Genomic DNA, 57,268 nt, shown 5'->3' with positions numbered 1-57,268 from the left:
TTGATTATATAAATGTTAATTATGGGGATGCAATGCTACAGATTGCTCAGGAAAAGGGGATTGTGGAAGATAGAGATGAATTGAGATTGCTTTCTTCTGATGTCCAAAAAGAAATTCAAAAAAGTGCAGCAAAAAGTATAAAAGAAAGGTCAAAGCTAAATAACATAATCGTGGATACGCATTGTACTATTAAAACACCTGCTGGTTTTTTGCCGGGACTTCCAAAATGGGTTTTAGAAGAGCTCCAACCAGATATTTTCGTGTTAATAGAAGCAGATGCCGACGAGATTTTACTAAGAAGGATTAGTGATACTACTCGTACACGAGACATGGAAATGTTGAAGGACATAAATCTTCATCAAGAAATGAATAGATCCGTTTCCATGGCATATGCTGCCCTTACTGGTGCAACAGTGAAAATAATTGAAAACCATAATGACCAACTTGATAATTCAGTTGCAGATATAGTGGAAACTTTAAAATAAACTTATTAAGCTGATTCAAATTGCAATTACTGTAAAATTACTTGATTTCAAATGAATCATGTTAATAGCTTCATTAAATGTAATTTTATTTATATTTTAATCAATTATTAATTCTATAATTGATTATAATTAAATAAAAATAATATTATATGAAAAATTCATTCATGATTCTAACAAGAGGAAATAAAAATGGTGTTTGAAATAATTTATGGGCCGTTGGATGCGATTTTTGGACCAATCATTGCGATGGATCCTAATCCGAACAATCCTATATTCACAATTTTCTTGATTTCTACATTAGTAGCTTTTGTTATTACATTAGCTAATAAATTATTAGTGGATCAAGATAAATTAGAATCTATAAAAAAAGAAATGCAGGAATTCCAGCAGGAAATGAGGGAAGTTCAGAAATCTGGTGACTCTAAATCCATGGAAAAAATGCAAAAGCAACAGATGGAAATGATGGGAAAACAAAAAGACATGATGATCATGTCCTTTAAACCTATGCTAGTTACCATGTTACCGATTCTTATAGTGTTTTATTGGATGTCTCAACAGCCCCAAATTTCACATACTGTAGTAATGCTTCCTCAAATAGCATATTATGTGCTTTTAGTCCCTCTTTGGCATATGTTTTATAAAACAGCAGCCACTACTCCGGTGGGTGCCATTGAGTGGTTAGGATGGTATATTCTATGTTCATTTGCCATGTCCCAATTGTTCCGTAAGCTCATGGGCTTAAAAGGAGGAATGTAATTTCCAATGAAATATTTTATATTTAATTAATAATTTTTTAATTTAAATTTATTATTAAATCTGAAATATTATTCATAATTATATTTTCATATGATAAATTAAATTTAGGAGAGATTAAATGCCAGCAAATAGATTTAGATCCAGATCATACAAGAGGACCTTTAAAAGGACTCCTGGTGGAAAAACAGTTTTAAGATACAAAAAGAAAAAACCCAGCAAGCACGTTTGTGGTGAGTGTGGGAAATTACTCCATGGTGTCCCTCGAGGACGACCATATGAGATAAAAAAATTAGCTAAGACTAAAAAGCGACCTAACCGACCTTACGGTGGATATTTATGTTCTGAATGTTCCCGTAAACTCTTTAAAACAGAGGCAAGGTCCTAATGATCATAACAATCGGTGGTTTAGCAGGCACTGGTACAACCACTGCTGCTAAAATACTGTCTGAAAATTTAGACATTCCTTTTGTCTCTGCAGGAGATATTTTCCGGCAGATGGCAGCTGAAAAGGGAATGGATGTATTGGAATTCAGTAAACTTGCCGAAGATGACATAAATATTGACACTGAAATTGATCATAGACAGGCTAAATTGGCTAAAAAGTCAAAAAATCTAATTGTTGAAGGAAGACTTTCTGCATACTTTGTGGATGCTGATTTAAAGGTATGGATGATAGCTCCTTTTGATGTGCGTTCTGAAAGAATTAGTCAAAGGGAATCCAAACCGGTTGAAGTCGTTAAGAAAGAAATTCAAATACGTGAAGATAGTGAAGCTCTAAGATATGAAGAGATTCATAATATTGACATTAACAATTTAGACGTGTATGATCTAATCTTGAATACTAATAGTTTTCAAGCTAATAGCGTCGCCGAGATAATAGCAAAAGTTACAAAGGTGATTTAATATGCCAGCAATAGAAGTAGGAAGAGTATGTATTAAAACAGCAGGCAGAGAAGCCGGCGAAAAATGTGTAGTTGTAGAAATAGTTGATGAAAAATTCGTAGAAGTTGTAGGAGTTTCTGTAAAAAACCGCAGATGCAACATACAACACTTGGAACCGGTAGACCAAGTATTAGAAATTAAATCAGAAGATCCTGAAGAGATCAAAAAAGAGCTAGAAGCTCTCGAATAAATGATCTTTTTGGCGTTGATATATGTTTAGTTGAGGGATATTCTGTTTTAATTGAAGTTAATTATGATTTAGATATTTTTATAATTAATTTATTCCAAAACAAATAAAAAACATAATAGCTGACTCATTTTATGCTAGATCAACGCCTCTTAAGGTTATCTCTTAAGGTTATTCAAATGGAAAATTTTCTTATAAAGGCCGAAAGTGAAACTAATCCTGATTATGGATGCTGGCCTGAATCTCGTCCCATAGAAGATCATTTGCGAAAAGGAATTATCAACCTGGACAAACCGTCTGGACCTACTTCTCATGAAATTGATTCATGGGTACGCATAATTCTTAATGCTCAAAAGACTGGACATGGTGGGACTTTAGATCCTAAGGTTACAGGTATTCTACCTATTGGGATAAATAATGCGACTAGAGTAATACAATTATTACTGGCGGCTGGAAAAGAGTATGTCTGTCTAATTCGACTTCACAGGGAGATTGATGAGGAGCAAATTAGAGAGATATTTGATGAATTCCAAGGTAAAATTTTCCAAACTCCTCCCTTAAAATCTGCGGTTAAGCGAGAATTAAGGGTTAGAACTGTTTATTATGCAGATATTCTTGAAATTGATGGTCAAGATGTTCTTTTTAAGATTGGATGTGAGGCTGGAACTTACATACGTAAATACTGTCACGATATTGGTGAAGCCCTAGGAATAGGCGCCCACATGGCAGAATTGAGAAGAACTAGAGCTGGATCTTTTGTTGAGGATGAAACACTCACCACATTACATGATCTTACTGATGCTTATCATTACTGGAAAGAAGATAATGATGAATCTTTAATTAGAAAATGTATTTTGCCTATGGAAAAAGCAGCGGATCATCTTCCTAAGGTTATTATTCGAGATTCAGCGGTTGATGCTATTTGTCACGGAGCTAAATTAGCTTCTGGCGGTATTTTGAGTCTTAATGCAGATATAAAAAAAGGAACTACTGTAGCAATTCAAACTCTTAAAGGAGAACTCGTAGCTTCAGGAGAAAGTTTAGAAACTGCAGAGGAAATAATAGAATCTGATACAGGCATAATGATTGATGTAAAAAAGGTTTTTATGGAACCTGAAACATATCCTAGACTATGGAAATGAGTAATGAAATAAAATATTAATTCTCATTGTTTTATCAAGAATTTTAATTGAATTTAATACTCAAAGTTTTCTAAACTCGATAAATAAATTTAAAATAATTTATCTATAATATATTAATTCATTAATGGAAATGCTATTTTTTATAGCTCTATCCTGAGTTGAATACCAGAGTCTAAAACTATAAATATAAAATTTTATAGCTCTCTTAATGAGTTGAATACCAAAAACTATAAACTATAAAAGAATGATATATTTTTTTACTAGTTATAAAACGGTTTAAATGTTGTAGTAATTATAGGTTATTTAGCCCATATTCTCACAGGCCGGGATAGTCTAGCTTGGTAAGGCGCAAGACTGGAAATCTTGTGGAGATTCTCTCCGCCTGGGTTCAAATCCCAGTCCCGGCGTTTATTGGTATATAGCAAGTTTTAAAGTATTTTTAAGACTTGCCCCTATGACAATATTTTGCACGTTAAATAAATTGACACATGAATTTGAAAAAAACAGACATTAGTTAATGTCTTGAATTTGCACTTTCCCGTTGCGAATTCGCTCTATATTTGGAGGTTAAATAAAATGGAAGATGATTTTAATCATATGGTTCGTATTGCCCGAAGAGATGTAAACGGTAATAAAACCATAGAAAACGCTTTAACTGGTATTAAAGGTGTTGGGAATGCATTATCCCGAGCAATCAGTATTGCAATGGGCTTTGACCTTGATCAAAAAATGGGATATCTTTCTGATGAAGATGTTTTAAAAATTGAGGAAGCACTAAAAGACCCTCAAAAATATGATGTCCCTGAATGGATGTTAAACCGCCGTAAAGATTACGTAACTGGTGAAACTAAACATTTAATTGAATCTGATCTTGTAATGATTCTTCGAGATGACTTAAACAGAATGAAGAAAACTCGAAGTTACAAAGGAAGAAGACACGAAGTTGGTTTACCAGTCAGAGGACAAAGGACCAAATCTACATTCAGAAAAGGTTCATCTGTTGGTGTAAGAAGAAGGAGAGGAAGGCAATAGATCTATTAAGATCATTGTCAAATAAAACTATTAAGGAGATATAGTTATGGGACATCCACGAAAAGCAAGGAAAAAGTACGATACTCCTCCTCACCCATGGAATGCTGAAAGGATTAAGGAAGAAAATAAGCTGGCAACCAAATATGGCTTAAGAAATAAGAAAGAAATTTGGAAAGCCGAAACTATGGTGCGGAGATACAGAAGGGACGCTAGGTACTTACTGGGTCTTTCTACTGAACACACTGAAGGGGAAAGAGAACAGTTATTAGGACACTTAATCCGATTTGGAATGTTAGGAGAAAATGCTCACCTAGACAACGTTTTGGATCTGACTGTAGAAGATGTTCTTCGAAGAAGATTACAAACTATGGTTCACCAAAAAGGTCTATCTAGAACTGCTAAAGAGGCCAGAATCTTTGTTGTCCACGGACACATTGCCTTAAATGGTAAGAAGATTGATTCACCAAGTTATATGGTAAAAAGAGGCGAAGAAGATAATATAGGTTATTATGCTTCATCCCCAGTGGCCAAACAATTCCAAACCAAGCAAGAAAATAAACCTGCTGAGGAAAAAAATAATTAAGAGGCGTTATAATGGCTGAAAAAGAAAAATGGGGTATTGCTAATATTTACTCATCATTTAACAATACAATAATAACCATTACTGATGTTACTGGAGCCGAGACCATTACTCAATGGTCTGGTGGAAAAGTTGTAAGAGCTGACAGACAGGAATCATCTCCTTTCGCTGCTATGGAAGCTGCCACAAGAGCTGCTGACGATGCTAAAGAAAAAGGAATTGTAGGACTGCACATTAAAGTACGTGCTCCAGGCGGAAACGGTCCTCGAACTCCAGGTCCTGGTGCTCAAGCTACAATAAGGGCTTTAGCCAGAGCAGGAATACGAATAGGTAAAATTGAAGATGTAACTCCCATACCTCACGATGGTACCGGAAGGCCTGGAGGTAAGAGAGGAAGAAGGGTCTAATATGGAGATTGAAGTCAAAAAGAAGAATGAGAATGAACTCGTTTTCACGATCAACGGTGCGGATTTGTCTTTTGTCAATGCCATTCGTAGAGTGTGCATGATGGAAGTTCCTAAAATGGCAATTGACGACGTACACATTATTAAAAATGACTCCGCCATGTTCGACGAGGTTCTAGCCCATAGATTAGGATTAACACCTTTGGTGTCTGATTCTGAATCTATTGAAGGTCTGGTATTACCTGAAGAATGTGACTGTGAGGATTACTGCTCTAAGTGCAGTGTTTCTCTGGTTCTAAAGAAAAAAGGACCTGGAGTTGTTTATTCCAAAGACTTATCTTCAGAAGACTCAAGAATAAAACCAGTTTATGATACTATACCTCTTCTGAAACTCAAAGACGACGATGAAGTTGAATTAGAAGCAACTGCCCGATTAGGGATTGGAATGGAACATGCTAAGTGGGAACCAACCACTGCTTGTGCCTATAAATTCTATCCTCAAATAACTATTGGTGAAGGTTGCGAGGGATGTCAAAAATGTGCCGATGTCTGCCCTAGAGGAGTTCTTGAATTCGATGAAAAGGCTAAAGAAGTCAAAGTAGTTGATTTAGAGAACTGTTCCATGTGTAAGAGTTGTTTCCGAGCATGTGAAGCTCGAAGAATAAATATCGGTTTTGATGACCAGAAATTCATTTTCACGATCGAAACTGACGGTTCAACACCTCCGGAAGAGGTTTTAATCAAAGCTTGTGACGTTTTATCAGAAAAAGCGGACAAGATTATTAACATTTTGTGAAGGAGGCTAATCAATGGTAAGAAAAATTACCAAGACTAACCCTAACATTACTGAACTTATTAGGAATCTTAAGAAAAAATCCAACTCAGAAGAAGCAGCTATCTGGAAAGATGTTGCAAAAAGGCTGGGAAGATCTACTCGTAGAAAAGCTCAAGTTAACTTATCTACTATAAATAGACATTCCAGTGATGATGAAACAGTTTTAGTACCTGGAAAAGTTTTAGGAAGTGGAGATCTTAACCACAAAGTACAAGTGGTAGCTCTAGGCTTCTCTAAATCGGCCCAAGAAAAAATTGAAAGTGCAGGTGGAGAGTGCCTTGATATTGGTACCGCTATGGAACAAAATCCTAAAGGTAGCAACATCAGAATCTTAGAATAAATAACGTGGTGTTTTTATGATTATCGATGGAGACGGACACATCTTGGGAAGACTTGCCAGTGTGGTAAGTAAAAAACTTCTCGATGGAGAAAATGTGGTAGTTCTCAATGCAGAGAAGATAATTATCACTGGATCAACGGATTGGGCTTACGCTAGATACAAACAAAGACTCGACAGGGCTAGTATCTCTAACCCTAGGAAAATGGGTCCTAAATATCCTAGAAGACCAGATGATATATTCAGAAGAACTGTAAGAGGAATGATACCTTACCGGAAAACTTCAGGTAGAGCAGCTTACAAAAACCTTAAGGCTTTTGTTGGTGTTCCTCGTGAATTTTTGGAAGTAGAAGCTTCTAAAGTTCCTGAAGCTCAAGCAAGGGATATTAAGAAAAATACAGATCTTGGAGAAATTTCTAAGCTTTTAGGAGCTAAATTTTAATCTAAAGATTATATTTAATTAGGATGTGTAACGATGAAGAAAGTTGTTCATACAAGTGGAAAAAGGAAAACTGCCATTGCTAGAGGCACATTCCACGAGGGAAAAGGAAGGATCCGGATAAATAAATGTCCTGTAGAACTCTACGATCCAGAACTTGCCCGACAGAAAATCGCTGAACCAATAACCTTAGCTGGTGATATCATCAATGATGTTGATATCGACGTTAAAGTTGTTGGTGGGGGAGTTATGGGCCAAGCTGAAGCAGCCCGTATGGTTATTGCTAAAGGCCTGGTCCAGTGGACCAATGATATGGATCTCAAAGAAAAGTTCGTCCAGTACGACAGAACTATGCTCGTAGGAGACCCTAGACGTTCCGAACCTAAAAAGTATGGTGGAAGAGGCGCTCGAGCACGAAGACAGAAGAGTTATCGATAAATTCGATAATTTTTTTAATATTTTTTATCCATACAAATTTATCTTTAATTCGTATTAAAAATATAATAAAAAAAAAGATTGATGATTTGTTATGATCCCAATACGATGTATAAGCTGTGGTAAAGCAGTTTCAGCATATTTTGATGAATATCAAAATAGGACCGCCGAAGGTGAAGATCCTAAAGTGGTTTTAGATGATCTGGGACTTTCCAGATACTGTTGTAGAAGAATGTTAATTGCCCATGTTGAGACCTGGTAAAAGGGGACCGTAGGGTAGCTTGGTCCATCCTCCCAGCCATTGAACAAATTTAAATTTATGTATTAATCATAATTGGCCTATTTATTTTGCCAATTATATGGAGTTATTCCAGATAATTTAAAATAATTTAAGAAATTTTAATATTTATCTGGCTAAATATAATTCTTTCAACTGGAACGGGGATGGTCAACACCGGAACGCTGGAGACCCGAGTTCAAATCTCGGCGGTCCCATCATTTTAACTTCAGTTATTCTTATTAAGAATATATATTAAATAATATAAAATTCTTGATAAGTTTAATAACTCGAAAGTTTAATTAATATTATATCTCAACTCAGATGCAAGAATTATATTTTTTAATCAGTGATTCAACATTTTCGATTTAAATTATTGATTCTTGCTGAATTTAGAATTCAAAAAGAATTCAAAGAATCCTTAATGATCATGGAGGAGAGATTTAATGGTATCAAGTAAATTAACCCGATTTGAAAAAGCTAGAATTATAGGCGCAAGAGCTCTTCAGCTTTCTATGGGAGCAAAACCTTTAGTTAAGGTACCTGACTCTCTGGATCCTATAGATATAGCTACTTTAGAACTTAAAAAGAAAGTTATCCCTTTAGATATAAGAAAATAACCACTAATTAAACCACTATTTTTTCATAAGAGGTGTTTTTGTGGATAGCGTTATTGAAGACGTCCGTGTACGTAAAATTTTAGATAGTAGAGGAAACCCTACTCTAGAAGTGGATGTCATAACATGGAATGGTTTTGGCCGTGCCGCTGCACCCAGCGGTGCCAGTACTGGTTCCAGAGAAGTTGTGGCTTTCCCTGAAGGTGGGGTAGACAAAATAATCGGTGAAGTAGAAGATGTAATATCTTCTGAATTGATTGGAATGGATGCTGAAGACCTGCAAGATATAGATATGGTCTTAAAAGAGATTGATGGAACTGAAAATCTTTCCTCAATTGGTGGTAATACCACGGTTGCTGTTTCCATGGCAGTGGCCAAGGCAGCTGCTGCATCATATAATATGCCCCTATACAAGTTTTTAGGTGGCAATATGAAAACTGAAATTCCTTATCCTTTAGGTAATATGATTAATGGAGGAGCACATGCTGGTAAACACGCTCCGGATATTCAGGAATTTTTAATCGTTCCTGTAGGTGCCAGTAATATTACTGAAGCAGTTTTTGCAAATTCTAATGTTCACAAAAGATTAAAAGAGCTTATTCAAGCCAAAGATAAATCTTTCACTGGTGGAAAAGGTGATGAAGGTGGATGGGCCCCTAATATTTCAAACGACGATGCTTTAGAAATGCAGGCTAAAGCCTGTGAAGAAGTCGGAGATGAAATGGGCATAAAAATCAGGCCTTCTCTGGATATGGCTGCTAGTGAAATGTGGGATGCTTCTCAGGAAAAATATATCTATGGCCAAGAGAACATTGCTCGAGATACTGGAGAGCAAATTGAATTTGTAAAAGAAATTATTGAAACTTACCATATGTTATATGTGGAAGATCCACTGGATGAAGCTGACTTTACTGGATTCTCAGAATTGACAGCTAAAATAGGAGATAAATGCCTGATTTGTGGTGATGACCTTTTTGTAACTAACAAGAATATATTACAGGAAGGAATCGATCAGAAGTCTGGAAATTCTATTATCATTAAACCTAACCAGATTGGAACTCTCACTGACGCTTATGAAACTGTGAAATTAGCTAAAGAGAATCAATACGTTCCTGTAGTATCGCACCGTTCTGGTGAAACTACTGATGAAACTATTGCTCATCTAGCTGTTGCTTTCTCAGCTCCTTTAATAAAAACAGGAGCTTTAGGTGGAGAAAGAATAGCTAAACTAAATGAACTTATACGTATTGAAGAAGAGCTTTCCAATCCTTCAATGGCCATTTTGGATAAATAAAGTTTTGACTTAAATCAGATTGAATAAGTCAGATGAATAATTATTTACTAATTATTCACTATTTTATTTATCAAACTAAAAAACCCATGATTTTTCAAATTATATGGTCTATTGAAGTTATTACAATCATAGTTCAATTTATTTGAACTTTAAGAATACTTATAAAAATATTTAAATGGTAATCTTATAGATTATCCTCACTTTATACTCAAGATAAATTGAATAAATCTCATAAAAATATTCAATACTGATGATTTTGTAAAGTTGACGAGTTTAATCTATTAAATTGTTGAAAAAATGCATCATGTTACTCTATCTATAATGTTAGAATTACAGAGCTATTATTAAAAATTTTAAAAATGAGGTGATATTTTGTCAGAACTATTAATCCCACTGGACAAGTACTTAGCAGCAGGTTTACACATTGGAACTCAACAGAAAACTGGAGATATGGAAAGATACATCTATCGAGTAAGATCTGATGGTTTGTATGTTTTGGATGTTCGCAAAACCAATGATAGAATCATTGAAGCATCAAAATTCTTAGCCAAGTATGATGTTGACGATATATTAGTTGTATCTACCCGACAATACGGACAAGCTCCTGTAAAAAAATTCGGGCAAGTTACCAGTGCTAAAACTATACCTGGACGTTTCATACCTGGAACTTTAACCAATCCTAATTATGCTAAATTTATAGAACCAAAAGTACTGGTTGTAACTGATCCTAGATCTGACTCTCAGGCCATTATTGAAGCTAAACAAATAGGAATTCCTGTTGTTGGTCTTTGTGATACTGAGAACTTACTAGGTAATGTTGACTTTGCTCTTCCTGTTAACAACAAAGGTAGAAAGGCCATTGCTCTTGTTTACTGGTTACTGGCCAGACAATTACTAAGGCAAAAAGGCATAATTAAAGAAGATGAAGACTTAGATATTCCAGCTACTGAATTTGAGCTGAAAATCTAATAACTTAAATTTTTTAATTAAATTGTATCAAATAAAGATTCATAAATTAAAATTCAATATATTGTTATTTAATTATTGAATTGATTTATTAAAGATTATTAAACATTAAAATATTATAAAAAGATTAAAATCGGCAGTGATTTTATGATAAGGAAACCTTCAGTGGCAGGAATTTTCTATGAAGATGATCCGGAATCTCTAAAAAAGAGAATTGAATGGTGTTTTAAACATAGTTTAGGTCCTGGACAAATTCCTGAAGAGGGTAATAATCGCGAAATTAAAGGTGTTCTTGCACCCCACGCAGGATTTATTTATTCTGGGCCTGTTGCTGCCCATTCTTATTCTGAGATTGTAAAAGACGGTTTTCCAGAAACTTTTATTATATTATGCCCTAATCACACGGGAATTGGTTATGGGGTTTCTGTTGCAAAGGAAGGAGTTTGGAGTACTCCCTTAGGTGATGTTGAAATAGATACGGAATTTGCCAGTGAATTATTGAACGATTCTCGTATTTTAGATTCTGATTTAACCGCACACTCTCAAGAACACAGCTGCGAAGTTCATATTCCTTTTTTACAATATTTCCAAAAGGAATTTAAAATTGTGCCTATATCTATTTGGATGCAGGATTTGGAAACTTCCCATGAAATTGCTAGGGCTTTAATAAATGCAATACATAAACTTGAAAGAGATGTAGTTATTATTGCCAGCACGGATTTTACTCATTATGAAACGCAGGAAGTAGCTTCTAGAAATGACCATTATGTACTGGAATCCATTGAAAAAATGGACGAAAAACAGATGATGGATAGAATTTCCAAAATTAATGTTACTATGTGTGGTTATGGTCCCGTAGCAACCACAATTTTAGTTTCCAAGATGTTAAATGCCTCTTATGGAAAACTATTGAAATATGCTACTAGTGGTGATATCACTGGTGATTTTTCGTCTGTAGTGGGATATGCTTCAGCTGTTTTTAAGTAGTCATTAATTCAATTATTAATCTTTTTTAAGAATCTGATACAATTTTTTACTTAGCTAGATCTATATATAGGTATTATATGCAATCTGTAGCTTCTGCACCGGGAAAGGCCATTCTTTTTGGAGAGCATGCTGTTGTTTTTGGTAAACCAGCTATTGCTTTCGCAGTTGATAAAAGAGCCACCATAACCATAAAAAAAGGAAATATTAATAATACTAATATTGCTACTTTTGAATCCCCTATTTTAAATCTAAAAGCAGAACTTGACTTGATTGAGGGGAATATAAAGTTAATTAAAGGCCATTCGGGTATTGTTAAATATGTTCTTGAGGCTGTTTTAAAACTTCACGATGTATCTCCTATTGATATAATATTGGATATGGAAATGCCTATTGGTGCAGGACTAGGATCCTCAGCTGCAGTTACGGTGGCCACTCTAGCTGCTCTGGAAAATTATCATCAAAGAGATATTTTTGTTTCCAAAATTGCTAAAATGGCTCATGAAATTGAAATTAAAGTTCAAGGATCAGCTAGTCCTCTGGATACTACAATTAGTGCCTTTGGTGGCATAATTTATCTATCTGAAAATTCTGAAGTTATTTCTTTGAAATCAGATTTAGAAGATTACATAGTGATTGGTTATACTTCAAGTAGAGGCAACACCGGTGAAATGGTTGCTGGTGTAAAAAAAAGAAGAGATTCCAATCCAGAAATTATGGATCCCGTTATTGATTCTATAGGAAAGATTACCAATGAAGCAAAATCTTTACTTAACCTGAATCAATTAAGTAATGAGAAAATGGAAGCATTAGGGGAATTAATGAACATTAATCATGGCCTTCTTGATGCTATAGGAGTAAATACTCTTGAACTCTCAGATATGGTTTATATTGCTCGTAAAGCTGGAGCTATAGGATCCAAAATCACAGGAGCTGGTGGTGGGGGTAGTATGATTGCTTTGTGTAATGGCAATGGAAACCAGGTTCTTGCGGAACTTAGAAAAAAGGAAAATGCTATAAAAGCTGATTTTTCAAAAAAAGGCATAATAATCCATAAATAATTAAACTAAGACGTTTAATTTGATTATATGCTGAAATAGTTAATACACGGAAATATATGAATATTTAGAATTTGATTATATGCTGAAATAGTTAATAGAATGAAATATTTGAATAAATATCTAATATTTTATTAATAATAATGTAATATCTAAATATAACGTCCATTAAAACAATTATAGTTTATACATAGTTAAGGTGCAAATTATGATGATTTTAAAGCTTGGTGGAAGCATAATTACTGAAAAAGGTGCTAAAACGCCTACTATAAATAATAAAAATCTCAAAAGAATATCTAAAGAAATTAAAAATGCTTTAAATCATCTTAATACCAATGATTCTAATGGATTAATTATTGTTCATGGTGCAGGGTCCTTTGGACATCCATTTGCCAGTGAATATCAGATTGGAAATACAATTTCCAGTGAAGCAGAATTTGAAAAAAAGAAAATTGGATTCTCTTTAACTCAAAAATGGGTTAAAAAATTAAATAGTATGGTATGTGATGCTCTCATTGAAGAAGGGATTTTTGTAGTGTCTATACAACCTTCTTCATTTATAATTACTAGAAATAAAAGAATTGAACTAGCAGATTTAGATATAATAAAAAAATATCTTGAAAATGGTTTTGTTCCAGTTATATATGGCGATGTAGTTTCTGATTTAGAAGAAACTATTAAAATGGCTGTGGTTTCTGGAGACCAAATCATAAATTATCTGGCCAAAAATTTAAGGCCTGAAAGAGTTATTTTAGGCACAGACGTAGATGGAGTATATAATAAAAATCCTAAAAAATACTCAGATGCAGAATTAATTTCAGAGCTTAGTTCATTAAAAGATCTGGAATCACTGGATTCCACAACCAATATTGATGTCACCGGAGGCATGGTTGGAAAAATTAAAGAACTTTTAGAACTAGCTGAAATTGGAATAACCTCTGAGATCATTAATGCTGAACACGAAAATCTTGTTCAAAATGCATTATATGGTGAAAAAGTTCTGGGTACTACTATAAGAAAGAAATAAACAGTTTGAAATATTAAATTAGATATATAATCATTATATACAATATTTGATTTATAATAAATTTGCTTTAAATTACTTAATGATATTTTAAATTCTTTATTAAAAATTCATGATTATCAATTTCAATTTGCATTAATGTTAATAATTTGATTAGTTGCTAATTAGTTACTTAATTAAAATTATACTTAAGAAAAACAAAAATAGCATTAAAATAATCAATATTATATGTTAAGTGTTACTAAATAGGTTAAAGGATCAATGAATATCACAAATAATTCTTAATATTCTGATAAAAACATATTATTGCATAAAAATATTAATTTGGTGGTAATAAATACCAAAAAAATCCAACTTAATTTGAAATGTTTTATAAAAAGTATTTAAAATTTTCTGGGTTAGTTTGGGTTTTATTATTCCTGATTATTTAAACGATTATTTAATAAATCACAATGATTAATTACAAAGGGACGTTAAAATGATTTCAGATAGGAAGTTGGAACATTTATTAATATGCGCGCACTGCGATGTGCAGTATAAGAATAAAAAAACAGGGTTTAATGATATAGAATTTATTCATAGAGCATTGCCCGAATTAAACAAAGAAAAAATTGATTTAAGTACAGAACTCTTAGGGAAAGAACTAAATTCTCCCATAATTATTTCTGCCATGACTGGGGGCCATCCCTCTGCTTTATCATTAAATAGAGAATTAGCTAAAGCAGTTGATAAATTAGGTATTGGTATGGGTTTAGGAAGCCAGAGAGCTGCTATTGAAAACCCAGAACTTATTAATACTTATGATGTGGCCAGAAAAGAAGCACCTTCTTCTCTTTTAATTGGGAATATAGGAGCTCCTCAAATAGAATATGCACATCAAGCAGTTGAAATGATTGATGCTGATGCTTTGGCAGTTCACTTAAATCCTTTACAAGAATCTATTCAACCTGAAGGTGATATAGATGCCACTGGATTTTTAGATTCCATTGGAGAGATAGTAAAAACGGTAGATGTTCCAGTAGTTGCTAAAGAGACTGGAGCTGGAATTTCCTTTGAAGACGCAGTACTTTTAGAAAAAAAAGGTGTTGATGCTATAGATGTAGCAGGTTCTGGAGGAACCAGTTGGGCTGCAGTGGAAACTTACCGCGCTGATGATACTTATATGGGTGATTTATATTGGGACTGGGGAATACCTACAGCCGTTAGTACGGTGGAAGTAACTCAGTCAGTTAATATTCCAGTATTATCTTCTGGAGGAATAAGGAGTGGCTTAGATGCTGCAAAAGCAATTGCTCTCGGAGCTGAATCTGTGGGAATTGCTTTACCTGTTTTAAAAGAAGCTTATATTGGTTATAAAGATATAATTAAAGTTATTGAAAGATTCCAAGAGTCTTTAAAAGTAGCCATGTTTCTGGTTGGGGCATCTAATTTAGAGGAATTAAAATCATCTAAATTAATTATAAGGGGCCAAACAAGAGAATGGTTACAAGAAAGGGGCTTTGATACACAAAAATACGCAAGGAGGTCATAACGTGAGCGTAGAAGTTATTGCTATTGGTGGATATGAAGAAATAGGAAAGAACATGTCTGCTGTGAAGGTAGGAGACGATGTAGTAATATTTGACATGGGAATCCACCTGGACCGATTACACATTCATGAAGATACTGATATATCACGAATGCATAGTTTAGATTTAATTGAAAGAGGGGTTATTCCAGACGATACTCTGATGAAAGATGTCGATGGAAAGGTTAGGGCCATTGTATTCACCCATGGGCATCTGGATCACATTGGTGCAGTAGCCAAGTTAGCCCATAGATATGGGGCACCTATTATTGCTACACCTTATACTCTAGCTCTTTTAGAGAGAACTATCAAAGGAGAAAAGAAATTTAGTGTTACCAATAGGCTACAGGTTTTAAATGCTGGTGAGAAATGTCAAATATCTCCTGATATAACCTTGGAGTTTATTAATGCTACTCACAGTATTCCTCAAGCAGTTATGGCAGCTTTGCATACTTCTGAAGGAATAGTGGTATATGCTAATGATTTTAAATTTGATAATCACCAGAAAATATCTTCTCCACCTGATTACAGCCGGCTAAGAGAACTAGGACGAAAAGGAGTTCTAGCACTTATAGTGGAGACTACTCGAGCAGCAGAGATGCAAGAAGTAAAGACTCACTCTGAAAAAGTAGCTAAAATGGTATTAGAAGATATTATGTTAGGCCCAATGGAAGAAAAGGAGGGAATGGTGGTCACCACTTTTTCTTCACATATTGAGCGAATTCAAGCTATTAGTGATATAGCAAGCCAAAGTGATCGTCAAATGCTACTTTTGGGCCGTTCAATGGAGAGATATTGTTCTTTAGCAGAAACAATGGGTATTCTTAAACTTCCACCTAATGCCAGTATTTATGGAAGTCCTAAATCTGTAAGCAAGGCGCTTGCTCGGGCGGAAGATAAAAGAGAAGATTATTTATTAATTACAACCGGTCACCAGGGAGAACCTGATGCATTACTACCTCGTATTGCTAATGCAAAAACTCAATTTAATATTCAAAGAGGAGACAATGTAGTAATATCTGCTCCGGTTATTCCTAATCCTATGAATATAGCAAATAGAAATCTTATGGAAAGACGTTTAGGTTCTAGTGGGGCCAGAATATACAGTAATGCTCATGTTTCAGGGCATGCTGGAAGAGAGGACCACCGGGACTTTATAAGAATGCTAAACCCAGTACATATCATTCCATCACATGGGGATCTTAACATGTTATCTGCTTATGCAGAACTTGCTGAGGAAGAAGGGTATAAAATGGGTAATGATGTTCACGTACTTAGAAATGGACAAGCACAAGTTTTTGATGGAGGGGTTTGATGAGTGAAGTAATCGAAATTCTAAAAAAATATTCTGCAAGCATTGATCATGAAATTGAAGAAGCATTATCAAGTATTAATCCAAAGGCACTTCGTGATTCATCAAATCACCTTACAAGTGCTGGCGGGAAAAAAATAAGGCCGTCTCTTGCGGTTTTAAGCTGTCAGGCGGTAGGTGGAAAACCAGAATACGCTTTAAAAACAGCAGCAGCTATAGAATTGATCCACACTTTCTCATTGATTCACGACGATATAATGGACAAAGATGACATGCGCAGAGGAGAACCATCAGTGCATGTTCTTTGGGGTGAACCTATGGCTATTCTAGCAGGGGATACTCTATTCTCCAAGGCTTTTGAAACTGTCATTAGGACAAAGATCGATGTTTCATCTTATAAGCGAGTTAATGAAGCTTTAGCAGTAGTAGTTGATTCATGTATAAAAATATGTGAAGGCCAAGCTTGCGATATGAGCTTTGAAGAACAATTCGATGTTAAGGAATCAGAATATATGAATATGATCTACAAAAAAACCGCTGCATTAATAGCTGCTGCTACCAAGGCCGGGGCTATTATGGGTGGAGGAAATCCTGAGCAGGTGGAAGCATTATCCGAGTATGGTAGATTAATTGGCCTTTCTTTCCAGATACAAGACGACTATTTGGATGTTATAAGTGATGAAGAATCATTGGGGAAACCTGTGGGTAGTGACATTGTTGAAGGAAAAATGACTTTAATGGTGGTTAAGGCATTAGCAGAGGCTTCTCCAGAAGATAAAGAAACTCTAATTACTATTCTTAAAGAAAATAATCCAGATAGGGTAGATGAGGCCATTAGTATCTTTGAAAAATATGGTTCCATTCAATATGCTCACGATTTGGCCCTGGATAATGTGAAGAAAGCGAAGGAACTACTTGATATATTGGATGATTCTGAAGCAAAAGATGCACTTTTATTGATTGCTGATTTTGTTTTACAAAGACAGCATTAAAAGATGATAAAATAAATAATTAAATAACTATAAATTGTCTTAAATTAATTTAAGAAGATTAATTAAGTAATTTATTCAGAGATTTAAATAATCATAGCCTATCTAAAAATGGATAATTAGTTTAAATTATTGAATTTTCTTAAATTTTATTAATTCTTATTTAAAAATTTTAATTATATATTATTATATTTTAGTATATTCAATTTATTATATCTGATATTAATCAAAGTCAGATTTGTAACGAATTACTGCTCCAATCAGGCAACACAATTAATTTACCTGCACTGGAAAGTTTATATACACGGTATTTTCAATTTAAAGTTCAATATAACGATAGAAATCTATTCAATGGGTGGTTCTATGAGTGATTTAGAAAATGTGATTTATAAATATTCTCTAATTAATGCAATTAAACACAAGGGCAAGGCCAATGATGGGGCAGTGGTTGGTTCAATAATGAGTTCTGAGCCGGAACTCAGAAAAGAATCCAAAAAGATTGTTCCACTAGCAAAATCAATGGTTGAAAAAGTCAATTCCCTGAGCTTTGAAGATCAATCATTTGAACTTGAAAAGTTAGGTGGTAAAGTAGAAGAAAAAAAGAAAACTGAGGAAAAAGGCCTAAGTGATCTACCTGAACCTCATGAAAATGTTGTTTTAAGATTCGCCCCTAATCCAAGCGGACCGCTACATATTGGTCATGCCAGAGCAGCAGTTTTAAACCAGGAATATGCAAAGCGGTACAAAGGTAAATTAGTACTGCGTATTGAAGATACAGATCCACGTAGAGTTTACATGGATGCATATGAAATGATTCCTGAAGATCTGGCCTGGATGGGAGTAGAGTGTCATGAAACATTTATTCAAAGTGATAGAATTCCCATATATTATGATTATGCAAAAAAACTCATTGAATTAGGCCAGGCTTATATGTGCTCTTGTGATGGAGGAGAATTCAAGAAGTTAAAGGATAATTGTCAGCCTTGTCCATGTCGGGACTCATCTGTAGAAGAAAGTCTTAAATCCTGGGAAAAAATGTTCAATATGGATGAAGGTGACGCTGTTTTAAGAGTTAAAACTGATATAAATCATAAAAATCCTGCGATTCGTGATTGGGTGGCTATGAGGATTGTGGATGCAGAACATCCTAGAATCGGTTTTAAATACAAAATTTATCCTATGATGAACTTTTCAGTGGCTGTAGATGATCATTTAATGGGAATAACTCATGTTTTAAGAGGAAAAGACCATTTGGCCAACTCAGAAAAACAATCTTATCTTTACAGCCACTTTGGATGGGAAATTCCAGCATTTATTCACTATGGGCGACTTAAAATGGATGATGTGGCCTTAAGTACTTCCCAAGCACTTGCTGGAATTGAAGAAGGAAAATATTGGGGATGGGACGACCCTCGTTTAGGAACTATTAGAGCTATTGCTCGAAGAGGAATCACTCCAGATTCCATTCAGGAATTAATGAAGGAAATTGGGACTAAAATTTCTGATTCAATTATAAGTTGGAAAAAAGTTTATGGATTAAACCGTAATATCCTTGAGGAGACTGCAAACCGTTATTTCTTTGTGTGGAAACCAAAAAGAGTTACCATTCAAGAGGTTCCAGATGAAGTATGTCAAAATATTGAAAGGCCCCTACATCCTGACTTTTTAGAGCGAGGAGAGCGGAATTTACTATTTAATGGTGAAGTTTATTTAGCAGCGGACGATTTAAAAGCTACCATTTCTGAAAAATCTGAATCTGAAATTAAAGCTGGAAGCGATGGAAAAATCTTAAGGTTAATGGATGCCGTAAATGTTTCTCTCAATGGTGAAAATGTTATCTATCACAGCCAATCTTTTGAAGATGCCCGCTCTATAAAGGCCCAAGTAGTTCAGTGGGTTCCTGCTGATGATAATATTTCTGCAGAAGTGGTAATGCCTGATGCAAGTATTGTTGAAGGATTCTGTGAACCGGATTGCAGAAAACTTTCAGTAGATGATGAAGTCCAACTAGAAAGATTTGGATTTGCTCGGGTGGATGAAATAACATCAGAAAAGATAAAATTCTACTTCACCCATAAATAATTTCATATTTATGAAATGATATTAATTTAAAATAAAATATTTAAATTTTCATGTAATTTATCATTAAATTCACTAAAATAATATTAAAAAGGATAATGTGGTATTATGCCAGTAAAAATAAATGAAAACTATTTATTGCTTAAAAGCAGCTATATATTCGCTGAAATCAATCAAAAAGTGAATAAATTCCAGGAAGAAAATCCAGATGCACCTATTATTCGTATGGGGATAGGGGATGTCACTAGGCCTTTGCCCCAAGCAGTTATTAAAGAATTCCATAAAGCAGTGGATGAAATGGGCCAGAGTGAGACTTTTATGGGTTATGGGCCTGAGCAAGGCTATTCTTTTTTAATAAAGGATATTATTGAAAATGATTTCCTACCAAGAGGAATAGAACTCTCTGAGGACGAGGTTTTTGTGAGTGACGGTGCCAAGTGTGACACGGGTAACGTACAGGAAATATTTGGTCTGGATAATATAGTGGCTGTAACTGATCCAGTTTACCCAGTTTATGTGGAAACTAATGTGATGGCTGGTAGAACAGGCCCTATGGGTGAAGATGGAAGGTATCAAAAGCTTGTTTATCTCCCTTGCACAGCGGAAAATGATTTCGTGCCGGAACTACCATCAGAACCAGTGGATTTGATTTACTTGTGTTTCCCTAACAACCCTACTGGAACTACTCTAAACAAAGACCAGATGGTTACATGGGTAAACTATGCCCGAAAAAACAAGGCCATAATTCTCTTTGATGCTGCCTATGAATCTTACATAACTGAAGATGATATACCTCATAGTATTTATGAAATAGAAGGAGCCAAAGAGGTGGCCATAGAATTTAGAAGTTTTTCTAAAAATGCAGGGTTCACGGGGACCCGATGTGCTTATACTGTGGTACCTAAAGAACTCATGGGATATGATGAAGAAGGCAATGCTCAGGCCATTAATCCCTTGTGGAATAGAAGACAGACTACAAAGTTCAATGGTGTTTCATATCCTATACAAAAAGCAGCACAAGCAGTTTACAGTAATGAAGGACAAAAAGAAATCGCGGAATCAATTGAATACTACATGAAAAATGCAGCTATCATTCGGGAAAGTTTGATAGAAATTGGCCTAAATGTTTATGGTGGTATAAATTCCCCTTATATCTGGGTTAAAACCCCGGAAGGTATGGATTCCTGGGGATTCTTTGATTTGCTATTGACTGAAGCCAATGTTGTGGGAACTCCAGGGGTAGGATTTGGCCCTAGTGGAGAAGGTTACTTCCGTATAACTGCATTCAATACTCTGGAAAATACTAAAGAAGCTATGGATAGGATCTCAAAATTATCCATCTAAATTTTCTTTTCCTATTTTAAAAATTAAAAGGTTCATAAAAGTCTTTTTATAAATACTTATTTTTAAATTTAATTACAATAAATAGGTTATTTGTAAATTCTATTAATTAATGTAATTAATTTAAATGAATAATATGTGTTAGGATCTATTTTTGTAAGTTATTTCCTTAAATTTAATGATAAATGTTGTTCCCTCAGATGTTTCTAGAGTTAAATCCCCATCAATCTGGTTTATTAATGAATTTACAAGCAATAAGCCTAATGACTTAGTATTCTTATAATCTAATGACTTGGGAAGTCCTACTCCATTATCGCTTACTTTAAGTGTAAATAAATCTCTCTCTTTATAGAAATCAATTGTTATTTTACCTTTTCTTTCTTCGGGAAATGCGTATTTAAATGCATTTGAAACAAGTTCGGTTAATATCAGGCCACAAGGAATTACAGTATCAATATTTATTTCAATTTTTTCGGCATTAATATTCAGTTCTATTAAGTCAGGATTAGAAGCATAGGTTCCTAAAAGATCTAAGGATAAACTGTTAATGTATTCACCAAAATTAATACTTGAAAGGTTTTCTGATTTATAAAGCCGTTCATGTATCATGGACATGGATTTTACTCTGCTTTGACTTTCTTTAAAGATATTAATGGTCTCAGGATCAGTAATTTGTCGTGATTGCAAGCTTAGAATGCTTGATATGATTTGCATGTTATTTTTGACTCTGTGATGGATTTCTTTAAGAAGCACTTCTTTTTCTTCTAATGATTCTTTTATTTTTTCTTCTGCTTTAACTCGTTTTAAAATCTCATCTTCCGCTGAATTATAAAGCTGTCTTATTTCTCTAAAGGAGATTATTTGTCTGATGATTACTAATGCAATAATTAGAGTTCCCACCCATATTACTGTCTCTAAATTAGTTAGCTGTTTCTGATGGTAACTCCAGGCGAAAGTCAAATAAGCTAAAATTATCCAAATGAATGGCAAATAAGATGTCCATTCTGGACGAATTACTGCTTCTTTAGTTTTATTTTTAGATTTATCAGGATTTCCGTTTCGTTTTTGAATAGATGCATTGATTTGAAGTATGCCGGCTAATCCTATAAGTAAAAATCCACTTATCCAACCAATATCTATTAAACTGCCGGATTCAAAAGTTCCATGAATTGTTTGGTAAATAAAAAATATATCACTAATTATCTGAAAAAATACACCTGCAGCTAATAAAAATAATGTATTTTCTTTTATACTATTGATTCTGCTATAAATCAAGTCTAATAAAGCGAATAATAGCATAAAATCTAAAATAACGTAAGATAAAAATAAATATGCTGATGGGAGGTTTCCTTCCACATTCGTGAATAATGGAACAATTAGAAATGTCCATAACAACATAGCTGTTGTTATTCCAACAACTAAAATATCTAAAACAATTTTTGATAAATCTAATCTATTAAAATGAGCTCGAGGCAATAAAAATATTCCTAAAACAAATAATGGATAATATGCTAAATAAAATATGTCCGATATGGAAAAAATAGGACTTTGATTTAAATAAAGCTCTATATATCCCCATGAGATATCTCCCAGAGTAAAAAATAACTGTCCGATACCTAAAATCAACCAGGCCAAATATACTCTTTTTCCATATACTTTTGAAAGTTTGGCAGCGTATAACAAACTAATTACTGCCAATAAATTTATTAGAGGGGTAATTATGTCACTGAAAGCTGATTTAATATAGGTATCATTTCTAAAAAATAGGATGGTGATTGTAAATATAATTAAAATTAATAGGGATATTATTGATGCATTTCTGAAAGAAATCGTTCCATCTCTATTTATTAAAATTGCCATAAATTCCCTCCAAGATTGCAAAAATTTTTATTTTTAATATAAAATTAATTTACTAAAAATGTCATTAATTATTAAATTTTAGTAAGGTTATATAAATAATAGATTAATAAAAAGTCAATTATCTGGTTAATATTTGTTACTAATAATTATAAAATAAAAAAAATAATTAAAGTATTTATTAGTTTTCCAAGTCACTGTACAGGTATTGATAAGTAAAAGCTGCTAATATGGCACCAATTACGGGCCCTATCACATAAATAGGGAAATAATACCATAAATTAGCCCCACCAAATATCAAATCGCCTAAATAAGGCCCAAATGTTCGGGCGGGATTTATTGATGCTCCAGTTATATTTCCCAGAGTAGTAATAATTCCCGCTACGGTTAATCCGATTATTATGCCTGCAAATCCTGACGGGGCTTTTCTATCCACCGCTACACCCATAATGGTGATCATCAACAGAAATGTACCTATAGCCTCAGCAATTATGGCTGGAACATACCCGATTCCAGGAAACGGGGCTGTAGCTCCTAAACCACCTACGGTAACAGCACTCATTCCTACTATGGATGCGAATAATATACTGGCCACGCTGGCCCCTGCTAACTGGGCAGCTATATAAGGTCCTACATCACGGGAAGGGAATTTCTTTATAGACCATAATCCCAAGGTGACTGCGGGGTTTATATGACAACCAGATATTCTTCCAAAAGCGTAAATACTGGCCATTATTGCTAAACCAAATGCTAAACCTATGGCTAACCAATCTGCAAAACCACCTAAAGTACCAATACCTATATTAAAGCTGTTAGGGGGTGTTTGACCCTTACTAATCATTAAAGTAATTACTGCAGCTCCTGCTCCAAAAAAAACTAAAAAGAATGTTCCAATAAACTCCGCCAGTGATCTTTTTGCTATGGAAACCATTAAGATCCCTCTTTAAGTGCCCCGTAACAATAACGGCATAAAATTCTTGGCAAGGTTTTATCCATTTTTTCAGCGGGAAATGGATAACCCCCGGACCATACTTCAGTTTCTTCTCTTATAGAATGTTTCATGCACAAACCCATTCCACAAACAATGCAAATGGCCACAGCATCACTATCTTTTCCTTCTTCTGCACAGATATAACATTTCATTTTATTCACCCCAAATTAATTTAATTTTCTAAAATTATTTTTAATTCAAAAAATAAATTTATGAATTAATTTAATGGATTGAAATTACACCGATTCTTTCCATTGGCAGTGGGAGTGTCTAAAGTCCACTAATGATGCGGCTGCACAGTTTTTACAAGTTCTAGCTGGGGATGCAGCATTTTCCTTGTGAAGAGCTATAATATTGGTCATTAATGTGGCCGTGACCGGTTCACTGGTTAATAAACATGGATAATCAGCTAATCTCATTAATGATGAGTATCGGACTGTTATAGCGCAAGCAGGATATGTGTATCTCTGTGGATTCATAACAACTTCATTCTTATCTACCGGACTTAAATCAACTTCAAATCCAGCAATTTTAGGTTTCAATGGCCCTTGAGAACCGTTTTTAACTCTTCTAGCTTTATCCAGATGGCCCCAACCTCGATATATCATATCCATGAAATCACAGTTATGAAGCTCGGCTGCTGCTCCACGGTCTGGTTTGAGCTGTACAAAGTTATGGAATCTTTTGGTTAACAGATCAACCACCATAGGTGCATTAAAACCGTCTAATTCTAGAATGTACTCTACTGCACATGCTGATGAACCAGTGGCCAGTGATAATATTTCATATTCACTTTTAAAATTAGGCAATGCGTTGTTTAATGTTTGATCCATAACATCAGTGGTAGCTTCAATTATGGCCATGGTCATATCGTCTTTACACATATTAAATGTGGACTGGGCAATATGGTGTGAAATATCTCCTACACAGTAGGCCGGCACAGTTAGTATATTTGCATAATGCACATCATCATCCACGGCATTTTTTATAGTTTTTTCCATTTTTTGCCGGTACTGGGACATATAGGTCCTAACATCAAATGAAGTGTGGCCTAATGAGTCCATTAATTTGGCCTGGGCATCAACGGGTTCTTGATAGATGTATTTGACCATTTCTATTTCTTTTTCCACGGCCTGGCTTACAGTAGAGCCTTTTTCAACTTCACTACCAAATACTTCTCCTATTCCATAAGAGGTATTCATTCCCCAGGATTTTGCAGATAATATGGCCTGTTTATGGGCTTCTGGCATATCTGTAGTTTTTAATATTTGATTTACCACATTACTAGTACTTCCTGGAATCAAGGCAAAATCGACTACACATGTTGGTCCATAGAATCCGCCGTATCTACGTACTACTTCTCGTCCAACTAAAGCTTCTGCTTTGGAAATTGCATCAATAAATTTATTCATGCTTTTTTCAAATTCAGGGTCTTCATCTCTTAATATTTCTAGAATTACCGGGGTCTGATAATGTTCTACAAAAGGATCATCTTCAGGCCGTATGGTATCTGTTAAGCTGGTTAAAATGTTGTAATGGGATGTAACAGAGTCCACATGTAAATCTATTACGGATTTACTTTGATTACCAACTGCTTTCATTTTTTGTACTACATCAAAGTAGGCCTTGGTGTCTTTTATATGGAATTTTGACCCCCTCTTTGATTTTACAGTGTCAACATCTGCTCTTTGTGCAGATACTGCTTCTTTAACCATTTTTTCATATACCTCTGACATTAAATCACCTTCAGGATAAAATTTTAAGATATTTTTGGTCGTATAAATACATTTTATATTTTTGTTTTTGAGACTTAATGTTATTTTCTATTTTTTTGTATTAATGTTGATTTTACTTTAATCAAGATTTGAGAAATTGTTCTGTTATATTAGTGGCACTCGATTTTATTATTACTTTATTTTTAAGAATTCTCACCATAACTATATATAGTGCATCAAACACAGTTTTATTAGTCATTAAGTTGACTAATATTGGATGTGAAAAATTTGTTTGGAAATAATTACGGTAATGACAATAAAGGTAATTCTTCTCCTATTAATGAAGGAGACGAATATGATGTTAAAATTGAAGATATGGGAAGAGACGGAGACGGAATAACCCGTATTGAAGGTTTTGTGATTTTTGTTTCAGGCGCTAAAGTTGGCGATGAAGTAAAAATTAGAATTAACGCTACTAGAAGGAACTTTGCCTTCGCTGAAATAGTAGAATAAATTTAAACTTATAATTTTCTATTTACAATATTCATAATAAGAATTTTTTTCTATTTGTGAATTATTTAATTTGAATAATTATAATTTTAATTCTTTTATATTTTTAGTTTTGACCTGTTTTTTTAAGATTTTATTTTGTTTAATTATTAATTTTGTTAATTATTGTTTTTGTGATATGGTATCTTATTTTTTGTATAATTTTTATTACTATTTTTATAGTTTATAATACCTGATGATTTTTTTTATATTTGTGCTAATTTTTTTACGAATAATTGTTTTTTAAATAAAAATACTTAAAAATTAAAATATTTACTTAGTAAATTGCTGATTTTAGGGATGAAAACTTTAAGTTCGTAATATAGAAGTTTAGCGAAGTTAAATCTAATTATTTTTAGTAAATTTTAACCTAAAATAAGCATTCAAAACATTAGTATTTAATCAACATCATATAGGGGTAGCAACATATTTACCTAATTTTTTTAGTTTTTACCAATAACATGTTGAAAATAGATTAAATCTAGTAGTAATATTAAGATAATATTAGAAGATTTTTTTTTGGGAATATTAGAAAGTTCAAAAATTCATAAACGATACTACTTTAATCTTATAATTTCAAGACATATTATTTTAATTTACATCAGCTAATTCAGGTTCAGTACCATTTAAAATGATTTTATAGCCTTCAAGAGATAATAATTCATTCAAACGCTTAAGAACTTCACTATGGATTCTCGGATCGTAGTATTCTTTCGGATGTCCCAATCTTAATAAAACTTTATCTATTGAAGGGGAATCATTATTGTATTCTTCTAAACAATCTAATGTCCACCATTTACGAGTATCATTTCCAAATGAAGGACAATCAAGTCCAGCATCATTAAAAATTTTGGTAAGTCTCTACCTTTCCTATAACATGGACAGTCTGAATCGTCATCATCACAAAGTTCTGCTGCTAATTTATCTCCACAAATCAAATCTGCAACCTTATCAAGAATTTTATTATCTAAAAACATGTTTACTCCATATCAAAGTTTAATTAATTAATTTAAAAATTTAGTAACATCTATTATTAGATTATTAATTATTAAGTATTCTTTTTTGCACTGGAACCATCACATATAACTGTTATTTTTTTAGAAAAAACAGGATCCAATCAAATACAAAAAGAACATTTAAAATAATTATTATTTTGTGGTTTTAGGGAAGTTAAAAGATTCAAGAGGTACCCATGATTTTTCTTCCCTAAAATCACTTTATTCACACAAATCTGCTAGTGGTTTTATATGATTTATGTTATAAGGGATCAAATTTGAATTTAGAGGACCTACATAGAAACATATTCTCAAACTCTAAATATTTTTCTTTAATCCCCATCATATTATGCTACTAAGTAATATTTAACATATAATATTTAACTCCAAACCAAAAAAAATATATATTTATTCTTCCTTCAGAGATTAAAACCATTTAACCCCGTTATTAATTACTAATTTATTTAAAGTAATATCAACTTTCATTTGATTAAATAGTAAAAGATAATTAATAACTTATTAAATACTTTTATAGAGAGTTTACATAGGGGTTGAAATATTGGATTTGATAGACAACTTAAAACAAATATCTGAATCTATAGATAAACAAAAAGACAATGTATTAACTGAGGAAGCAACTAAAAACGCTTTAATTATGCCTTTTATAAACGCATTGGGTTATAATGTTTTTGATCCATCAGAAGTAGTACCTGAATTTAATGCTCACTTCGGTACTAAAAAGGATGCTAAAGTTGATTATGCGATAATAATTGATGATAAACCTGTTATTCTTTTTGAATGCAAACCTTGCAATGCAAATCTTGATATTAATCATGAATCACAACTTTTTCAATATTTCTCTGCAACGGAGTCCAAATTTGGAATATTAACCAATGGAATTGACTATTTATTCTTTACTGATATCGAAGAACCCAATAAAATGGATTCTAAACCATTCTTTGAATTTAACATGCAGGATATTAGGCCAGATATTGTAAAAGAATTAAAAAAGTTTACTAAAACAGCTTTTGATTTAGATGAAATCTTATACTCTGCTAGTGAGCTAAAATACACAAGAGAAATTAAAAAAATACTTGCTAAAGAACTAGAATCACCATCCGAAGACTTTGTAAAATTTTTTGCTAAACAAGTTTATACTGGAATACTAACTCCTAATGTAAAAGAGAAGTTTGAAGGAATAACAAAAATAGCACTTAATCAATTCATTAAAGATAAAGTGAATTCTAGGCTAAAAACAGCTTTAGATGTATCTGATGACAAAGAAACTATTAAAGAAACAGAAGAACCAATCACTAGTTCAAAAAATAAAATTCTTACCACAGAAGAGGAGTGGGAAGGTTTCTATATTGTTAGAGCAATTTTAAGTGAAATAATAGATGTGGATCGTGTAGCTATTAGGGATAAAATAAGTTATTGCGGAATTTTATTAGATGACAATAATAGAAAACCGATCTGCAGATTACATTTCAATTCTTCCCAAAAATATCTAGGATTATTTGATAAAAATAAAAAAGAAGAAAAGATTCCTATTGATTCAGTTAAGGACATTTACACTCATTCTACTAAATTAAAGGATGGCCTAAATAAAATGATCCTAGAATAAGATTTTTAAATCTTTTTTTCTATTAATTCTTTTAATTCTTCCATATTATTTTCAAGCTTTTTTAATGATTTTTCCATAGTCTCTAGTCTTTCAGGCTGTTTTTTTTCTTCAGCTGGATTTTTCACAGCCCATGAGGCCAGTGATGCAATTAAAAAACCTACAAAAGTTATTCCAACAATCATTAAAATAGCAGTTATTATTCTCCCATTACGAGTTATGGGATTTATATCTCCCCCACCGACCAATGTGGTGGTTAAACTGTACCATAATGCATCATACAGGTTATGAACATTATTATTTATCCCATCTTCTATAAAATAAAAAAATTACGGTTCCACCTACTATTGTGAATAATAAAATAGCTAATGCTTCAGTTAGATGAGTTCTTCCCAGGAATTCAGTTAATTTACTGAGATCCTTCTTGAATAAAGTCAATATTTTCAATAATTTAAATATTCTAATAAATCGGAATGCTCTTAAAAAATCAAGTGGAATAAACGCTATAATATATACCAATTACTTTTTATAAATTTAATTCTTTCTTCAGATTTGTTTAAATTATAACAGAACTCAATAAACAGAATCAAACAAAGTATCAAATCAAAACGATAAATATAATCAAGTAAAACAGGATTCACACTACTGAACATAGAATAAAATATCAATACTACATCCACTACAATTAAAATCATTAAAATAATGTCTTTAGCTTTGATATACGACTCCTTAACTATCATGAAGTCCCCTTTATCATAATAATAGAATTATCAGGTATTAATAAGTTATTAAATAAAATTGAAATTAATACACTGAAACATCACATATAATATTACACGTAAAATTAAAAATTAATCAAATATAAAATATAACGACTTTAAAGTAAACAATATTTCTATATCATGAAATTATATTAATTGAATAAGAAAAAAAGAAATTTACATTTCTATGGCCTGAGGACTATATTTAAAAATAGGATAATAAAATAAAATAATATAATTTATAATAAAATCAACTAAAATTAATTATTCAATAGAAATACATTCCCAAGGTTGGGCCTCAGTATCTATAGTTGCGAATATCTCTTTTTCAACATCTTTGAATAGATCTTCACAAGTGAATTCTAAATCGGCTGATTTTTGAACAGGATACATTTTTCCTCTTCCACTTTTAACAACTATCTCTCCCTCTCGGGTTATGCCTACTACTAATTGTTTTATTTCTTTTGCCATATTAGTCAACCTCACCAAAACTTTTTAGAAAATATCTTTTAAAATAAAATTTTATAAAAATTAGAAAAGTTATAGTTATCATTTGATTTGTGATCCTACTTCAAATCAAACAATAACTAAATTACTCATTTAGGGCAAACCTAAACAAGCAATTATTATATTGTTAAACTTGCTATTTAAATATCTGGTTAAACTGAAAAAACTAAGAAAATATAAAAAAATAAATAATTAATTCAGTAAATAAACTGAATAATTCAAATAAGATGCTATACTAACCCATATCAAATAAGGCACTAAAATAAGGCCGGCTGGTTTGGATATAATATAAAATGCAAATATATTAAGCCATATAGCAATCCATAGGAAGAATATAATTACAATTCCACCTACTATGGAGTGTAATCCAAAGAAAACTAAGGACCATGCTAAATTAAGGGCCAACTGAACTGCGAAAATAATTATGGCATATCTAACTGCCTTTCTTTCCAATCCTTCTCTCCAGACTAAAAATAGAGCAATTCCCATCAGAACATATAAAGTTGACCAGATTGGCCCAAATGCCCAGTTCGGTGGGGTCCATTCAGGTTTGGCCAGGGCAGAATACCATGTTGTAATTTCAGGTAAGGTTGCCAGACTGCCAATAGTTCCAGTTACAAATACAATCAAAATAGAAAAGATTAGTTTGGGTATTTCTTTAATATTGAAACTTTCCATTTTTTATCTCCATATAGTTATAATCAAAATTTCACGAAAACTGACTTTATTTATAACATTATTCTGTTTTTTAATTCTTATTAAGTTTTTTAACAGTGATTTGTTTTGTTTTTTTAATCGAGAAATTGAATGAGTGGAGATTACAAACACAAATTGAAGAAATGTTCGTATATGATGTAGATACCCTATACTGGCTGATTTAAATAGGTGTATTTTTAAGATTCTATTTGGCCTAAAAATAATAGAATTTTATAATTTGATTTTAGAATAAAAATAATGACTTAAAATGATTATATTTATTTTTTATTTTTTTCTTGAAAATATTGGCCGGAACGTATTTACCACTATTTTGACGTAACAAGTTTTCATAAAGAAAAACATCTGTGGGGTGTTATTTAAAAATCTGAAATTTTTAAAAATTGAAAAAAGAATAGAAAATAAAAATTAATAAAGAATTTTCATTTTTTATTTCTGCAATCAAAACATAAATCTGTGTCTGTATTGGTTTTAAATATTTTTCCACATTTTTTGCAATTGATCTGTCGCAGAGTTGATTCTTTATCTACAATATCCAGTGAACACGAACACTTCCAACCCATTTTCCCTTTAAGTTCTGCCTCAAAGGCTTTATCTACTTCACAATCTTTTGCCATAACTTTTCCTCAATTTTTTTAAAAATACTTATTATTGTTTTGATTGCTATCTATTTTTAATTCAAGTTTAGCAAATACTTTTTGATATGAATATTATGATTTTGAAATAGGTATATTTATTAAATTATTGTCATTAATAAATAAACTAATAATAAGTAAAAGCATTATATATTCATTTTTGCAGAATTCGATTAATTTAAATAGGAGTAGTAAGTACACATAATAAAGTTAAAATTACTTCATTCAAAATTATAAAATTTTAGATTATTAATTTAGATATTTACTAAATTCAGAGTATTATGAAAAAATATATAACTTTAATATTCCTAGCATTGATACCTATTCTTTTTGTATCTCCTGCTATGGCCTGGTCAGTAACCAATCATCATGATATTGCAGAGCAGACATATTACTCACTGCCTGAGAATGTATCCAAAAATCTTAATTTAGATTTAATGATAGATGGTTCAGATGATCCAGATACTAAATTCTTAGATTTTAAATACCATGTTTATCCTTATAATCTTGAAAAGGCTAAATACTGGTCAAATCAGGGAAAAATTAGTTATAAAAATGGTAATTATGATTATTCTAGCTATTGCTATGGTGTGGCCACTCATTATATGTCTGATGGTCTTGCTGGCCCTCATTTTGAAAGTGGAACGTCTAAGCCTTTGCATACATTATATGAAATTAGGGCGATGTTTTTAAAACCAAAAATATCTTATTATTCAGGAAATTTAAATTCTATTTTCCAAAAAAATCATATAAAAACCAAAGAAAGCTGGGAAAATTGGATAAGTGTAGGTGATGATTCAAATATTCAGACTGACCTTAATAGGGCAGGCAGTGCATCTTATAGTGCAGTTTATAACTCCATAGAAAGTTAATTTATAGTAGGATTTAGATTAATCATATCTTCAAGTTATATCCTATTTAATTTTTACTTTTATTTTACTTTTTTTGATTATTAACACGTTTTTTATCTTCTGATATTTTTTTAGGAAATATTCCCCTCATTTTTCCTAAAAAACCTTCTTCTGATTCTTCTTTTTCTCTTTTTAACTCTTTTATTAAATCTTCCTTAGAGTTTATCTCTTTTTTAGCCTCTAAAAGTTCTTTATTTTTTCCTTTGAGCTGGTTTTCAATCTCCAAATATTCCTTTTCTATTTTTTGTAATTGTGAAATTTTAGTATCGGCGTTTATATCCGTATAATACTTCAGATTCACTTTAAGTTCTTTCAATTCTCTTTCCAGAGCAATATTTCGTTCAAGATAATCATCATATTCTAATTTGCGCTGCTGTAAGAGTATATCCATTCTGAAATAGTCTTCAGCTTTGATAATAGCAACTTCTTCGTCACATGAAAATGGATGGTCATTTTTTAAAGGTATTACATACTGTTTAGATTTGTAAGTATGTATTTCACCAGTTTTAACTTTCTTTTGAGTTTTGTGATTATAACACTTTATTTTGGAATGTGCAATTTTTATCAAAGGCTCGTAGGGAAGTAACATTATCAGACCTCGATTATATGATGATAATTTTAAAAATTTACTGATAAAATTTCAGATTAAAACATATTATTTTAATCCCTAAACAACTAAGATGGTATATCCATATAAATAAATTTAGAGAGTTTATTTAATTACTAAATAGATAATTAATAATATGTTTATAATTATTAAAAATTGTAGGTTTATTTTGCAGCACTGCTGTTAAAATTGTTCGCATATTGAAAATATTTTCTAGGTTACAATACTAAATAATAGTTAATACAAAAATAATAACAGAAATATATTGTTTTAAAAATATTATTTCGAATATTTAATTAGAATTTTCGAGGGGTAAAAAAATGGTTTCAAACTGCGATTCTATGGGTGGGCCTGTAGTAAAAGCTGCAGAAATGGCACTTGAAATGGAAAATGTAAATCATATACTTCCTTATGTTAATGAAGATGATGAGAATGAGATAAAGTCTGCATTTGAAAAAGCATCCTTTGTAAGGGAGCTTAATTCGGATGCTGCGGATCTGGCAGATTACTGGTTTTTTGAAACAGTTGTTCGTTTGCATTTAAAAGGAAAAAATGAACCATTCCATGGTATAAAATCCTCCAAAGATGATTTAAGTCCTATCATGAGAAAAGCAAAGATGGCCATGAATGAAGAAGACCTCACGGATTTATTTGAGTTTTTATCAGCTAAGCTGGAAACTGAGATGAGAAAAAGGTTCATGGAAGTTTTAAATAGTAAAGATTATGATTTTAATGAAGTGGATGAGGCCCGAGAGTATGTAAATTCTGTAATTGAATTTGTATCTTATGTGGATGATGTTCAAAGGTTTTTACATTTTAATGATTGATTAAAATCCCTAGATTTTCAGGATATGATTTTGAATATTAATCTTGTGTTTCATTGGAATAATATGTAAAGAAAGATAGGAATTCTCACTCAGAAGACAAATCTCTAAAAATAAATTAATAAAAATAATTTAATTTTAGGATCTTTTCATCATTATATCCATTATACTAGATTTTCTTTTATTTTTATTTTTATTTTCACTAGATGATTGCATTCCAGGCATCATAAGGTTAGGTGAAGATAAAAATTCTTTATTGGCCCTATCAGTTATCTCTTTAAAAATCATTTTATAAGCTTCGCACTGGTGATCTACACTTTTTATCTCCATTTTTTGAGATTCTTTATCCATAGTTAAAGCATTGTATGGGCAACCACCTCTACAGAACTTTATATAGGAACAATCTGCACATTCTTCATCTACTAATTGCTCCCAGTCTCTTAAGCTTTTTAGAGCTTCTGATTTAGATAAGTCTTCCATGGTGGGATGATCACGTACATTTCCCATTACATATTCTTCCATTCCTACAAAACGATAGCAAGGGTATATATTTCCATCAGGCCCTATGGCAAAAGTATCACCTACACAGTCGGCATAGGTACAAACGACCCCTCGGCGAACAAAAACTCCTTTACAGAGATGGTCAATATTTTTAATCTCTATTTGGCCCATGTGTTCTAAATATTGATCTAAAAGATAAATTAGTAATTCACCATACTCTTCTGGTGATATGCCCCACTCTTCAGGGTCTTCACTTCTAAGGGATGGTAGGGCGGGGTGTAATTTAAGGTCAAGATTATTCTCTAAAAAGAAATTGAATATCGCTTCTTTTTGAGCAATAGAACTGGATGTGAAAGTACTTATAAAACTAACATTTAATCCTTTTTCTTTAGCTATTTTATAACCTTGCATTGTTTTTTCAAAATAGCCTGAGCCTCTCTGGGAATCATTAATTTCAAGGGGCCCATCTAAGCTGGATCCAATGGGAATATTATATTCTGCAAAAAGTTCGGCAATTTCGTGTGTCATTAACCATAAATTAGTTTGAATTGCAAAAGCTGGATTTAAATTACTTAATTTCTGACTTAATAATTCAAGTGCTTTTTTATAGAATTCATATCCTGCTAATAAAGGTTCTCCGCCGTGAAAAGTAAAGGTCACCGGCTCGGTCCGGAAGTCTTTTAACCATTTTACGGTTTCTTCAATTATTTCAATATCCATAAGATCGGATTCTTTGTCCACTCCCCAGCAGTAGCTGCAATTAGAAGGACAATCCATAGAAGGAATTAACATTACGTGAAAGGCCATTTTAACACCGTATTTTAGATTATTATTTAAAATTATAATGATTTGAAATAATTATTTCTATTATTATTGGTTTTTTGAAGTATATAGTTTTATTACATTTATTTCAATAAAATCAAAATGAATTGAATAATAACTTATTTACTAGTAATTTTATACAATATGGAAAGTGCAATTATTTGTATCACGTTAATTAAAAATAACGGTATTTTTGGTCCTGCCCATCCGTAAATAGAAGTTTCGATGGGGTTTAAGGTGATTATCATGAAGATTATGGATACAATATTTTGAATGCAAGTAATTAGAACTATTCTTCGTCTTTTTCACCAGATTCAAATTCATAACCACAATTTTCACAAATAATGGCCTTAGTTTTGGCATGTGCCCGGTGTTCGTCGAGAATCTTTCGCTGAATAGTTTTATCCTGACAACCACATTCTGGACATTTTTTAAGAAGTTCTTCCATTTTCATTGTATCACCTTAATAAATAGTATAATACCTTGTTTTGTTTGTTATGATTTAAATATTTCTAATAAAGTAAAATCTTAGCAAAATAGTGTTTCTAGTTATCATCAATAATAAAGAAACTACTAGATCAATTTCTAATGTAATTTTTAAAATAGTTTTCATATATTTTTATTAAAAAATTTCATTATCAAAGATTAATCTACGTGAGAAAATTGAAAGATTTTTCATCTGCTTAATTGCTAATATAATTTAGAGAGTTATTATTAAAAACATCAGAAATTAATCTACATATAATAAAAAAGAGAAAAAAAAGTTAGAATGGGGCAAAAATACCCACAAATACTAACCAGGCCAGTGCTGTTTTCGCAATTAAACTTAATAAAATATAGACTTTTTCACCATATAAATAGTCTTTCCACTTTCCAATACCTTTGTATTGCAAAATCATGTTTATAGAGAACGTATTGAACATGATGAAGTAAATTAAAAGTATTAGATAGACGAAAGTTGGCGGTGCTGTATCTGAAGATCCTAAAGCAGCTATAAAGTATGCAGCCATTACTATCCACGGTGTAAATCCTGCTAAACAGCCAACTAGGTATGGTGTCCAGTCTGTTTTTTTAGGATATTGATTTAATTTTTCCATTAGATATCCGCAAAGTATCATGATTGCATTAAGAACAAATATCATTACTAATGTCCATAAATCCCAGATTCCCAGGAATTGAGCAATTAAAACAATCATTATGGAGCTTGAAAGTGCGTATTCATACCAACGATAAGGGTTTGTACCTTTTTTCAAGTTCTCATTGTATTGTTTATTTCTAACAAAAGCTATCACGAAATGAGCTACAGCGGAAATCAATAGAAACGATGCCAGAATTACTCCCAAGTATCCCACGGTGAATACTACTTGAGGATCAGGCAGTACCTCGAATGTCGGTGGTCTTAAAGAAACAACTGTGAATTTTATGTAAAAAGTGTATATGTCTCGTGTCCATTCCAGCCATAATCCCAGGCCAATTAAAATTATCCCTTGAATTAAATGCAAGAATCCTGCGCCAATGTTCCACTTTCGCAGGCTTTCAAAGGGTATTGGCGATTTGGCAATTAATTCCCTTCTAGTTTCATTATCCATATCAACCCTCCTATATTACTAATAATTATGAACTTTAAAATTATTATAGTTATTGAATATTGTTTAAAATGGAATTTAGCTTGGAGATTTGTAATTAAAAAATAAAATTAAAACTAATCAATCTCGGCAATTTCTTCCACCACGTATTTACCATCGCAAGGGCATTTTTCAATTTGTTCTCCAATAGAATATGGTGGAACCTCACTCTCAACTTTTAAAATCCTTTCAGCCATACACAAATCACATTTAGCTTTTATAATCCACATCATTTTACAGACCTCCAGATTTAATACTCTAAAACTGCTGAAATGTTGTTTAATGATTTTTTTAAACATTTAAAAAAATTATATAAACAATATTATATTTTGTTAAAACTATAATATTAATATTAAATTATTAGGAGGTATTTTATGACTGAAAGTCCTTCTTATAACGTAAAGAAAAAAGATGGAAACTTCGAAATAAGGGAATATGATGATTACATCTTAGCTCAAGTAGATTTAGAAGCGGATTATAGAAATGCATTGGGTATGGGATTCTCTATCCTGGCTAACTACATCTTTGGGGGAAATAAAAAGAAATCTAAAATTCCAATGACCACTCCGGTAGCGGGTGTAAATGTTTCTGGTTCTGAGAAGATTCCTATGACTGTTCCGGTTACTGAAGAGGTTGTTTCTGGTTCTGAGAAGATTCCTATGACTGTTCCGGTTACTGAAGAAAAGGCGGGAAAAGAGATTTACCGCATTTCTTTCACCATGCCCTCAAAATACACATTAGAAACACTTCCGGATCCAGAAGATAGTCGAATTAAGTTTAAAGAAGAAAAAAACCAACGTATGGCAGTTATGAGATTTTCAGGAAGGGCCAAGGAAGATTTATCCATTAAAAAAATAGGTGAATTAAAAATTTGGCTGGATAAAAATGGTATTGAACCAAGATCAAACTTCATTGTGGCCCAATATAATCATCCAGCAATTCCAGGGTTTTTAAGAAAAAATGAGATAATTGTCAAAATATAATTAATAATAATGAACTGAGATTATTGAATCATAATCTGTGATTTAATAAATCTAAAAATCTAAAAAGGTTAAATAAAGATTTTAAATCTTTAATTATTTTGGCATTTTTTTCATTATTTTATTTAACCAAATCTTTCTTTTAGTTTATGAATAGCCAGTGCCATATCTTCTCTGGTCATTACAGCCGTAGCATCTTCCAAATCGTCCCAGGTCATTCCTTTGAAATTGTCTACAAATTCTTGTATTTCTTTTTCATCCATACAATCCCCTCTTTTAAATTAATATAATAATATTTGGTTATCATCAAATAAACAATTTTAGAAAAATGGGTTTTAGTAAAAATTTAAAATTAAATATATTATTTAATAAAAAATCGAAAAATAATCATGAAAATTAAAATTTGAGCCGTTTTTTCAACTCTTTTTTAGCCATCTTTTCTACTTCGTCTGGAATTCCGGATTTTTTATGGCTTTTATGCTTTTTATGATGTTTATCATGTTTTGATTTTTTAGTTTGTTTTTTAACTTCTTTTAAAAGATTATCTGTAATGACATAATAATTCCCCCTATGATACAATATATTATATGAATAATCTAGATAAAAAGATCAGGTTTATTTAAAATATTAAAAATGGGATATCCAGAGGATATTTATTTTTATCCAACCTTAATTGATTAAAAATAATATGCATAAGTTACATAAATTATATTATAATAAGAATCAATAATTCCAAAAAAATCTCGAGATTAAAAAAATGAAAGAATTTGACGAGCCTATGTGTGTAGATCATTCCCAGGATAATTTTTGTCAGGAATCTGATCTGGATGTCCCGGAGGAAATTTCTCAATTAGTATTTAATCAGCCATTTGCTGTTTTAGCTACTCAAGGTGATGGACAACCCTATGCTTCAATAATAAGTTTTGCTTGTAGTTCTGATTTGAAAAATATTGTTTTTTCTACTTCTTTAAACACCAGAAAATTCAGTCTTTTATCAGAATCAGATAAAGTCGCTCTTTTTGTGGACAATCGTTCCAGTGTCCCCCCTGGTGTAAATAAAGTTAGCGGTGTTACCATCACTGGAAAATCGAAAATACTGAATAATTCTCCAGAATTTAATAAATGGGCAGATTTACTAATTAAAAAACACCCTTATCTGGATTTATTTGTAAAATCTCCGTCCAATGCCCTTATTCTGGTGGATGTTTATCGATACTTTTTGGTAAGGAGATTTCAGGAGGTTTTTGAATGGAACCCTCTTCAAAAATAATATTTTCATTTGAAAATTCACACAATCCTCCTGATCTGGATCAAGTAGGTTCAAAAACAAGAAATTTATTTTTAGCTTCAAATAAAGGATTTAAGATTCCTCGCAGCTTTTGTATAACCACGGAAGCCTACAAAAAATTCATAGAACACAATAATTTATTTTCTATAATCGATTTGGAAATTTTTAAAAAACCCTTTGAAGAAATGCGATGGGAAGAAATGTGGGATGCATCTTTAAGGATAAGATCGGCCTTTTTAAAATCAGAAATCCCTTTAGAAATCCAGTCAGAAATCATTAAGCAAATTAAAGAATTTGGTGATGATTCAAAGTTTTCTGTGAGATCTTCTTCACCCGCGGAAGATTCCAAAAAAAATTCTTTTGCAGGAATCCATGAATCTTATACCAATGTTCAGGGAATAGAAAAAATATTAGAATCCATAAAACTTGTTTGGGCTTCATTATGGAGTGATAGGGCTATTTTATACCGAGAAGAACTTGAATTAGATTCTTTAAAAAGCTCCATTGCAGTTTTAATACAAATCATGGAAAAACAACCAGTATCTGGGTTGTCTTTTTCCAAAGATCCCACTGGAAGTGAGAATAATCTTGTTATAGAATTGGTAGGAGGTTATCTCAGTAATCTGGTTGATAACATTAAAGTAGGGGAAAAATGGGTTGTACAAAGAGATAATCACAACATAATCCAGCATATTCGACCTGAGGAAACCAAGAAATTAAATCTTTCTCTTCTGAATTTAGATGATCTGGAATACATAATTACCCAAACTAAAAATATAGAAGATGCTTTTGGCTTTTCGGCTGATATTGAATGGACTGGTAAAGGCGAAAACTTCACTGTTCTTCAAGTAAGGCCTATTACTAGCATTGAAGATTCTAATGAAGAAAGAAAATGGTATTTAACCTTAACTCCCAATTTTGAAAGGCTTAAACAGCTATCTGATAAAGTTGAAAACGATTTGATACCTCAACTTGAAAATGAAGGTAAAAGGCTGGCTCTGGAAAAACCTCAGGGAATGAAAAAGGATTTGCTGGCGGATAAAATCAAAGAAAGAGCTGATATCTATTTCAAATGGAAAAAAATATACTGGGATGATTTCATACCTTTTGCTCATGGAATTAGAAACTTTGGAACATACTATAATGACCTGGTAAAACCAAAAAATCCTTATGAATTCATGGAAATTTTAAAAACTGACGATTTGTTAGCATCTGAAAGAAACAGGCAATTTAAATCGCTTTCATTATTATTAAAAAATGACCAAACTCTTAATTCAAAAATTGAATATTTTATAAACAATCAAATTAAAAGTAAAGAGCTTTTAGATGCTTTGGATCAACTCAATCAAACCAGGAAATCTTTGGAATTTGTCAAGAAATTCAAATCTTTATTAAACGATCACCTGGATTTAATGTACGAAAATCGGTCATTTAAAGACCATCCTGAGTTGATTCTGAGGAATATATGGGAACTATCAAAAAAGGAACCCGAAATAGACAATGAATCACAAATAAAAAAGGTAAATCCAATTAAAGAATTGAATTTGGAAACCTCTGTGGAAGAAAACCAACATAAAATTTCCAATAACAAAAATCAAAAAAAGTCATATCTTGACAAGTTATATTTTGCTGCAGGAGAATCAAGATTTGAAGAGGTAAATGAAGTTTTACGCATAGGAAAATTAAGTTGGAAGCTTAGAGATGACGATAATATTCTTTTAGGAAAATTAGAAAACCAGCTTTTGATTTTTTTAAACAGGGGATGTGAAATCTTAATAAATGAAGGCCGAATGGAATCTAAAGAATATTTAATTCTGGAAGATTGGGAGACCATCTATAATGCTTTATTAGATTTTGAAAATTCACTTGTTTCTATTAAAAAGAAAAAAATGGAAGTTAAAAATAGATTGAAGCCTAATTTTAAACCTAGACAACTAACTGGACAACCATCTTCGCCAGGAATTGTATCCGGGTTGGCCAGAATTATAAATTCTTTTGATGATTTCTACAAGTTAAAATCAGGGGAAATTTTAGTATGTGATGCTATTCAGCCACAAATGACCTTTTTAGTTTCTTTAGCATCGGGTATTGTTGAACGAAGAGGGGGAATGCTGGTTCACAGCTCAATAATAGCCCGGGAGATGGGAATTCCTGCCGTAAATGGGATCAGCAAAGCTACGGAACTAATTAATGATGGTGATCTGGTCACGGTAAATGGATATTTGGGGCTGGTAGTCATTGGAAAACCTGAATTTGAACTGGAAAGACGTTCTTAAGTAGATAAAATATTTTTGGTGATTGTTATAATGGGGGACTTGTATATGGAAAATGATAATAAAAATTACCATGAACTATTAGAAGAAAGGAGATATTTTCTTAAAGACAGCATACGAAAAACCATAGATTTTTCTAAAACTGATCAGAGTCAGGGAATAGCTGCCCCACCAGTGGAAAAACCACATAAATCTGCTTCTGAGAAAATAAACTTACCATTTCTTGATTGGAATGAAAAATACGATCATAACATAATTAATGCTATAAAAAATCGTAATAGTCGACGTAAGTATAAAAACGAGCCTTTATTGCTAGAAGAATTGTCATTTCTTCTCTGGGCCACCCAGGGAGCTAAATTTGCCGCGGGATCTAATGTTTTTCGTAATGTGCCTTCAGCTGGTTGCAGACACGCCCTGGAAACGTATCTAGCAATATTTAATGTTGACGAACTCGAAAAAGGTATTTACAGATATATGCCTCTTACCCATCAACTTATGATGGAATTTCCAGAAGAAAATTTGAAACAAAAGATTATTAAAGGTACATTCAATCAAAATTTTGCTGGAGAAGGTGCTTTAACTTTTATATGGACTGCTATCCCATACCGGATGGAATGGAGATATGGATTGGCGGCTCATAAAGTAATTGCCCTGGATGCAGGTCATGTTGGCCAGAATCTTTATTTGTCTTGTGAAGTCATAGATGCTGGGACCTGTGCCATTGCTGCCTATGATCAGGAATATATGGATGATCTTCTTAAAATTGATGGAAAAGAGGAATTCACTATTTATATTGCTTCTGTTGGCAAAAAATAAATTTAAAATTAATAGATTAAATATTTTATATCTGTTTTAAAATAAACTAAAATAAAATTAATTAATTAAATACTAAGCCATAAAATGAATGAAAATAGAACTTATAAGTTGATATAAGTTCTAATCCTTTTTTAGTATCTGTAAACCTTTTGGAATTTGTAGCTACTTGCCAAAGTCATTCCAGATTTACTGGTGTGGTTTTTTGTTAAAATAGCATACATCAACAAAAGATCTTTGTAACCAATGATTTTTCCTTTGAAATTCACGTAATTAGGCGCGCGTTTGTATTTTCTAATGTATTTATTAGTTGATGCTGCAATATTTCGGTAATCCTGCCTGCTTATGTATCCCTTATAAGTACTTTTTACATGGGAATTAGCGGCTTCTCTATATGAGATCGGCTTATTAATTGGACCATTCATGTAATCGGTGGCCATTAACAGGAAGGTCACTAAACGATAACCACTATAACTTTTGCTTAAAGCTTTTTTATTTTTGTTTGAGGTGTATATTCCATTTGCGACACTAGCCATGGTTGCGGGGGAAATTTTATGCGTTGCTATAAGTGCTGTGTTATAATAACGTCCTGAGCTGCTAGTAAGACTGGTAGGATGATTGGTTATTATGCTAGTTATTACATTGGCAATGTATCGGTTTTTATAATCCTGTGATTTGCCGGCACAGTCAATATTCGGTTGTATAACAAAAACTCCAGCATTTCTTAAGAATATATATGGGGTTTTAATTCCTGCAAAATACATATTTGAAAAATTATCATCCCAAGCCCTTCTAATTATAGACGTAGATTTTAAATTTAACTGTCCAGTATTGACAAAAATAACTCCTTTGTTACTTGTTGAAGCTAATTTGGCAACTGTTTTCATGGTTCCAGGACAACTGGCGGCCATGTAGACTGCGACACCATTTGATTTGGTTGAATATATGGCTCTCTCACCTTCTCCCGGATGGGGAGCATTAGGATCTACTGTAACATTTACTTTATCTTTTAAACTACCGTTTTCAATATATCCTTCAACGGAATGAAGATTAGAAACATCTTTTGTACTATTACCTGAAATACAATCTGAGGTAAGGAACACATCCACGGCACTGGCCGTATTTGAGAATATGAAACAGCATCCTAAAATTAATAAAAATGACAAAGCCACTTTTTTGGTCTTTAGATTATACATTGTAATCACTATAAATATTATTTTTTTCAGGCTTTATAAGCTTTTTCATAAAATCAAAGGTTAAACCTTATTTTAAATTTTCAACAATTTTTAGTATTTTTTGACTAATAAAATATATTGGAAAATGAATATGCAACAATAAAATAAAAATGTAATTTTAATTAATGTATATATTATAATTATTAATGTTAAATAATTAATATTGACTTTTTATTAAAAATTAAAGATATTTAATATCATTTAATTATTTAACATATTGTTTTACGTTTTCTCTTACAATAGCAGATGCACCAAGAATTTTAATCTCTTTTAACATCTCTGGAAATTTATTTTTTGTAATTAGAACATTAAATTGGGAGAAATTACTACCTTTGGTTATGGTAGGTTCATCAGAACAGTAATCATTAGAGACAAGAAATGACTTAGTATCCTCTACTCTGTGATTAGCTATGTTAAATTTCACATCAAAATATTTTCTAGCTTTAATTGCACCAAATAATTGGTCAAATATCATATGGGCCTTTTCTAACTTCTGTCCAGTACAAGTAGGGCCAGCATAAAGACCAGCACTTGATTCCATTATAGTGTCAATAATTTTTAGGCCAGCTTTTCTCAAACTGCTCCCGGTTTGAGTATTATCTATAATTAAATCTGCTCCTTTTGCAATATAAACTTCTGTGGCCCCATCGGAATTTATTATTTGCACCATGTCATTTTCCCCATCCCACAAACCTCTTATTTGGACCAGGGGAGTTTTTTCTCCAAAAATTTGTTGGTAACCTTCATTTTCCATGAAAAACTGTTTGGTAAGGTTGGGATATTCTGTAAAACATAAAATGGGTGTTTTTTTATCTGAATTGGCCTGGAAAAACTCTGTAAGGGAATCATATGGGGCTTCATTTGGTAAGGCAACTATTAATTTTGTTTGACCATAATCAAGATCTCCAATTTTTGTTATTAGATTCTCTTCAACATTTACCGATTCTTCACGCACCCAATCTTCACCAATGATTGATATATCCAGCATTCCTCTGTTTAATTCCACGGGGGCACTTTGAGGACGAGTTAAGTAAGATTTTATTTCAGAATCATTGGTAATGTCCATTTCGTTTTCTTCTTTACCAGGTTCATATCCTCTAACTTCGTATCCAGCATCCACAAATAATTGATAAGTATTTCCCCTGTTTACATTGTTTAAGCTCCCTTTGGGGAGTCCGAGTACTATTTTCTCCATAATTAAATGCAAATAAAATTAGTATTTATATTTTTTGATATTTAGAAAAAAAATAATGGTTTAAGTATAGAATTATTTATTAATTTTTTTGGGCATTAAAATTTTTAAAAATATTTATTTCATGCCTAATGGACTAATTTTCCTTAAATTCTCAACTACTTGTGCCAATGCATCAGCAACAGCATCAATTTCTTCCATTGTATTGAATCGGCCTAAAGTTAACCTTACAGACCCATGTGCTCTTTCAGGATTTCCCCCAATTCCTAAAATCACATGACTCGGGTCTAAAGACCTACTAAAACAAGCAGAACCAGTACTGACGGCAAATCCCCTCATGTCCAGATGTAATGTTATAGATTCGCCTTCAACATACTCAAAGGTTATATTTACATTTTGAGGTGTTCTATTTGTGGGATGTCCATTTAAAATAGTTTTTGGAACTTCATTTAATATTCTATCTATTAAATGATCTCTCATATTTAATAAACGTTGATTTTCGTCTTTTTTTACTAATTGGATTGCTTTAGCAAATCCCACGGCTCCAGAAATATTTTCTGTCCCTCCTCGTAGATTAAATTCTTGAAAACCACCATCCATCCATTTTAATAGCGGAGTGCCTTTACGTATATATAATGCACCAATTCCTGCAGGGCCATGAATAGTATGGGCTGAAATCGAAATAAGATCTGCAGGGATTTTATTTACATTAAGGGGAAGTTTGGTAAATGAATGAGTTGCATCAGTATGGAAAAGAACTCCTTTTTCTTTACAAATTTTTCCAATGGTTTCTAAATCTTGTAAAGTACCTATTTCCTGATTAGCATGTTGAATAGATACTATTATGGTCTCGTTGGTAATTGAATTTTTTAGATCTTCTGGATCAATAAAACCATCTGGATCGACATCAAGAAATTTAACTTGGAAACCTAGTTTTTCCAGGGATTTAGCTGTGTTAAGAACTGAAAAATCTTCTATTGATGATGTAATGACATGATTTTTTATTTCGTCTTCTTTGTCTAAATTGTTTTCATTTTCACGTTTTTTTCTTTGAGTCCAGGCCATCAAAGTTCCTTTTAAAGCAATATTACTGGATTCAGTATTTCCAGAAGTAAAGATTATTTCTTCTTTAGAAGCCCCTAATGTGTCTGCAATGATTTTTCGACTATTATCAAGTATTTCCCGTGATTCAATTCCCATTGAATATCCTGATTCAGATGTAGGAATAGCATAATTTTCAAAAAAGCATTTTTGCATCTCTTCCAATACTCTTTCATCGAGGCGGGTCATTGAAGCATTATCTAGATATGTATAATTTTTTAACATCTTTTCACCTGATTTAAAACCGGAAATTATTTGAATTTATAAATATTTTATTAAGTGTCGTTTTTTACTTAAAAAAGTCATTTAATAGTCTAATTTCATATGAAAAGTGTTATTTCCGAGTCTCTGGCTTCTTGGATATAAGTACCTACTGCACCATATTCATCAATTAAGTCCTGCTGAAGACCTTCTTTTTCAATACCCATTATTTCCATGGTCATTTCACAAGCAATTATTTTTCCACCAAGATCTTTGTAATCTGATATTAGCCGTTCTAATGATGCCACATTGGCTTTTTTCATTCGGCTTTTAATCATCCATTTACCCAGGCCTAAAAAATGCATTTTAGACAATGGTCCTTTTTCGAGACCTCCTTTTTTAAGGCGCTCTAAGCCCCAAAAAGTGAAATAAAGCGAAGCTTCCATCCCCATGGAAAGAGCACCATTGGCAATAATCAAAGCACTATATATCTTATCCATATCTCCACTATGGACTACTATTGTTGCTTTTTGACTCATAAAATCACCTTTTGATTTTTATTTTCCAGATCCCATCAGTTTCTTCCACACTCATCAATTCCATGCCTAGGGCTTCTACAGCCATTGGTATTTCTTTTTTGGAAGCGGGATGGGTTCCAGTTATTTCTACAATTTCTCCTGGTGAAGCTGTTCTTAATGCTTTTCTGGTCTCAACTAGAGGTATGGGACATGTTTCCCCTTTAACATCTACTTTTAAGTTACTCATAGAATCTCCCCTATTTTGTAATTAAAAATTCATATTAATATTATGTTTTTGAATAGTATTTAACTTCCGAAAAGAGCTAGAAACAATGATTTATTATAACAATTGTTATATATAGATATAAATATTTTGATTTAACCATAATAATAATAATAATAATAATAAAATAAATTAATTTTTCGACTATTTTTAAAATCAAATAGAAAATTAGTCATTTTTTAGTTTTAACTGAATCAAAAGAGCTTTTTATTGATTTCAACCAAGGTTTAATCATATTTTCTGGTTCTTTTTTTTCATCAAGTTCTTCTTTGCCTTTGATAATTTGGTATTGGCTATTTACAAAGTGTTCAAGCCAGTCTGCTAATTCATATTCTATTAAATCTTCAAAGAATACCCAAGCATAACCTTCATGTTCATCACTTAACTTAAGTTCTCCACTCATTATATTTCCGGACATAATTATATGAACGGCCCTTATAACAAGCAAATTTTGTTCTGAGACACCAACTACATGATCAAGGCCAATTTTTAAATTAGTTTCCTCATATACTTCTCTTAACAGTGCCTGATCAAAAGATTCCTCTGGATCTACTTTACCTCCTGGAAATTCCCATTTTCCAGGATTTGTTTTTGAATCTGTAGATCGTTTAATAATCAAAATTTTCCCGTCATCATCACTTAACAATGCTCTAACGGCCAATCCATAAACGAGGTTTTGCATGATTCCTACCATTTTATAACCTTTTTTTATCTATACTAATATTATGGGTATTCATAAAGTTAATATATAACTATGCAATGTTAAACTTATTCAAATATTAAATAAAAACTTTTATCTGTCAAATCTATCAGAATAACAGAATATTTATTTTATGGTGATTAAATGGAAAGCACTAAAATCTTTGATGTTCAGGAATTCAATATTATTTCTTCCAGTGAAAATTGTTATAAATGCAGATTTAAGTGCGAAATAATTGTTGATGAGCAAAAATCAATTAATTTATATTGTAGACATCCTAGAGGCCCAGGAAAACCTGGGCATTGTATTTATTTTAAGCCATAGTAATTTTCAATTTTTGTTTTTTAAATTTTCTATAGTACAAAGTCATAAATTTTATAATATTTTGTGCATAACTTTAAATTTCATTATTTATATAACAATTGTTATATTTTGGTCTTATCAATTAATCATGAAATTAATTAAATTTACTAAAACAAAAAATAAATGCGATAATATTTCATTTAAAGTAGCAATAGCAAGTGAAAATGGATTATTGATTGATGAACACTTTGGAAGGGCTCCTAAATTTTTAATATTCAATATTAATAAAAATTAATTAAAAGATCTTTGTTATTCAGATTCTTTTTTAAAAAATTAAATATATACTCAGTAATATAAAATACATAATCTTCTGGGATTAATATAATTAGTAATGAATTATAAATTTTATATGAGGTATTAAATGGAATCTACTAAAAACAATTATTTTATCGCTATTTTACTGGTGTTTGTTGCAACATATTATGCTTATACAAAAGCTTATTATAATGCATTAGGATGGTTTTTGCTCAGTATTACTATTTTTTTAGGTATTTATCTAACTAGGATTGGTGCTAGTAAAAAATATTTTTATATGGCCATTGCGCTGGCAGTTTTAGCTGTAATATGTTTTGTTCTAGAAATTTTTTATTAATCAAATGGTTTTATCAATAAATAAAAAATTGATTTAAAAATTTAATTTCAATTATATTTAATTTCAATTTTTTCTAATAAATGTTTAAGTAGACATCTAGGCCAATATTATTTAATATTCCCCTTATTATTGGATTTCATTTACATTTAATTAATATAATTATTAGAAATATAATTTAATACATTAAGTATACGTTATAATTACAAAAACAATATATACGATAATATTATATAAATAATGAGAAATAATTATAATTATTATTCGTAATAGATTATTGAAAAAGATTAGTATTAATTATAATATTTATTTATAAATTTAAAGGTGACGGGCCATGCTTACATCTGTTCAGAAGGAGATTTTACAAAGTTTGATTAATCTGTATCGTAATTCTAGTGGTAAGTCCATAAAGGGCGAGGAAATAGCTGAAATAATGAATCGTAACCCTGGAACAATACGTAACCAGATGCAATCCCTAAGGAGTTTAGGCCTTGTGAAAGGTGTTCCAGGACCCCGGGGCGGTTATAAACCCACAATTGAAGCTTATCATACATTAAATATTTCTGCAACAGGTAAAGAAACATTAGTTCCGATTTATAGGGATGGAAAAGAATTGAATGATATTTCTGTTGCTAAAATTGAATTTACAAGTATTCCTCATCCGGGTGAGTGTGAAGCTGCTATTAAAGCAGTTGGAAGCATAAAACAACTGGATTTGGGTGATAGAATTCGTGTAGGTCCTACTCCTGTAAATAAATTGGTTATAAATGGTGTAATTGTTGGTAGGGACGATATGGATAATATTTTGCTTTTAGATACCACGGCCATTAGAAGTATTCCTAAAAAGACAGTTCTTGATGTGGCAACCAAGGAACTTATAACTTTGAATGCGGAATATGGTGTTAAAAAATCTGCAAAAGTTTTATCGGAAAAAGGGATTGAGGGAGCTCCAGTTTTTAAGGATGGTAAAATTGTTGGAATACTAACCTTAAGTGACATTACTAAAGCTATTGCTCAAAGTAAAGAATATCTAGAAATTAGTGAAATCATGTCCAGTGATATTATAACTGTTGAAGAGGACGTCATGATATCTGATGCGATTGAAATCATGAATAAAAAGAACATAGGTAGATTAATAGTATTAGAGCATGATGGAACTCCCGTGGGAATTGTGACTAGAACAGATCTTTTAGATAATATTGCTGGATTAAAATAGAGTAATAGATTCCTAAAAGATTTTAAAATAAATTAGGATTATATTAAGAGAATATTAATAAATCAAGTTTAAAATAAATTAATTTTTAAATACTAAAAAAATTTATAATAATTTTTTGATTCACAATTAATTAATATAAATTTTTAATTTAATTAATTTTTGAATAATTTAATATTATTAATATTATAATTGCCTTAAATCAATCTTATTCAGTTATAATTATTTATTTTAGAATTTGAGTATAGTATTATCATAATAGGTTGTGTAATTTTTGAAAGATGATCATCAAGTTAATCATGTTAAAATCTCCAAAGGTATGAAAATATCCGATTTCATTGAAGAAATGGGGAATGCTGGGGTTTTAGGTGCTGGAAGAGTTTATAGGGCCACGAAATTACTTTCAGAAATGATTGAAGATCAGGAGTTAAATATATTTCTAAGTGTAGCAGGGCCCATGGTTCCGGGAGGGATGAGGGATATAATAGCTGATCTCATAAAAAAAGGTATTATCAAGGTAATTATAACCAGTGGAGCAAATCTTACACATGATCTTTTAGAATCCTTTGGTGGTTCTCATTATCGAAACTATGGATTTGATGATGAAAAACTTCATGATTCGGGTATGGGTCGTATAGGTGATATTTACACAAAATCTGAGGATTTTGAGATTTTTGAAAACGAAATAAATCATATATTAGAAAAAATTGCAAGTGAAACTGAAATCACTTCCATTCAAGAATTTATTTACCATGTTGGAACACAAATAACCGATGAAAATTCTATTATAAAAGCAGCAGCAGATAATAATGTTCCAATATATGCTCCAGGGATTATTGATAGTATGCTGGGCCTTCAATTATGGATGTTCAATCAATCCAACAAACTTGCTTTGGATGCGGTAGCTGATATGCACCAACTTTCAGATATAGTATTTGAGTCTGAAAAAGTAGGAGCCGTTATTTTAGGTGGAGGCCTTCCCAAACATTATGTGTTAGCTTCTAATCTTCTAAAAGGTGGTGTTGATGCTGCTATTCAAATAACCATGGATAGGAGTGAAGCGGGAAGTTTAAGTGGTGCTCCCTTAGAAGAAGCCAAGTCTTGGGCCAAGGCTCGGGCAGGTTCTAATTTAGTAACAGTTGTTGGTGATGCTACAGTTCTTTTCCCCCTGATTCTGGCTGGAGCGCTGGATTTAGTAGATTCCGGGGAGAATGAATAACTCATAGGTATTTAATATGGAAATAATTGTACTAGCTCTTTTTTATATGCTTTCTGGATTTTTGATGAAATTTTCAGATGATGCATATGATGAAAGAGGAGATAAAAAATTTGCATCTATAGTGGGAATTATTTGCGGCCTTTGCATTGGATTTTTAGTTGTTAATAGTGTGGATGCGACTTATATTTTCTTTGCAATTCTTTTAGGAACTTTATTTTCTAAAAAAATAGATGGTGTTCACCATATTTTGACTTTAGCAACATTTGTACTGGTTGCATTTATTTATGGAGTTCCGCAGATAAGCATATTAACTTTGATTATATGTTCCATAGCTGCATTTATTGATGAAATTGGTAATGATAATCAGAAAATTAGTGATAAAAGTCACTTTTTTGGAATTTTCTTTAGATATAGGTTTGCTATGAAGATAACAATATTTTCACTGGCGTTTTTAGGGCTTTATCAATCATTAACTGGATTTGATATGTTGAATATGGAATTTTTAAGTTTCTCAGCATTCATTTTATTCATTCTATTTGAAATTTCGTATGAATTTACTGGAAGATATTTTGAAAGAAGTTATAATTGGATTAAAGCTATTTTATAAACTATTTCTAAAAAATACTTCTAAAAATATTCTAAAAAAAAACATGTCTAAAAAATATATTATATCCTAAATTAACGAAAAAAAATACATTAAAGAACTTTTTATACTTAAAAATATTTTAAAAATTAATTTATAGATTATTTTATTGAATCAATAATATTTTGCACTGCACTTTCAGGATCTTCTGAAAGATAGATGGATCTTCCCACAATTAAAGCGTCTGCATACTGTAAAGTTAGGCCAGGATCACCACCCTGGGTTCCGACACCAGGGGATATAATAAATGAATCTTTTCCCACAATTTTTCTAATTTCGCCCAGCCGGTCTAAACGTGTTGAGGGTGCAACATAATTTTTTATTCCTAATTCAACACCCATTTGTGCAATATTATCTGAAACTCCTTTTAGAAACATCTCTGCACCGGGATGTGACATTTCAGTAAGTAAGAAAATATCTTTTTTATTATCTTGCGCCACTTTATTACAAGCGGTTACACTGTCTGGACCAACAAAACCGTGTACTATCACTGTATCCGCACCCTGTTCTAGAGTAGTCTGACAAATTTTTGCATTGGTTTCTGGAATATCTGCAACTTTAAAATCAGCTATTATTTTGCAAGAAAAATTTTCTTTAAAAATAGAGAAACATTCTAATCCTACAGATAATGCTAATGGATATCCTATTTTTACAGTATCAATGTAATCAGAAACTTGCTCTGTAACTTCCAGGGCGTGATTTAAATCCATTAAATCCATGGCCAGTATTATTTTATTTTTGACCTTCATAATAGGAAATTATGATGATTATCTTTTATATCTTTGATGTTTAATTGGTGTTTTTAGTTTTTTGTAGATTAAACTTTATTTTTAAATTAATATTTGATTAATTCAAGTAATTCTTATTTTAATTAAAAATTAATTGAAAAGATTTATATATTATTTTATTAAAGTTTACTTTAATTACTATTAAGTTAAATTGAAAAGATTTATATTGGATGTTATTCAAGTAAAGTTGAAAAGAATTAAAGGAGACTTTAACTATGCATATCATGGAAGGATTTTTACCCTGGCAATGGTGCCTCTTTTGGTATATGGTGGCCCTACCAGTGGTTGCTTACGGTGTAATACAAATAAAAAAGATCACAGACGAACATCCAGAATCTAAACCTCTTTTAGCTGTTTCAGGAGCATTTATCTTTATTTTATCATCATTAAAACTCCCATCTGTTACCGGAAGTTGTTCTCATCCTACTGGTACGGGTTTATCAGCCGTACTTTTTGGGCCAGCAGTTACTAGCGTTTTAGGTGCTATTGTACTGGTATTTCAAGCTTTACTTATAGCTCATGGTGGAATAACAACTCTAGGAGCTAATATTTTCTCAATGGGTATTGTAGGTCCATTTGCGGCATGGTTGGTTTACAAAGGTGTCAAAAGAATTGGGTGGGGCCCTTCAATAGGAATATTTTGTGCAGCAGTTGTTGGTGACTGGTTAACATATGTAACTACTGCTACTCAACTATCTTTGGCTTTTCCTGTTCCAACATTTGGAGCTGCATTTGCAAAGTTCATGGTAATTTTCGCTTACACTCAGGTGCCTCTGGCCATAGCTGAAGGTCTTTTAACGGTAGTAGTGTTTGATTATATAATGAAACTAAGGCCGGATATTCTGGTAAAATTAAAAGTTATCAGCCCTAAAGCAGAGGAAACTCCTAAGGCGGTGGCCTAATGGTAGATAAAAAACCAATTATTTTACTCGCATTGGTGGCCATAATTATTGCAGTTCCCATGATAATGTACAGTGGTATGGGTGAAGAAGAAGGATATTTCAGTGGAGCAGATTCTCAAGCAGGACCTGCTATTGAAGAAACAGGTTATCAACCATGGTTCGGCTCTATTTGGGAACCTCCCAGTGGGGAAATAGAAAGTCTTCTATTTGCTCTTCAAGCTGCAATTGGTGCTATAATAATTGGATATGTATTTGGATATTATAATGGTCAAGCCAAAGAGAGAAAACGAATAGATGAAGAACAAAAATGATATTTTAAGTGTATATGTTTATTAGATTGTATACTTGCAGGTGAAAATGTTTGAAAACACATTAGATAATTTTGCTCATCATAATGGCCTTAGGGGAACAAATGTTTATTTAAAAGTTTTGTTTGCTCTTTTAACTATGTTAGTGAGCTTAATATCAACTTCACCCGTTGTTCCAATCATTATAACATTTTTAATGTCATTTTTAATTATTTTTAAAGCTAAGATACCTTGGAAATTTTATCTGAAATTCCTGGCCATTCCATTTATTTTCGGATTTTTAACCTTTGTTTTCATGGCTTTTTTCTTTGGAGTTGGAGCTACCATACTTGAATTAAATATTTTCAATCTAGTAATAACGGTTGATGGATTTAATCTGGGTTTTCTTGTTTTCGCCAGAGTAATGGGTGGTTTTTCCTGTATGGCCTTTTTGGCATTCACTACTCCAATGACTGAGCTTTTTTCAGTGCTTGACACTTTTAAAATTCCTAAAATTGTATTAGAAATTGCTATGATGATGTACCGTTATATTTTCGTCTTTTTAGATGAGTCCCTTAATATGTACTATGCCCAACAAACTAGATTAGGTTATCAAAGCTTTAAAACGTCATATAAATCTTTGGGGATGCTAGCCAGCAATCTGTTTATTAGATCATGGATTAAAGGTGAAAGGGTTTATGTTTCTATGGAATCAAGAGGATATAATGGATCTTTGTATATTAACAATTATCAAAACAGCATTGGGATTAAAAATTTAACTATTTTGGTTTTATTTGAATCTGTATTGATATTAGGCGTTTATTTAAGTGGAAATTTTAGATTATTTTAATTTTTTTATTTTTATTTAAATTAGATTTATTAGGTATCACCTTTTTTAAGTTGATTATTATAATATATTTATCGAATTTTTACTACTGCAATCATTTTAAATAATTACAATTTAAATAATTACAATCTGTTTTAGAAATTTTCATGAAATTTTTTAAAAAGATATAAACAATTAAATCTATGAAATATATATTAAATTTATAATGATTTTTAATTTTATTCAAGTATAATTGATTCATGAATGGGTGAAATAATGAACATGATTGAGGCTAAGGAAATTACTTATGAATATCCTGATGGCACCAAGGCATTGCATGGTGTTAATTTTAATGTGGAGAAAGGAAGTATGGTGGCACTTTTAGGACCTAATGGTGCTGGTAAATCCACACTATTTTTACATTTCAATGGAATAATACAACCCAGCTCTGGGCAAATAGAAATAGCAGAAGAACTATTGAAATATGGCAAAGATGACCTTAATAAAGCCAGACAAAAAGTAGGTATTGTCTTTCAAAATCCTGATGACCAATTGTTTGCCCCTACTGTGGTGGAAGATGTGGCCTTCGGTCCTCTTAATATGGGATTGTCTCGGGATGAAGTGGAAAATAGAGTTTCTAAGGCCTTAAAAAAGGTGGGAATGGCCGGATTTGAAGATAAGGCACCTCATCATCTTAGTGGTGGGCAAAAAAAGAGAGTGGCCATTGCAGGAATTTTGGCCATGGAACCTAAAATAATGGTTTTGGATGAACCTACTTCTGGCCTTGATCCCAAAGGAGCTTCACAGATTTTAAAATTATTATACAAACTCAATGAAGAAGGGATGACTATAATTATATCCACACATGATGTGGATATGGTTCCGCTTTATGCTGATAAAATTTATATAATTAGCGGTGGAGAAATAATTAAAGAAGGAAACCCTCATGATGTTTTTGGTGATGTAGAAACTATTAGAAAAGCTAATCTCAGACTTCCTAGGATTGCGCATTTAATGGAAATTCTTAAAAAAGAAGATAAATTATCATTTTCAGGAGAATATCCTTTAACTATTGGTGAAGCACGCAAAAGTTTATTAGAGTACATTGAAAGTGATTTTAATAGGGGATAACTTATTTTTGATTTAATAATTTAATAGAATATTTATAATCGGATAGTTATTATTAATGATTAAAATGACTATCAATGAATAATGAGCAAGATGAATATGGAATGCTCTTCAATGGTGATAAAATGAGGAAAATAGGCATATGTGATACTACTTTCGCCAGATATGATATGGGTGCTGCGGCTATAGATGAAATAAAAAATCAAGTAGGGGATATCAAAATTATCCGACGCACTGTTCCTGGTGTTAAGGACCTACCTGTGGCTGCTAAAAAAGTAGTTGAGGAAGAAGGTTGTGAAATGGTTCTGGCCTTAGGAATGCCTGGACCTGAAGAAAAAGACAAAGTATGTGCACATGAAGCTTCAACAGGCCTTATTCAAGCTCAATTAATGACAAATACTCACATTCTAGAAGTTTTTGTCCATGAAGATGAAGAACCTAACCCTAAAGATCTTAAGGTTTTGGCAGATAATAGGGCTAGAGAACACGCTAAAAACATGATTAAAATGCTTTTTAAGCCAGAAAAACTTATTAAAGAGGCAGGTATGGGTATGAGGGAAGGAAAACCAGATGTGGGTCCTCTCTGAAGTTTACATTATTCATTAGTTATTGAATAATATATAATTATAATAAGACATATTATTGGCATTTATTTGTTCATAATATTGTCTTAATGCTTTAAATTTGTATTAATGTGATTCATTCGTTATTTTGAAAATTATTGGAGTTTTATAAATGGTAAAGATAATTGGAATTGTGGGAAGTCCCAGAATAAAAGGAAACACAAATTTCTTAGTTAAAAAAGCTTTGGAATCTGCAGAAAGTTTAGGTGCTGAAACAGAACTAATTCATTTGGGTAAAATGGATATATCTCCATGTACTGCATGTAATATCTGTAAAGAAACTGGTGAATGTTCTATAAAAGATGATATGGGGCCTCTGTTGGAAAAAATTTCTGATGTTCAAGGATTAATTATTGGCAGTCCAGTGTATTTTGGTAATGTAACTGCCCAGACTAAAATATTCATGGATCGTTCACGCCCATTAAGAACAAATTTTTCACTGCAGGATGTTGTTAGTGGGGCAATTTCTGTCGGTGCTTCAAGAAATGGGGGACAAGAAACTACTTGTTCAGCAATACACGATTTTTTATTGATACAAGATGCTATTATTGTGGGTGATGGTGCTCCCGCAGCCCATTATGGTGCTTGTGGAGTAGGCAGCGGAATTAAAGACTGTGAAAATGACGATGTTGGATTGGAAACTACAAAAAACCTTGGAAAAAGAGTCGCTAATCTTGTTATTAAATTGAATGAATAAAATCTAATGTTAATTTTAATAGCTCTTAAATGACATTATTAAAAAGTACATTAAAAGGACATACTATGCCGAACCAATCTTTTGAACTGGATAAATTAAATAAAGAACTATTTGTGGTGGTTCCAGCTTATAATGAAGAGAAGACTGTGGCTAAAGTAGTGACGAAGCTATGTGAAATGGGTTATATGGTTGTAGTGGTTGATGACGGTTCCCATGATAAAACTTATTCCATTATAAATGATTTGCAGGAAAAATATCCTAAACAGATCTCTATTTATAGTCATACTATTAATCGAGGATTAGGAGCAGCATTAAAAACAGGTCTGGAGGCATCTTTAAGGAAAGGAGCTAAATACATGGTTACATTTGATGCTGATTGTCAACATGATCCATATGATATAGATAATGTTTGTAAGCCTTTAAAACTTGATGAAGCAGATGTTGTTTTAGGTGATAGAAATTTTGATGATATGCCCCTTTCTAAAAAAATAAGTAACCAAATCATGAATTTCATAACTCTATTATTTTATGGAGTCAAAGTTAATGACTCACAATCGGGATTAAGAGCATTTAACTCCAAAGCTACGCAACTACTTGAATTTCACTCACGAGGATACGGCGTTTCATCAGAAATTGTGAGAGAAATAAAAAAAAATCATTTAAGATTTAAAGAAGTTCCTATTAAGACA

70 protein-coding genes and 2 tRNA genes (2 of these 72 only partly in view) are annotated in these 57,268 nt (G+C 32.0%); 47 read left to right on the top strand and 25 right to left on the bottom strand.

Going from position 1 to position 57,268, the window contains the following annotated elements; all coding sequences use genetic code 11:
• From Q7I96_02325 to Q7I96_02195, 27 genes are all read left to right on the top strand, one after another.
• Positions 1–485, top strand: the 3' portion of a protein-coding gene (locus Q7I96_02325) for an adenylate kinase (protein MDO9626448.1). 73 nt of this gene lie to the left of the window's left edge; the window shows 485 of its 558 coding nt (coding positions 74–558); its start codon lies off the left edge, out of view; its stop codon occupies positions 483–485.
• Between the two features lie 189 nt (positions 486–674).
• A complete protein-coding gene (locus Q7I96_02320) occupies positions 675–1,241 on the top strand; it encodes an EMC3/TMCO1 family protein (protein MDO9626447.1) in 567 nt (188 codons plus the stop codon).
• 118 nt (positions 1,242–1,359) lie between these two features.
• Positions 1,360–1,626 (top strand): 50S ribosomal protein L34e, encoded by a 267-nt coding sequence (locus Q7I96_02315; protein ID MDO9626446.1) that lies wholly within the window; start codon positions 1,360–1,362, stop codon positions 1,624–1,626.
• On the top strand, positions 1,626–2,144 hold the full coding sequence (locus Q7I96_02310) for a cytidylate kinase family protein (protein MDO9626445.1): 519 nt from the start codon (positions 1,626–1,628) through the stop codon (positions 2,142–2,144). The genes Q7I96_02315 and Q7I96_02310 overlap by 1 nt, the downstream gene beginning before the upstream one ends.
• A gap of 1 nt (position 2,145) precedes the next feature.
• A complete protein-coding gene (locus tag Q7I96_02305) occupies positions 2,146–2,373 on the top strand; it encodes a 50S ribosomal protein L14e (protein MDO9626444.1) in 228 nt (75 codons plus the stop codon).
• 131 nt (positions 2,374–2,504) lie between these two features.
• Positions 2,505–3,512: an RNA-guided pseudouridylation complex pseudouridine synthase subunit Cbf5 gene (locus Q7I96_02300; protein ID MDO9626443.1), complete on the top strand. Its 1,008-nt coding sequence runs from the start codon at positions 2,505–2,507 to the stop codon at positions 3,510–3,512.
• Between the two features lie 322 nt (positions 3,513–3,834).
• Positions 3,835–3,919: transfer RNA gene (locus tag Q7I96_02295), tRNA-Ser, on the top strand.
• Between the two features lie 169 nt (positions 3,920–4,088).
• The gene (locus tag Q7I96_02290; protein ID MDO9626442.1) at positions 4,089–4,544 is read left to right on the top strand and encodes a 30S ribosomal protein S13; all 456 of its coding nucleotides are present in this window, start codon (positions 4,089–4,091) and stop codon (positions 4,542–4,544) included.
• 46 nt (positions 4,545–4,590) lie between these two features.
• The gene (locus Q7I96_02285; GenBank protein ID MDO9626441.1) at positions 4,591–5,127 is read left to right on the top strand and encodes a 30S ribosomal protein S4; all 537 of its coding nucleotides are present in this window, start codon (positions 4,591–4,593) and stop codon (positions 5,125–5,127) included.
• Between the two features lie 11 nt (positions 5,128–5,138).
• Complete coding sequence (locus tag Q7I96_02280) at positions 5,139–5,531, top strand: 30S ribosomal protein S11 (protein MDO9626440.1); 393 nt, start codon at positions 5,139–5,141, stop codon at positions 5,529–5,531.
• On the top strand, positions 5,488–6,324 hold the full coding sequence (locus Q7I96_02275) for a DNA-directed RNA polymerase subunit D (GenBank protein MDO9626439.1): 837 nt from the start codon (positions 5,488–5,490) through the stop codon (positions 6,322–6,324). Before Q7I96_02280 ends, Q7I96_02275 begins: the two co-directional genes overlap by 44 nt.
• A gap of 13 nt (positions 6,325–6,337) precedes the next feature.
• Entirely contained in the window at positions 6,338–6,703 is a 366-nt protein-coding gene (locus Q7I96_02270; protein MDO9626438.1) for a 50S ribosomal protein L18e, read from the top strand.
• A 16-nt stretch (positions 6,704–6,719) separates the two neighbouring features.
• The gene (locus tag Q7I96_02265) at positions 6,720–7,142 is read left to right on the top strand and encodes a 50S ribosomal protein L13 (protein ID MDO9626437.1); all 423 of its coding nucleotides are present in this window, start codon (positions 6,720–6,722) and stop codon (positions 7,140–7,142) included.
• Positions 7,143–7,175: 33 nt separating this feature from the next.
• Positions 7,176–7,577 (top strand): 30S ribosomal protein S9, encoded by a 402-nt coding sequence (locus Q7I96_02260; protein MDO9626436.1) that lies wholly within the window; start codon positions 7,176–7,178, stop codon positions 7,575–7,577.
• Positions 7,578–7,668: 91 nt separating this feature from the next.
• The gene (locus Q7I96_02255) at positions 7,669–7,836 is read left to right on the top strand and encodes a DNA-directed RNA polymerase subunit N (protein MDO9626435.1); all 168 of its coding nucleotides are present in this window, start codon (positions 7,669–7,671) and stop codon (positions 7,834–7,836) included.
• A gap of 3 nt (positions 7,837–7,839) precedes the next feature.
• Positions 7,840–8,069 (top strand) — tRNA-Gln (locus tag Q7I96_02250).
• Between the two features lie 228 nt (positions 8,070–8,297).
• Positions 8,298–8,471, top strand: coding sequence for a DNA-directed RNA polymerase subunit K (locus tag Q7I96_02245; protein ID MDO9626434.1), 174 nt, complete (start codon positions 8,298–8,300; stop codon positions 8,469–8,471).
• 40 nt (positions 8,472–8,511) lie between these two features.
• Positions 8,512–9,762: a phosphopyruvate hydratase gene (gene eno / locus Q7I96_02240; GenBank protein MDO9626433.1), complete on the top strand. Its 1,251-nt coding sequence runs from the start codon at positions 8,512–8,514 to the stop codon at positions 9,760–9,762.
• 372 nt (positions 9,763–10,134) lie between these two features.
• On the top strand, positions 10,135–10,731 hold the full coding sequence (rpsB, locus tag Q7I96_02235; GenBank protein ID MDO9626432.1) for a 30S ribosomal protein S2: 597 nt from the start codon (positions 10,135–10,137) through the stop codon (positions 10,729–10,731).
• Between the two features lie 144 nt (positions 10,732–10,875).
• Entirely contained in the window at positions 10,876–11,715 is an 840-nt protein-coding gene (locus tag Q7I96_02230; GenBank protein MDO9626431.1) for an MEMO1 family protein, read from the top strand.
• A gap of 77 nt (positions 11,716–11,792) precedes the next feature.
• Positions 11,793–12,773: a mevalonate kinase gene (mvk, locus tag Q7I96_02225; protein ID MDO9626430.1), complete on the top strand. Its 981-nt coding sequence runs from the start codon at positions 11,793–11,795 to the stop codon at positions 12,771–12,773.
• Positions 12,774–12,978: 205 nt separating this feature from the next.
• Positions 12,979–13,797 (top strand): isopentenyl phosphate kinase, encoded by an 819-nt coding sequence (locus Q7I96_02220; GenBank protein MDO9626429.1) that lies wholly within the window; start codon positions 12,979–12,981, stop codon positions 13,795–13,797.
• A 475-nt stretch (positions 13,798–14,272) separates the two neighbouring features.
• Complete coding sequence (fni, locus tag Q7I96_02215) at positions 14,273–15,325, top strand: type 2 isopentenyl-diphosphate Delta-isomerase (GenBank protein MDO9626428.1); 1,053 nt, start codon at positions 14,273–14,275, stop codon at positions 15,323–15,325.
• A 1-nt stretch (position 15,326) separates the two neighbouring features.
• Entirely contained in the window at positions 15,327–16,676 is a 1,350-nt protein-coding gene (locus Q7I96_02210) for an RNase J family beta-CASP ribonuclease (GenBank protein MDO9626427.1), read from the top strand.
• Complete coding sequence (gene idsA, locus Q7I96_02205; GenBank protein MDO9626426.1) at positions 16,676–17,665, top strand: short chain isoprenyl diphosphate synthase IdsA; 990 nt, start codon at positions 16,676–16,678, stop codon at positions 17,663–17,665. The genes Q7I96_02210 and idsA overlap by 1 nt, the downstream gene beginning before the upstream one ends.
• 360 nt (positions 17,666–18,025) lie before the next feature.
• Entirely contained in the window at positions 18,026–19,744 is a 1,719-nt protein-coding gene (locus Q7I96_02200) for a glutamate--tRNA ligase (protein ID MDO9626425.1), read from the top strand.
• 105 nt (positions 19,745–19,849) lie between these two features.
• Positions 19,850–21,085: an LL-diaminopimelate aminotransferase gene (locus Q7I96_02195; protein ID MDO9626424.1), complete on the top strand. Its 1,236-nt coding sequence runs from the start codon at positions 19,850–19,852 to the stop codon at positions 21,083–21,085.
• 138 nt (positions 21,086–21,223) lie between these two features.
• Here Q7I96_02195 and Q7I96_02190 read toward each other — a convergent pair whose 3' ends face one another.
• From Q7I96_02190 to Q7I96_02175, 4 genes are all read right to left on the bottom strand, one after another.
• Positions 21,224–22,942: a histidine kinase dimerization/phosphoacceptor domain -containing protein gene (locus Q7I96_02190; GenBank protein ID MDO9626423.1), complete on the bottom strand. Its 1,719-nt coding sequence runs from the start codon at positions 22,940–22,942 to the stop codon at positions 21,224–21,226.
• Between the two features lie 178 nt (positions 22,943–23,120).
• Positions 23,121–23,870: an MIP/aquaporin family protein gene (locus Q7I96_02185; protein ID MDO9626422.1), complete on the bottom strand. Its 750-nt coding sequence runs from the start codon at positions 23,868–23,870 to the stop codon at positions 23,121–23,123.
• A complete protein-coding gene (locus Q7I96_02180; GenBank protein MDO9626421.1) occupies positions 23,870–24,082 on the bottom strand; it encodes a DUF2180 family protein in 213 nt (70 codons plus the stop codon). The genes Q7I96_02185 and Q7I96_02180 overlap by 1 nt, the downstream gene beginning before the upstream one ends.
• A gap of 84 nt (positions 24,083–24,166) precedes the next feature.
• Positions 24,167–25,666, bottom strand: a complete 1,500-nt coding sequence (locus Q7I96_02175; protein MDO9626420.1) for a DUF2193 domain-containing protein — start codon at positions 25,664–25,666, stop codon at positions 24,167–24,169.
• Between the two features lie 267 nt (positions 25,667–25,933).
• On the opposite strand from Q7I96_02175, the gene Q7I96_02170 reads away from it, so the two are divergent.
• On the top strand, positions 25,934–26,158 hold the full coding sequence (locus Q7I96_02170) for a TRAM domain-containing protein (protein ID MDO9626419.1): 225 nt from the start codon (positions 25,934–25,936) through the stop codon (positions 26,156–26,158).
• A gap of 627 nt (positions 26,159–26,785) precedes the next feature.
• Here Q7I96_02170 and Q7I96_02165 read toward each other — a convergent pair.
• Both Q7I96_02165 and Q7I96_02160 read right to left on the bottom strand, forming a co-directional pair.
• A complete protein-coding gene (locus Q7I96_02165) occupies positions 26,786–26,920 on the bottom strand; it encodes a hypothetical protein (GenBank protein ID MDO9626418.1) in 135 nt (44 codons plus the stop codon).
• 56 nt (positions 26,921–26,976) lie between these two features.
• A complete protein-coding gene (locus tag Q7I96_02160) occupies positions 26,977–27,132 on the bottom strand; it encodes a hypothetical protein (GenBank protein ID MDO9626417.1) in 156 nt (51 codons plus the stop codon).
• Between the two features lie 616 nt (positions 27,133–27,748).
• Between Q7I96_02160 and Q7I96_02155 the strand changes: the two genes are divergently transcribed.
• On the top strand, positions 27,749–28,813 hold the full coding sequence (locus Q7I96_02155) for a type I restriction endonuclease (GenBank protein MDO9626416.1): 1,065 nt from the start codon (positions 27,749–27,751) through the stop codon (positions 28,811–28,813).
• Between the two features lie 5 nt (positions 28,814–28,818).
• Here the strand turns inward: Q7I96_02155 and Q7I96_02150 are convergent, their stop codons facing one another.
• From Q7I96_02150 to Q7I96_02130, 5 genes are all read right to left on the bottom strand, one after another.
• A complete protein-coding gene (locus Q7I96_02150) occupies positions 28,819–29,127 on the bottom strand; it encodes a potassium channel family protein (GenBank protein MDO9626415.1) in 309 nt (102 codons plus the stop codon).
• 186 nt (positions 29,128–29,313) lie between these two features.
• On the bottom strand, positions 29,314–29,550 hold the full coding sequence (locus Q7I96_02145) for a hypothetical protein (protein ID MDO9626414.1): 237 nt from the start codon (positions 29,548–29,550) through the stop codon (positions 29,314–29,316).
• A gap of 285 nt (positions 29,551–29,835) precedes the next feature.
• Positions 29,836–30,042, bottom strand: coding sequence for a hypothetical protein (locus Q7I96_02140; GenBank protein MDO9626413.1), 207 nt, complete (start codon positions 30,040–30,042; stop codon positions 29,836–29,838).
• A gap of 228 nt (positions 30,043–30,270) precedes the next feature.
• On the bottom strand, positions 30,271–30,756 hold the full coding sequence (locus Q7I96_02135; GenBank protein MDO9626412.1) for a TspO/MBR family protein: 486 nt from the start codon (positions 30,754–30,756) through the stop codon (positions 30,271–30,273).
• Positions 30,757–31,214: 458 nt separating this feature from the next.
• Positions 31,215–31,409 carry a hypothetical protein gene (locus Q7I96_02130; protein ID MDO9626411.1) on the bottom strand — a complete coding sequence of 65 codons (195 nt, stop codon included), beginning with the start codon at positions 31,407–31,409 and terminating at the stop codon, positions 31,215–31,217.
• 299 nt (positions 31,410–31,708) lie between these two features.
• On the opposite strand from Q7I96_02130, the gene Q7I96_02125 reads away from it, so the two are divergent.
• Positions 31,709–32,299: a zinc dependent phospholipase C family protein gene (locus tag Q7I96_02125; protein ID MDO9626410.1), complete on the top strand. Its 591-nt coding sequence runs from the start codon at positions 31,709–31,711 to the stop codon at positions 32,297–32,299.
• Between the two features lie 64 nt (positions 32,300–32,363).
• Here the strand turns inward: Q7I96_02125 and Q7I96_02120 are convergent, their stop codons facing one another.
• Positions 32,364–32,927, bottom strand: coding sequence for a hypothetical protein (locus Q7I96_02120; GenBank protein ID MDO9626409.1), 564 nt, complete (start codon positions 32,925–32,927; stop codon positions 32,364–32,366).
• Between the two features lie 338 nt (positions 32,928–33,265).
• Between Q7I96_02120 and Q7I96_02115 the strand changes: the two genes are divergently transcribed.
• Positions 33,266–33,772 (top strand): DUF6448 family protein, encoded by a 507-nt coding sequence (locus Q7I96_02115; GenBank protein ID MDO9626408.1) that lies wholly within the window; start codon positions 33,266–33,268, stop codon positions 33,770–33,772.
• A 135-nt stretch (positions 33,773–33,907) separates the two neighbouring features.
• On the opposite strand, the gene Q7I96_02110 is transcribed toward Q7I96_02115, so the two are convergent.
• From Q7I96_02110 to Q7I96_02095, 4 genes are all read right to left on the bottom strand, one after another.
• A complete protein-coding gene (locus tag Q7I96_02110) occupies positions 33,908–35,077 on the bottom strand; it encodes a TIGR04083 family peptide-modifying radical SAM enzyme (GenBank protein MDO9626407.1) in 1,170 nt (389 codons plus the stop codon).
• A gap of 304 nt (positions 35,078–35,381) precedes the next feature.
• Entirely contained in the window at positions 35,382–35,546 is a 165-nt protein-coding gene (locus tag Q7I96_02105) for a TIGR04165 family Cys-rich peptide (protein MDO9626406.1), read from the bottom strand.
• A 310-nt stretch (positions 35,547–35,856) separates the two neighbouring features.
• A complete protein-coding gene (heR, locus tag Q7I96_02100; GenBank protein ID MDO9626405.1) occupies positions 35,857–36,681 on the bottom strand; it encodes a heliorhodopsin HeR in 825 nt (274 codons plus the stop codon).
• 113 nt (positions 36,682–36,794) lie between these two features.
• Positions 36,795–36,950, bottom strand: coding sequence for a hypothetical protein (locus Q7I96_02095; protein MDO9626404.1), 156 nt, complete (start codon positions 36,948–36,950; stop codon positions 36,795–36,797).
• Positions 36,951–37,091: 141 nt separating this feature from the next.
• On the opposite strand from Q7I96_02095, the gene Q7I96_02090 reads away from it, so the two are divergent.
• A complete protein-coding gene (locus Q7I96_02090) occupies positions 37,092–37,700 on the top strand; it encodes a heme-binding protein (protein MDO9626403.1) in 609 nt (202 codons plus the stop codon).
• A 122-nt stretch (positions 37,701–37,822) separates the two neighbouring features.
• Here Q7I96_02090 and Q7I96_02085 read toward each other — a convergent pair whose 3' ends face one another.
• Both Q7I96_02085 and Q7I96_02080 read right to left on the bottom strand, forming a co-directional pair.
• On the bottom strand, positions 37,823–37,960 hold the full coding sequence (locus tag Q7I96_02085; protein MDO9626402.1) for a hypothetical protein: 138 nt from the start codon (positions 37,958–37,960) through the stop codon (positions 37,823–37,825).
• Between the two features lie 133 nt (positions 37,961–38,093).
• A complete protein-coding gene (locus tag Q7I96_02080) occupies positions 38,094–38,276 on the bottom strand; it encodes a hypothetical protein (protein ID MDO9626401.1) in 183 nt (60 codons plus the stop codon).
• Between the two features lie 178 nt (positions 38,277–38,454).
• On the opposite strand from Q7I96_02080, the gene Q7I96_02075 reads away from it, so the two are divergent.
• The 3 genes from Q7I96_02075 to Q7I96_02065 are packed head-to-tail and all read left to right on the top strand — an operon-like array spanning position 38,455 to position 42,074.
• On the top strand, positions 38,455–38,967 hold the full coding sequence (locus Q7I96_02075) for a pyridoxamine 5'-phosphate oxidase family protein (protein MDO9626400.1): 513 nt from the start codon (positions 38,455–38,457) through the stop codon (positions 38,965–38,967).
• Complete coding sequence (locus Q7I96_02070) at positions 38,946–41,261, top strand: PEP/pyruvate-binding domain-containing protein (protein ID MDO9626399.1); 2,316 nt, start codon at positions 38,946–38,948, stop codon at positions 41,259–41,261. Before Q7I96_02075 ends, Q7I96_02070 begins: the two co-directional genes overlap by 22 nt.
• A gap of 45 nt (positions 41,262–41,306) precedes the next feature.
• A complete protein-coding gene (locus tag Q7I96_02065; GenBank protein ID MDO9626398.1) occupies positions 41,307–42,074 on the top strand; it encodes a SagB/ThcOx family dehydrogenase in 768 nt (255 codons plus the stop codon).
• A gap of 131 nt (positions 42,075–42,205) precedes the next feature.
• Here the strand turns inward: Q7I96_02065 and Q7I96_02060 are convergent, their stop codons facing one another.
• From Q7I96_02060 to Q7I96_02035, 6 genes are all read right to left on the bottom strand, one after another.
• Positions 42,206–43,267, bottom strand: a complete 1,062-nt coding sequence (locus Q7I96_02060; GenBank protein MDO9626397.1) for a pseudomurein-binding repeat-containing protein — start codon at positions 43,265–43,267, stop codon at positions 42,206–42,208.
• 244 nt (positions 43,268–43,511) lie between these two features.
• Positions 43,512–44,501 (bottom strand): ATP phosphoribosyltransferase, encoded by a 990-nt coding sequence (locus Q7I96_02055; GenBank protein MDO9626396.1) that lies wholly within the window; start codon positions 44,499–44,501, stop codon positions 43,512–43,514.
• Between the two features lie 114 nt (positions 44,502–44,615).
• The gene (locus Q7I96_02050) at positions 44,616–45,824 is read right to left on the bottom strand and encodes a cysteine desulfurase family protein (GenBank protein ID MDO9626395.1); all 1,209 of its coding nucleotides are present in this window, start codon (positions 45,822–45,824) and stop codon (positions 44,616–44,618) included.
• 95 nt (positions 45,825–45,919) lie between these two features.
• On the bottom strand, positions 45,920–46,339 hold the full coding sequence (locus Q7I96_02045) for a DsrE/DsrF/DrsH-like family protein (GenBank protein MDO9626394.1): 420 nt from the start codon (positions 46,337–46,339) through the stop codon (positions 45,920–45,922).
• 4 nt (positions 46,340–46,343) lie between these two features.
• Positions 46,344–46,565: a sulfurtransferase TusA family protein gene (locus Q7I96_02040; protein ID MDO9626393.1), complete on the bottom strand. Its 222-nt coding sequence runs from the start codon at positions 46,563–46,565 to the stop codon at positions 46,344–46,346.
• Positions 46,566–46,773: 208 nt separating this feature from the next.
• A complete protein-coding gene (locus tag Q7I96_02035; GenBank protein ID MDO9626392.1) occupies positions 46,774–47,295 on the bottom strand; it encodes an NUDIX domain-containing protein in 522 nt (173 codons plus the stop codon).
• A gap of 150 nt (positions 47,296–47,445) precedes the next feature.
• Between Q7I96_02035 and Q7I96_02030 the strand changes: the two genes are divergently transcribed.
• The 5 genes from Q7I96_02030 (at position 47,446) to Q7I96_02010 (ending at position 51,292) form a co-directional block, all read left to right on the top strand.
• On the top strand, positions 47,446–47,625 hold the full coding sequence (locus tag Q7I96_02030) for a hypothetical protein (protein ID MDO9626391.1): 180 nt from the start codon (positions 47,446–47,448) through the stop codon (positions 47,623–47,625).
• Between the two features lie 400 nt (positions 47,626–48,025).
• Positions 48,026–48,256, top strand: a complete 231-nt coding sequence (locus Q7I96_02025; protein ID MDO9626390.1) for a hypothetical protein — start codon at positions 48,026–48,028, stop codon at positions 48,254–48,256.
• 331 nt (positions 48,257–48,587) lie between these two features.
• Entirely contained in the window at positions 48,588–49,469 is an 882-nt protein-coding gene (locus Q7I96_02020) for a CBS domain-containing protein (GenBank protein ID MDO9626389.1), read from the top strand.
• A 271-nt stretch (positions 49,470–49,740) separates the two neighbouring features.
• Positions 49,741–50,685, top strand: coding sequence for a deoxyhypusine synthase (locus Q7I96_02015; GenBank protein MDO9626388.1), 945 nt, complete (start codon positions 49,741–49,743; stop codon positions 50,683–50,685).
• A gap of 16 nt (positions 50,686–50,701) precedes the next feature.
• Positions 50,702–51,292 (top strand): hypothetical protein, encoded by a 591-nt coding sequence (locus Q7I96_02010; protein MDO9626387.1) that lies wholly within the window; start codon positions 50,702–50,704, stop codon positions 51,290–51,292.
• 137 nt (positions 51,293–51,429) lie between these two features.
• On the opposite strand, the gene pyrF is transcribed toward Q7I96_02010, so the two are convergent.
• Positions 51,430–52,077 (bottom strand): orotidine-5'-phosphate decarboxylase, encoded by a 648-nt coding sequence (pyrF, locus tag Q7I96_02005; protein MDO9626386.1) that lies wholly within the window; start codon positions 52,075–52,077, stop codon positions 51,430–51,432.
• 254 nt (positions 52,078–52,331) lie between these two features.
• Between pyrF and cbiM the strand changes: the two genes are divergently transcribed.
• The 7 genes from cbiM to Q7I96_01970 all read left to right on the top strand — a co-directional run.
• Entirely contained in the window at positions 52,332–53,018 is a 687-nt protein-coding gene (gene cbiM, locus Q7I96_02000; protein MDO9626385.1) for a cobalt ECF transporter S component CbiM, read from the top strand.
• Positions 53,018–53,329, top strand: a complete 312-nt coding sequence (locus tag Q7I96_01995) for an energy-coupling factor ABC transporter substrate-binding protein (protein MDO9626384.1) — start codon at positions 53,018–53,020, stop codon at positions 53,327–53,329. Before cbiM ends, Q7I96_01995 begins: the two co-directional genes overlap by 1 nt.
• Positions 53,330–53,375: 46 nt before the next feature.
• Positions 53,376–54,155, top strand: a complete 780-nt coding sequence (gene cbiQ, locus Q7I96_01990) for a cobalt ECF transporter T component CbiQ (GenBank protein MDO9626383.1) — start codon at positions 53,376–53,378, stop codon at positions 54,153–54,155.
• A gap of 258 nt (positions 54,156–54,413) precedes the next feature.
• Positions 54,414–55,262 (top strand): ATP-binding cassette domain-containing protein, encoded by an 849-nt coding sequence (locus tag Q7I96_01985; protein ID MDO9626382.1) that lies wholly within the window; start codon positions 54,414–54,416, stop codon positions 55,260–55,262.
• A 122-nt stretch (positions 55,263–55,384) separates the two neighbouring features.
• Positions 55,385–55,846, top strand: a complete 462-nt coding sequence (gene ribC, locus Q7I96_01980) for a riboflavin synthase (GenBank protein MDO9626381.1) — start codon at positions 55,385–55,387, stop codon at positions 55,844–55,846.
• A 148-nt stretch (positions 55,847–55,994) separates the two neighbouring features.
• Positions 55,995–56,579 (top strand): flavodoxin family protein, encoded by a 585-nt coding sequence (locus tag Q7I96_01975; GenBank protein ID MDO9626380.1) that lies wholly within the window; start codon positions 55,995–55,997, stop codon positions 56,577–56,579.
• Between the two features lie 29 nt (positions 56,580–56,608).
• Positions 56,609–57,268, top strand: the 5' portion of a protein-coding gene (locus Q7I96_01970; protein ID MDO9626379.1) for a glycosyltransferase family 2 protein. 96 nt of this gene lie beyond the right edge of the window; only the first 660 of its 756 coding nucleotides appear in the window; its start codon is at positions 56,609–56,611; the stop codon falls past the right edge of the window.

It is taken from the genome of Methanobacteriaceae archaeon (assembly GCA_030656015.1).
Lineage (GTDB): Archaea > Methanobacteriota > Methanobacteria > Methanobacteriales > Methanobacteriaceae > UBA349.
The sequence above is the reverse complement of the archived record's forward strand: the minus strand, read 5'-3'. Positions and strand labels throughout refer to the sequence as shown.

Coding starts and splice junctions, on each gene's coding strand:
- Q7I96_02320 (MDO9626447.1), top strand. CDS start 675: ATGGTGTTTGAAATAATTTATGGGCCGTTGGATGCGATTTTTGGACCA.
- Q7I96_02315 (MDO9626446.1), top strand. CDS start 1,360: ATGCCAGCAAATAGATTTAGATCCAGATCATACAAGAGGACCTTTAAA.
- Q7I96_02310 (MDO9626445.1), top strand. CDS start 1,626: ATGATCATAACAATCGGTGGTTTAGCAGGCACTGGTACAACCACTGCT.
- Q7I96_02305 (MDO9626444.1), top strand. CDS start 2,146: ATGCCAGCAATAGAAGTAGGAAGAGTATGTATTAAAACAGCAGGCAGA.
- Q7I96_02300 (MDO9626443.1), top strand. CDS start 2,505: ATGCTAGATCAACGCCTCTTAAGGTTATCTCTTAAGGTTATTCAAATG.
- Q7I96_02290 (MDO9626442.1), top strand. CDS start 4,089: ATGGAAGATGATTTTAATCATATGGTTCGTATTGCCCGAAGAGATGTA.
- Q7I96_02285 (MDO9626441.1), top strand. CDS start 4,591: ATGGGACATCCACGAAAAGCAAGGAAAAAGTACGATACTCCTCCTCAC.
- Q7I96_02280 (MDO9626440.1), top strand. CDS start 5,139: ATGGCTGAAAAAGAAAAATGGGGTATTGCTAATATTTACTCATCATTT.
- Q7I96_02275 (MDO9626439.1), top strand. CDS start 5,488: ATGGTACCGGAAGGCCTGGAGGTAAGAGAGGAAGAAGGGTCTAATATG.
- Q7I96_02270 (MDO9626438.1), top strand. CDS start 6,338: ATGGTAAGAAAAATTACCAAGACTAACCCTAACATTACTGAACTTATT.
- Q7I96_02265 (MDO9626437.1), top strand. CDS start 6,720: ATGATTATCGATGGAGACGGACACATCTTGGGAAGACTTGCCAGTGTG.
- Q7I96_02260 (MDO9626436.1), top strand. CDS start 7,176: ATGAAGAAAGTTGTTCATACAAGTGGAAAAAGGAAAACTGCCATTGCT.
- Q7I96_02255 (MDO9626435.1), top strand. CDS start 7,669: ATGATCCCAATACGATGTATAAGCTGTGGTAAAGCAGTTTCAGCATAT.
- Q7I96_02245 (MDO9626434.1), top strand. CDS start 8,298: ATGGTATCAAGTAAATTAACCCGATTTGAAAAAGCTAGAATTATAGGC.
- Q7I96_02230 (MDO9626431.1), top strand. CDS start 10,876: ATGATAAGGAAACCTTCAGTGGCAGGAATTTTCTATGAAGATGATCCG.
- mvk (MDO9626430.1), top strand. CDS start 11,793: ATGCAATCTGTAGCTTCTGCACCGGGAAAGGCCATTCTTTTTGGAGAG.
- Q7I96_02220 (MDO9626429.1), top strand. CDS start 12,979: ATGATGATTTTAAAGCTTGGTGGAAGCATAATTACTGAAAAAGGTGCT.
- fni (MDO9626428.1), top strand. CDS start 14,273: ATGATTTCAGATAGGAAGTTGGAACATTTATTAATATGCGCGCACTGC.
- idsA (MDO9626426.1), top strand. CDS start 16,676: ATGAGTGAAGTAATCGAAATTCTAAAAAAATATTCTGCAAGCATTGAT.
- Q7I96_02200 (MDO9626425.1), top strand. CDS start 18,026: ATGAGTGATTTAGAAAATGTGATTTATAAATATTCTCTAATTAATGCA.
- Q7I96_02195 (MDO9626424.1), top strand. CDS start 19,850: ATGCCAGTAAAAATAAATGAAAACTATTTATTGCTTAAAAGCAGCTAT.
- Q7I96_02190 (MDO9626423.1), bottom strand. CDS start 22,942: ATGGCAATTTTAATAAATAGAGATGGAACGATTTCTTTCAGAAATGCA.
- Q7I96_02185 (MDO9626422.1), bottom strand. CDS start 23,870: ATGGTTTCCATAGCAAAAAGATCACTGGCGGAGTTTATTGGAACATTC.
- Q7I96_02180 (MDO9626421.1), bottom strand. CDS start 24,082: ATGAAATGTTATATCTGTGCAGAAGAAGGAAAAGATAGTGATGCTGTG.
- Q7I96_02175 (MDO9626420.1), bottom strand. CDS start 25,666: ATGTCAGAGGTATATGAAAAAATGGTTAAAGAAGCAGTATCTGCACAA.
- Q7I96_02145 (MDO9626414.1), bottom strand. CDS start 29,550: ATGATAGTTAAGGAGTCGTATATCAAAGCTAAAGACATTATTTTAATG.
- Q7I96_02140 (MDO9626413.1), bottom strand. CDS start 30,042: ATGGCAAAAGAAATAAAACAATTAGTAGTAGGCATAACCCGAGAGGGA.
- Q7I96_02135 (MDO9626412.1), bottom strand. CDS start 30,756: ATGGAAAGTTTCAATATTAAAGAAATACCCAAACTAATCTTTTCTATT.
- Q7I96_02130 (MDO9626411.1), bottom strand. CDS start 31,409: ATGGCAAAAGATTGTGAAGTAGATAAAGCCTTTGAGGCAGAACTTAAA.
- Q7I96_02125 (MDO9626410.1), top strand. CDS start 31,709: ATGAAAAAATATATAACTTTAATATTCCTAGCATTGATACCTATTCTT.
- Q7I96_02120 (MDO9626409.1), bottom strand. CDS start 32,927: ATGTTACTTCCCTACGAGCCTTTGATAAAAATTGCACATTCCAAAATA.
- Q7I96_02115 (MDO9626408.1), top strand. CDS start 33,266: ATGGTTTCAAACTGCGATTCTATGGGTGGGCCTGTAGTAAAAGCTGCA.
- Q7I96_02110 (MDO9626407.1), bottom strand. CDS start 35,077: ATGGCCTTTCACGTAATGTTAATTCCTTCTATGGATTGTCCTTCTAAT.
- Q7I96_02105 (MDO9626406.1), bottom strand. CDS start 35,546: ATGAAAATGGAAGAACTTCTTAAAAAATGTCCAGAATGTGGTTGTCAG.
- heR (MDO9626405.1), bottom strand. CDS start 36,681: ATGGATAATGAAACTAGAAGGGAATTAATTGCCAAATCGCCAATACCC.
- Q7I96_02095 (MDO9626404.1), bottom strand. CDS start 36,950: ATGATGTGGATTATAAAAGCTAAATGTGATTTGTGTATGGCTGAAAGG.
- Q7I96_02090 (MDO9626403.1), top strand. CDS start 37,092: ATGACTGAAAGTCCTTCTTATAACGTAAAGAAAAAAGATGGAAACTTC.
- Q7I96_02085 (MDO9626402.1), bottom strand. CDS start 37,960: ATGGATGAAAAAGAAATACAAGAATTTGTAGACAATTTCAAAGGAATG.
- Q7I96_02075 (MDO9626400.1), top strand. CDS start 38,455: ATGAAAGAATTTGACGAGCCTATGTGTGTAGATCATTCCCAGGATAAT.
- Q7I96_02070 (MDO9626399.1), top strand. CDS start 38,946: ATGGAACCCTCTTCAAAAATAATATTTTCATTTGAAAATTCACACAAT.
- Q7I96_02065 (MDO9626398.1), top strand. CDS start 41,307: ATGGAAAATGATAATAAAAATTACCATGAACTATTAGAAGAAAGGAGA.
- Q7I96_02060 (MDO9626397.1), bottom strand. CDS start 43,267: ATGTATAATCTAAAGACCAAAAAAGTGGCTTTGTCATTTTTATTAATT.
- Q7I96_02055 (MDO9626396.1), bottom strand. CDS start 44,501: ATGGAGAAAATAGTACTCGGACTCCCCAAAGGGAGCTTAAACAATGTA.
- Q7I96_02050 (MDO9626395.1), bottom strand. CDS start 45,824: ATGTTAAAAAATTATACATATCTAGATAATGCTTCAATGACCCGCCTC.
- Q7I96_02045 (MDO9626394.1), bottom strand. CDS start 46,339: ATGAGTCAAAAAGCAACAATAGTAGTCCATAGTGGAGATATGGATAAG.
- Q7I96_02040 (MDO9626393.1), bottom strand. CDS start 46,565: ATGAGTAACTTAAAAGTAGATGTTAAAGGGGAAACATGTCCCATACCT.
- Q7I96_02035 (MDO9626392.1), bottom strand. CDS start 47,295: ATGGTAGGAATCATGCAAAACCTCGTTTATGGATTGGCCGTTAGAGCA.
- Q7I96_02030 (MDO9626391.1), top strand. CDS start 47,446: ATGGAAAGCACTAAAATCTTTGATGTTCAGGAATTCAATATTATTTCT.
- Q7I96_02025 (MDO9626390.1), top strand. CDS start 48,026: ATGGAATCTACTAAAAACAATTATTTTATCGCTATTTTACTGGTGTTT.
- Q7I96_02020 (MDO9626389.1), top strand. CDS start 48,588: ATGCTTACATCTGTTCAGAAGGAGATTTTACAAAGTTTGATTAATCTG.
- Q7I96_02010 (MDO9626387.1), top strand. CDS start 50,702: ATGGAAATAATTGTACTAGCTCTTTTTTATATGCTTTCTGGATTTTTG.
- pyrF (MDO9626386.1), bottom strand. CDS start 52,077: ATGAAGGTCAAAAATAAAATAATACTGGCCATGGATTTAATGGATTTA.
- cbiM (MDO9626385.1), top strand. CDS start 52,332: ATGCATATCATGGAAGGATTTTTACCCTGGCAATGGTGCCTCTTTTGG.
- Q7I96_01995 (MDO9626384.1), top strand. CDS start 53,018: ATGGTAGATAAAAAACCAATTATTTTACTCGCATTGGTGGCCATAATT.
- cbiQ (MDO9626383.1), top strand. CDS start 53,376: ATGTTTGAAAACACATTAGATAATTTTGCTCATCATAATGGCCTTAGG.
- Q7I96_01985 (MDO9626382.1), top strand. CDS start 54,414: ATGATTGAGGCTAAGGAAATTACTTATGAATATCCTGATGGCACCAAG.
- ribC (MDO9626381.1), top strand. CDS start 55,385: ATGAGGAAAATAGGCATATGTGATACTACTTTCGCCAGATATGATATG.
- Q7I96_01975 (MDO9626380.1), top strand. CDS start 55,995: ATGGTAAAGATAATTGGAATTGTGGGAAGTCCCAGAATAAAAGGAAAC.